Source organism: Haloferax sp. ATCC BAA-644 (genome assembly GCF_000336975.1).
GTDB lineage: Archaea > Halobacteriota > Halobacteria > Halobacteriales > Haloferacaceae > Haloferax > Haloferax volcanii.
The window spans coordinates 1-54,876 of sequence record NZ_AOLF01000036.1; the positions used below are offsets into that span (position 1 = coordinate 1).

Below are 54,876 nucleotides of genomic sequence, written 5' to 3' on the forward strand. Positions count from 1 at the left end.
TTCGCTACGGCCCGCTCAGGACTTCTTTGCGACCCGCTCTATGAGCGCCGCCAGTCGGTCGAAAAAGTCGGCGTCGTACTTCGCGTCGTCGTCGATGGTCGGCCGGGCGTTCGTCTCCGAGACGACGACCCGCCCGTCGGATTCGAGCAGGTCGACTCCGAGATAGCGGATGCCCAGTTCGTCGGCGACCGACTCGACGAGTTCGCGGTGGCGCTTCGGGAGGGTCACCCCGACCGCCTCCGCGCCGCGGTGGACGTTGTGCTTCCAGCGCCCGCCGTCGCGCGCGCCGTCAGACAGGCGGCGCTCGACCGCGCCGACGACCTCGCCGTCGAGCACCATCGCCCGGTAGTCTCGCGCGTCCGGGAGCCACTCCTGAATCAGGAACGACTTGTCGCCGGTCGCTCGGAAGTCGTGGACGAGGCCCAGCACGTCCGCGTGGCCCGAAAGCGAGTCCGGGTCGTGGGCCTTGGCGATGCCGACGCCGCGCGTCGTGGAGTTCGGCTTGACGACGACGGGGTAGTCGAGGCCCGCCGACTCGACGGCGTCGAGCAGGTCCGACTCGCCCGCCGGGTTCGAGACGCAGACGCTCTGCGGGACCGGTAGGCCGGCGCGTTCGAGCGCCGCGATGACGCCCGCCTTGTTCCGCGAGGTGAGCACGTCCTCGCGCGTGTTCACCCACGGGATGTCGTGTCTGGCGGTGACGACGCCGCCTTCCATCGGCCGCGTGGGATAGACGAAGCCCACGTCGAACGACTCGGCCGGCGGCGTCGAGAGGTCGAGCGCGAACTCCTTGGCGCGGAGGTGTGCCACGTCGATGCCGCGGTCCCCGAGCGGGTCGCGCATTCGCTCGAACGTCTCGCTGGAGGTGGTGACCGCCAACCGAAGCATACGCTACGAGGCGGGGTCCCGGGGCAAAAATGGTGGGTTCGAGGCGAGGCGCGTTCCGAGCACGCACCGACGCGCCGACGCGAACTTACGCGACGAGCAGCTCTTCGCCGCGGTCGACGACGATGCGGCACGGCGGCGACATCTTGTTGTACGCGCGGCGGAAGGCGTCCTTCGCCGTTTCGGCGTCCTCGACGTCGCAGTAGATGGTGAACACCGTCTCGCCCTTGGGGATGCGAGCGGCGGTCCCGACGACCTTCCCGAACGACTGGCGCATCCCGTCGGAGACGCGGTCCGCACCCGCGCCGGTCGCCTGCTTGTTCTCGCGGATGACGTGGTGCGGGAACTTGCGCAGAATCATCTTGTACTGCTTTTCGCCCGCGTGCTTGAGCATGAGGCGGTTGGCGGACAGACGCGCGGATTCGAGCGACCCGTGACGAATCTGCACTTCCTCTTCGACCTTCAGGCTGATCTGGACGGGGTAGTCCTCGGGGTCGGCCTGCAGGTCGCCCATGTTGTGCTGTGCGATCTTCGAACCGGGGATACCCGTGATGTACTCGCGTCGGGTGTACGCCGGGTTCGTAATCTCCCGGTACATAGAGGCGGGTTTGTCTGACATGGTTACTTGTGAAACCGAAGGGTCAGGCGGGCTAAAAACGCTTCGAAGCTTCATTCGCCCGCCGCGGTCGTGTCAGCCCCTCGCACGCCGGTTCGTCGCAGGGACCGACCGTCCCGGCCGGGAGACAGTCTTATGCGCCGCCGCCGCCACGGTTCTGCCCATGCTGCTCGTCTGCGACTGTATGCCTGCGGACGGCCCCGCGTACTTCACCGACGCGCTCGCCGACCTCGCCCTCGACGGCCGCGAGGGGACCGTTCACTCGCTTCCCGACGACGGCCTCCCGACGCTCTCGAACGTCGACGCCGTCGTTCTCACCGGGAGCACCGCGGGCGTTTACGAGACCGACGAGCGACCGTGGCTCGACGACGCGCGCCTGCTCGCCCGCGACCTCGTCGCCCGCGAACTGCCCACGCTCGGCGTCTGTTTCGGCCACCAACTCGTCAACGACGCCCTCGGCGGCACGGTCGAAGCCGGCGACCAACGCCGCGGTATCACCGACGTGAACCTCGACGACGACCCGCTGTTCGACGGCGTCTCCGGACGCATCCCGATGGTTCACGGCGACTACGTCGTCGCCCCCGGCGACCGCATGGAGACCGTCGCCTCCGCGGACTACTACGACCACCTCGCCACCCGCCACGAGGACGCGCCCGTCTGGACGGTCCAGTACCACCCCGAGTTCACGGCCGGCCTCCTCGACCGCGTCGCCGACGACTTCGGCTGGCCCGACGACGACGCCGACCGCGACTTCGACGACGTGACCGCCGCCCGAACCGTCGCGAACTTCGTCGCCGCCGCCGGGCTGGACTGATTAGGCGTCGTCGCTGTCGGGTCCTTCGTCGCCGTCGGCTTTCTCGTCATCGACCGGCGGTTCGCCCGTCTCGGGGTCGAGCGCGACGAACTCGAGCCCCTCGCGGTCGAGCATATCGCCCGCTCGCTCGGTCACCGAGGGCGCGACGAGGACGCCGCGAATCGGCTCTTCGTCACCGAACTCGCGGTGGAGCGCGTCGACGTACCGGCGAAGCTGACTCGCCGCCGAGGGACCGACGCGCCGCCGTTTCAACTCCACGACGACCGGAACGCCCTCTGCGTCCTCGCCGAAGATGTCGATAGCGCCCGCGTCGCTCTGTCGCTCGGTTTCGAGCGGCTCGAACCCCGGTTCGAGGACATCGGGCTCCGAGAGGATGTGCTGACGTAGGTCCTCCTCGCTGCCGACGAGTTCGAGGTCGCTCCGGTCGTTCACGGCGTAGGCCGAACACTGCTCGACGCGCTCGAACTGTACGTCGAGGCGCTCGTCGGGGGTCGTGCGCGTGCTTCTGACCCGAAGCCGGCCGTCGCGGACGCTCGCGGCGTGGGTACAGCCCGGCGGCTGCCAGTTGACGGGCGTCCGCTTCTCGTCGGTGTGGACCAGAATCGAGCCGTCCGGCTTCAGGACGACGAGCCGGTCGCCGGGGCCGAGTTCGCTCGTCGCGCGGCCGTCGTAATCGACCGTGCACCGCCCGAATATCGTCACCATGTCGCCGCGCTCGAAGGCGGCTTCGAGGTGGACGAGGGCGTCGCGGTGCGTCGGCCGGTGGAGTGTGTTCACCGTCATCCGGGTGTCGTCCCGCGGTTCGTCGTCACCGGGGATAAGCCCCGCGTCGCCGCGTCGAGGGACGCTGGTTAGACGGGTCAGTTCGCTGGCAGGCTTATGGTCTCTCCGTGCGTATATCTCCCATGGCCCCTGACTTCGCCCAACACAACCGCATCGAGATGCCGGCCGAGGAGATAGACCGCCTGCTCCGCGAGGAGGGCGTCGGCGTCCTCTCGCTCGCGGACGACGGCGTCGCCTACGGGATTCCCCTCTCGTTCGGCTACGACGCCGACCGAGGGCGGCTCTACTTCGTCTTCCTCCGGCCCGGCGAGTCCTCGAAGAAGGCCGAGTTCGCGGAGCGGACCGCCCGCGCGAGCTTCACCGTCTGGAACGCCCCGTCGCGGGACCAGTGGGAGAGCGTCGTCGTCGACGGCGAACTCCGCCGGGTCGACGACGGCGACTGGGACCGCGTCCGCGACGCGCTCGAAGACAACGCGTGGTATCCGACCCTGTTCTCGGAGACGGAGCCGATGCAGGATATCCTCGGCTGGGAGCTTCGCATCGACTCCCGGACAGGGCTTCAGCGCCGGCGCGCGTGAGCGCCGAGTTCGAACCCCGCGGTGCGCCGCAGACGGGCCCGACTCGAAGCCTGCGACGGGTCGAGTACTTAAACCACCCCGGATAGCGCGGGCGGAGATACCTCCCGCTGTCGGCCGTCTATCGAAGTATGAACACGTCATCTGTCTCCGCCGTCGAACAGTCGTTAACCCGAAACTCGCGCCGCAGCCACGTCCTCTCCGACCCGTCGAGTGCCCTCTCGGCGCTCAGCGACGGCGACAGCCGGCGAATCCTCGCCGCCTGCGACGAGGCTCCGAGAACCGCACAGGAGTGCGCCGAACTCTGTGACGTGCCGCTGTCGACGGTCTACCGGAAGCTCGACCTACTGACCGAGGCGTCGCTCCTCGACGAGCGACTGCGGGTCCAGACGGCGACGCACCACCCGCGGGAGTTCGCGACCAACTTCGACACGCTCTCGTTTTCGTTCGACGACGCCGGCGTGTCGCTCGCGTTCCGGCAGGTCGCCACCGACGGCGGCGAAGACGGCGCGGAGGGCCGGTCGCGATGACCGCGACGCGCACCGCCGCGCGGCGGACGGAGCGAACCGAGACGGCGCTCGCCTCGCCGGAGGTGGACTGATGAGCGCGACGACGACGACGGACGACTACGAGTTCACGTGTTCGCAGTGCGGCGAGGGCTTCGCCGTCAACGGCGGGATGCGCGCCGCGGTCCTCGAACGCGGCTGTCCCATCTGCGGAAGCCCCGTCTCGGATGACGCCTTCGACCCATGTCCCGCGTGAGTCTCGCTTTTCGGTCGCGCCCGCGACCGAACCCGCGCTCGGTCGGGGCGCTCGCCTCGCCGCGTCCCCGGCACCCGAAAAACAGTAGGCTACATATACGTGTGCCACGCGTACTACGAACCACATGAGCGACAGCGCGGACTACACATTCGTCTGCCCGGAGTGTGCGGAGTCCATGCTGGTCAACGACTCCATGCGCGACGCCCTCCTCGAAAACGGCCGTGTCGTCTGCAGCGCCGCGCTCACGACCGACGCCTTCTCGACTACCTGAGCGCGCGCCCGTGACCGAGTCGCGACCGAGTCCGCCGATATCACCCGACTCGACTCTCTCGGGCGTGCCGAGAAGTAACAGTAATTACGTCGGCCGCGAGTCTGGTGGTACGAACCGATGTCTCTGGACCAACAGACCGAACTCTCGCCCGACGAGATACGCGAGGTCCTGTCCCGTCACGAGACGGGCGTCCTCTCGCTCGCGAAGGCGGACGAACCATACGCGATTCCCATCTCCTACGGCTACGACGGCGAGAGCGGTCGGTTCTATCTCCGACTCGTCTCCACACCCGAAAGCGAAAAACGGCAGTTTCTCACGTCGTCGCCGCGGGCCCGACTCGTCGTCCACGAGTCGAACGACGGGAGCTATCGGAGCATCATCGCCGAGGGGACGCTCGAACGCGTCGACCCCGACGAGCTGACCGTCGAACGAATCGTCCAGTACGGCAAGGCAAAGCGTCCGCTGTTCGAAATCTGGGGCGAGACGAAGCGCGACCTCGACATCCAACTGTTCGAACTCGACCCCGAGACGCTGGGCGGGCGCGCCGTCGAACTGGACGCCGCGGAGTCCGACCAGTAATGTCCGCGGTCGTCGCCTCCGAGGCGGCCCCTGTCGCGACGGTCGTCGCTGCGGCGGTCAGCGCGTCCCGCGGCGAACCCCGACTCGCCCGCTCGTAACCTCATGCCCGCCGGTATTCGCGCCACGGTCGAGTTCGACTCGCCGTCGGTCTGCCCCGTCGCCTCGGTCGCCCACTCGACGGACTCCGTCGTCGATTCCGTCTCGACCAGCGTCGTCTCCACCCCCGGCGAGGTGAGCGTCTCCGAGTTCGTCCTTGAGGCCGACGACCCGCCGGACGCGTCCGCGCTCGAACCCATCTTCTCCTACGGTTCGAAGCACCTCTACCGCTACACTCACGACGGGAGCGCCGACTGTCCCTGCGAGTGCCTCGGGGAGTTCGGCTGTCCGGTCGACCGCTACTTCGCCCAGCGCGGCAGCCTGACGCTCGTCTTCCACGCCGCCGACTACGAGCAGTTACAGGCCGTCATCGGTGAGCTTCGCGACCGCTTCCCCGGCCTCGACATCAAGCGCCTCGTGCGCTCGCCCACCGGCGACGCCCCCGGCGATAGCGTCTTCGTCGACCGCGGGAAACTCACCACCCGCCAACTCGAAGTCCTCCAGACCGCCTACGACATGGGCTACTTCGAGCGCCCGCGCGGGGCCAACGCGACCGAGGTCGCCGCCGAACTCGACATCAACCAATCGACGTTCTCGGAACATCTCGCCGCCGCCCTGACGAAACTGCTCGGCGACGTGCTCGAAGAAGGATAGCGACCCGCCGTCGCCGCCGGCCCCCTCGCCATCCGAGTCTGCCGGCGGGAGTATATAAACGTCCCACGCTATCGGGGTTGTCAGTTGGTCCCCGTTCGCCGGTTCTACAACAGTATGAGTCAGGCTTCGCTCCCGTTCGATTTCCGCTCTGCAACGGCCGCCTCCGAACCCCGCGTCGTCGACGACCACGACGAGGTCGACGCGCTGTTTTCGCTTCTCGAAGACGACGACTGCCGACGCATCCTCGACGCGACCGACGGTATCGCCCGCTCTGCGAGCGAACTCTCCGCGGCGTGCGACCTCCCGCTTTCGACCACCTACCGAAAGCTCGACCCGCTCGTGGACGCCGGCCTCCTCTCGAAGCGCCTGCGCATCTCTCGGTCCGGAACTCACACCGCCGAATACGAACGCACCGTCGACGACGTGACCGTCTCCGTCACCCCGTCGGGCGTCGAGGTCCGCGTCTCGCACCGCGACGTGGCGCAGTCGGCGTCGGTGACCGCCTGAGCGCCGGCCCGTCTGAGCGCCGCGCTCGCACGGTTCCTGTCCCGTACTCGCCATCGACAGCGCCGAACGACGCAGTTCGCTGTGCCTACTTAAGATTCTCCTCGTCGTATCGCCGTCGTGTACTCCAACCGCATTCCCGTCTTACTTATCGCAGTCCTCGTGCTTCTCGCCGGGTGCGCCGGCGGCGCGGATGTCGCCCCGGCCGCCGACGCCGACGACACCGATACCCCCACCGACGGCGGTGGCAGCGCGGACACCGGCGCGTCGAGCGACGGCGACGACTTCGAACTGAGCGACCCCGAGCGCCTGCTCCGCGACGCCGGGAGTTTCACCGTCAGTTGGTCGTACACCGGCGTCGACGCGGACGGCGTCGAAACCGCGGTCACCCGCGAGTTTGCCGCCGACCTCGACGCCGAACGGTCGTACAGTCGCACGACCTCGACGACCGACGGCCAGTCCGACGCGGGCGGCGTCGAGCAGTACGTCGCCGACGGCGTGACGTACGTCCGCGTCGGCGGCGACGACGAGGCCACGTACACCTCGTACGAGGGGTCGACGGAGGTTCTCGCCACCGCCATCGCGCTCTCGCAGGCCCGCGCGTACGGCGCTGACGACGACCTGACGTTCGCCGGCACCGAGACGTTCGACGGCGCGTCCGTCGAACGCTACGAACTGTCGGCCGCGAACGAGGCGCTGATTCTCGCCGGCTCGGCCGCGGCGCAAGGCGAGCCCGGAAATCTGGAGGTCACGAGCTTCGAGTACGCCGTCCTCGTCGACGAAGACGGCCTCTCGCGCCACGAATCGTGGGCGTTCTCGGGGCGGATGGACGACGGGACCGAGGTGACCGGGTCGTGGGAGTACTCGCTCACGGGCGTCGGCTCGACGACCGTCGAGGAACCCGCGTGGCTCGACGAGGCGCGGGCGTAGGCGGGGTGACGGTTTCGTTTTTGTCGCGGATTTGAACTCAGCCTGAGAACGGTTGCCTCCCGGATTTGAACCTCACTCGCAACTCTCCGAGTTGCTCGCTGGTTCAGAATCCGGTCGGGTGGCATTTTTACTGCTCACGACTCGGTCGCTTCGCTCTCTCGGTAGTTCGCAGAAAAATGCCGCCTCCCGGATTTGAACCGGGGACAGCTCGATCTTCAGTCGAGTGCTCTCCCAGTCTGAGCTAAGGCGGCGCGATTCGACAGACGCGCAGGAGCGAAAAAACCATTTCGAATTGCGGCGCTACGACCCGCCGTACTCCGACTCCTCCCACCCCGTCACGTCGCTCGGGATGAGTTCGCCGTTGACGTGCCACTCGCGCGGGCGGAACGAGATGCCGAGCAGCGTCGCGTAGAACCCGGCGACGAACGCGACGATGATGTTTCCGGGGACGCCGCCGATGCCGGCGCTCCCGACGAGGGTCGTCCCGTCCGTGTACGTCGTCAACTGGATGACCCACGCGGCGAGCATCACGAGGAACAGCGGCAGGTACACCCGCCGGAGCCGGTGGGCCAGCGCCTCCTCGAAGGGGATTTTCATGTTCGGCGTGCGGTAGTCCTCGCCGAGTTTCTCCCGCCAGTTCTCGTCGAGGACGCCGCCGTCCGGGTCGAGCGCGTACGCCCAGACGTTCTGCTGAATCAGCCGAACCCGAGAGCGCCAGATGTCGTACGCGCGGAAGCGACGCGCCTCGATACTGAGGAAGATGCTCAGCGTCACCACTCCGAGCAGGATGATGTAGTGCGGATGCGTTTGTGCGGAAAACGACCACGTCAGAATCCCGGCCATCAGCGTGATCGCCCAGTTGCTGGTCCGGTCCAGCCGCTCCCGCCACGATTTCATCCGGTGTATCTCACCCCGATAGAGGTGCGCAAACGACGACCCCGGCCCCATCGTCTCGTCGAAGACGCCCGCGCCGATGTGGGTGTCGTCCATTCCCGCGGGAGGTTTCAGCTCCCCGTCGTCAGACATTGTTGTTCGTTTGATGCACAACTACCGGAGGATAAGAGCCTTCTGGGTTACGGACCGAGGACGGTGTCTCCTGCGCTCCGGCCGGCCTCGCACCGGACGGTCCCGTAGCTCAGGGGTGTGAAAAAACGCTCAGAAATCGATTCGTCCGGTACTGAATTCGGAACCCGAATTACAGGCGCGTGACGTTCGTCGCGCGCGGGCCCTTGGGGGCCTGTTCGATGTCGAACTCCACTTCCTGACCCTCTTCGAGGTCCGGACCGCCAACATCTTCCATGTGGAAGAACACGTCGTCGTCCGCGTCGTCAGTAGAGATGAAACCGTAGCCGCCAGTGTCGTTGAAGAAGTCGACCTTACCTTTCGCCATTGCGACTGTACAACGACTCTGCGGACGGATAACCTTTCCGCATGTGTGGGTGTCGCTCGCACAGTCGACGACTCGCCACCGAGCGCCGCCGCTCGCGGTCGTGAAAAACGGAGGAAAGTTCGTCAGTCTGTGAATGTACTGCGGTGAACGGAAGCCTGCTTAGAGGCGGGTGACGTTCGTCGCGCGCGGGCCCTTGGGGGCCTGCTCGATGTCGAACTCGATTTCCTGACCCTCTTCGAGGTCCGGACCGCCAACATCTTCCATGTGGAAGAACACGTCGTCGTCCGCGTCGTCAGTAGAGATGAAACCGTAGCCGCCAGTGTCGTTGAAGAAGTCGACCTTACCTTTCGCCATTGCCTTTGAATCAAACGACCTCACGCTGATAAGTCTTCTGAAGCACGCCTCGGATTCCCGTAGTGCGGTATAGACGACTCTCCGTGGTTAAACCGCCCAGATTCCGCGTCGTTCGTATTGCGTCGTTGATGATTTGGTTGTCGTTTTTCGGAGGTGACTCTCGGCCCCGACGTTCTATTTCGCTCCCCGGCTCCCGGATTTGAACCTCACTCGTAACTCTCCGAGTTGCTCGCTGGTTCAAATCGGTCCGGCGTCGTTTCTTCGATTTGTCGCGCCGCTCAGAATCTCAGAATATGCCGCCTCCCGGATTTGAACCGGGGACAGCTCGATCTTCAGTCGAGTGCTCTCCCAGTCTGAGCTAAGGCGGCTCGCACTCTCCCGAAGCCGGACCGCATCAAAAAGACTTTCGAATCGCCCGTCGGCGCTGGGTCAGCGGTGCCGACCGCCCGTCGCGCTCGCTCGCGCCCGCTCCGCCCGCGAACGAATCCCTTTGAGCATCTTCCGCTCCATGGCGAACTGGACCGGCTCGACGACCAACCGATTCACGACGCGCTCGCGGAGCGTCTCCGACCGCCCGCGGAATCTGACGACCAGCCGCGTCGCATCGGGTGCCACCTCGCGCAGCGCGAAGCTCCACGTCGCCCGGCTCTCGCCGGTCTCCCACCCCGGCGCCCTCAACACGAGGCAGCGCTCGGTGTCCACGAAGGCGACCCGGAACGACGGCGCGCCCGACCCCGGCGGGCCGAGCCGTATCTCGTCGCCCGCGTCGAGTCGCTGGTGTTGCGGGAGGATTCGGTCCGCGTTATGAATCTGCAAGCCGAACAGGTTCTCCAGTCGCTCGTAGCTGTAAAAGCCGCCGCGGCCCTGTCCCAACTGGACGAGCCACGGCCAGACCGCTCGCGCGGGGGCCGTAATCGTAATCGCCCGCGTCGAAGAAACGTCCGCGTCGCCGACGAAGTCGTCGCCGGGGAGCCAGCCCGTCGCCTCGTCGTCGGTCGTCCCCCAGCGTCTGTGCCACGGCCGAACCGCGAGGCGGTACGTCCCGACGACGCCGATTCCCGCGAGACCGAGTGCCCGGATGAGTCGTCTCGTGCCCATTGCCCTCACCGTCCGTGTCCCCTTGGAGAGGAGGTGAGATAACCTACCCCCGAGCGCCCGCGACCCGAACGGTCGCGACCCAGACGACCCCGCCGAGGACCGCGCCGACGAGGTTCGCCCCCGCGTCAGCGACGCCGAACGACCGATACGGGAGCACCGCCTGCACGAGTTCGATACCCGCTCCGAACGCGCCGGCGGCGAGGACGGCCGCCGCGACCTCGTCGCGTCCCCTCGCGCGCACCGCGGACGCGAAGGCGAATCCGAGACCGGCGTACCCGGCCGCGTGGACCCATTTGTCGAGGCCGACGACTCCGAGCGGTCCCATCGGTGCGAGGCTCCCCGGCGGCGTCGGCGCGACCGACGCCGCGAAAACGCCGAGCGCGTACCCGAGGGCGACGGCCGCCCGCCGCGGGTTCTCGCGGAGTCGCGCGATTGGGTTCACTACTCGGTGGTGGGTCCGTCTCGGCCTAAAAGGGTTCGCGTCCTCGTGGCTCGACTGCGACCACACGGAACTAAATAGCAGGTGGAAGACACGTTTCGACTACCGTGTCACTACTCCCCCGCTGGTTCACGTCGAAGAACTTCGCAGTACAGCTCGTCATCCTCGCGTTGGTGCTCGACCCGGTCGGGTTCGTCGGCGGCTACCTCCTCGGTCCGTCGCTGGGCGTCGACCCGCTCGTCGGCGGCGCGTTCGGTCTCGTCGCCGCCAGTGTCCCGATGTCGCTGCTCGTGATGCAACGGAGCGTGTGAGTCGGCGGTTTGGTTGCTCGGGCGGATTCGAACCTCGGTCGCTCACTCCGTTCGCTCCCTGATTCGAATCGCCCTCGGTTCACGAATTCGTGCTCGCTGTCGCTCGCACAGAATTAGTGGGCTCGGGCGGATTCGAACCACTCCGTCAACCTCGCTACGCTCGGTTGCCGCAAGGTTCTCCCGCCCTCACGGAACAGATTTGTGACTCTCCGTTCGGTTCGTCACAAAATCTGATGGGCTCGGGCGGATTCGAACCACCGACCTCAGCCTTGTAAAGGCCGCGTCATAACCAACTAGACCACGAGCCCTGCACCTCAATCGAATCGGTTCGCGCTCATAACGGTTTTCGTTTCGACCGGTCCCCGGAATCCTTAGACGCGCGGCGGCCGTCACGTCCGGCAATGACCTCTCGTGCGCGGACCGCCCTGCTCGTCGTCGCGGTCGTCGTCGCGGTCGCGAGCATCGCGTATCTCACCAACCCCGCGGTCGTCCCCGGCTCGACCGACGGCTACGAACGGACCACGCTCACCGTCGTCGACGACGAGACCGACGAGACCCTGGCGACCGTCGACGCCCGCGTCGCCGACACCCGCGCCAAGCGCTTTACCGGCCTGAGCGACACCGAATCGCTCGCCGAAAACGAGGGGATGTGGTTCGTCCACGACTCGCCTGGCACCTACGCCTACGTGATGCGCGACATGGACTTCCCGCTCGACATCGTCTTCGTCGCCGAAAACGGCACCATCACGCGCATTCACCACGCCGAACTCGACCCCGAGGGGACGAGCGAATCCGACCGCACCCGCTATCGCGGAACCGGGAAGTACGTCCTCGAACTCCCCTACGGCTACACGAACGAGACCGGCATCGAGTCGGGCGACCGGGTCGAAGTCGAGTAGAAGCGAAACGCCCGAAGGGCCGGCGACCGTTGACCCGACCATGACAGCACACGTCGCGGCGCTCTCCGAACTCGAAGGCTGGCGCGCCGAGGAGTTCGCCGCGCGAGTCCACTACCGCGGGGCTGACGACGCTTACAGCATCGAGTACTACGAACCGTCCGACTGCGTCCTCTACTGGAAGGTGAAAGGCGACGGCGAGGTCGCGGTCCCCGTCGGCCGCGACACGGTTCCCGACCCGCTGCGCGAGCGCGTCCGACAGGACCTCGTCGAGGCCGGTATCGACCCCGAGGTCGAAGACCGAGTCGTCTGAGCGGCAAGTGCGACGACGCGTCCGACTCGCCCCGACTCGCCTACCAGTCGGCGTTGCAGTACATCACGAATATTGATACATAGTTGGTATGCATCTCACAATATCTGTATTTGTCCCGACGTGTTGTAGTTGAACGGGTGTCATGTCGACTCGACTCACGAGGAGAAGAGCGCTTCGGGGGCTGGGCCTCGCCGCGCTGCCGGCGCTCGTGCCGGGCGTGTTGCAACCTCGGACCGACGAGGAGTTGCTTTCGGGATGTGCGAGCATCACCGAGTCGGGGCGGTACTCCCTCGACGAAAACCTCGACTGTCTGGAGATTCTTGCCGACGACGTCCGCGTCGACGGCCGGGGCTACGCCGTGAACGGCGAGACGACGATTTCGGGCAGTCGCGTCTCGATAACCGACATCGTGCTGACGAAGGGCGGTCGAATCACCGATTCGAGCCGGGTGACGATTGCCGACTCGCAGGTCGTTGGCCATCCGGACGATTGGAGACCACAGTTCGTTGTCACGGACTCCTCGCGCTGTGCGGTGACGAACACGAGCTTCTTCACGCCGAGCGTCAGGGGCGTGATTCTCGACCGAGTTGAGCGAACCCGATTCGAGTCGTGTACGCTCGTCAGTCCGGTCGTGCTCACGCTCACGGATTCGCACCGAAACGAGTTCGTCGACTCCGAGTTTAGAACCGACACCATCCAGGTCTCGCTGTACGGGAGCACGCAAAACAGCTTCCAACGGAATCTCGTCGACGGAGAAGGTCCCGGCTTCCAACTCCGCGGCAGCCACCGAAACCGCTTCGTCGAGAACGAGGTCGATATCATCATCGCCGGGTTCGAACTCGTTGGAAGCGACCGTAACGCGATTCACAGGAACGTCGTGACGACCGGCCTCTTGGCCCACGGCGTCACGCTGGAGGACTCCCACCGCAACCGACTCATCCAGAACGACCTCTGCGGCGTCAGCCAACAGCCGGTCGTCGAATCCGGCGGTTCGAGCAGGAACACGGTTCGGAACGCCTCCTGTTGATCTACCGGCGGCTCGCTCTCCCACCCGAGTACTTTACTGCGAGCGCCCCCTGAACGGTTGTCGTGTCCCCTGAAACCGACGACGACCCGTTCGAGGACCAGCGCGAGCGGATCGACAACCCGATGCGGCGGTTGTTTGCCGAGTACGGCCGCGAGAACACCTTCGAGTTCGTCGTGGGCGTCCTCGCGAGCGTCGCCGCCCGCGTGCTCGACCTCATGCCGCCGGTCGTCCTCGGGCTCGCCATCGACGCCATCATCCGGCAGGAGACGTCGTTCGCGGCCGGCTTTCCCGTCCTCCCCGAGGCGTGGGTCGCCCCGTACGTCCCCGCGACCAGAGACGGCCAGTTCCTCTTGGCGGTCGGCATCATCGTGTTCAGTTTCACCGCCGGCGCGGTGTTCCACTGGCTCCGCAACTGGGGATGGAACGCCTACGCCCAGCAGATTCAACACGACGTTCGGACCGACACCTACGACCGGATGCAGCTGCTCAACATGGACTTCTTCGCTGACAAGCAGACCGGCGAGATGATGTCCATCCTCTCGAACGACGTGAACCGCCTCGAACGGTTCCTCAACGACGGGATGAACTCCTTTTTCCGCCTGTTCGTGATGGTCGTCGCCATCGCGGTGGTCCTCCTCTCGTACAACTGGCAGCTCGCGCTCGTCGCCCTGTTGCCGGTCCCGCTCATCGCGCTGTTCACGTGGAAGTTCGTCGATATCATCCAGCCGAAGTACGCCGACGTGCGCTCGTCGGTCGGCAAACTCAACTCCCGGCTGGAGAACAACCTCGGCGGCATTCAGGTCATCAAGACGTTCAACGCCGAGTCCCACGAGTCCGACCGCGTCGACGGCGTCTCGATGGACTACTTCGACGCCAACTGGGACGCCATCAACACCCGCATCAAGTTCTTCCCCGCGCTCCGCATCCTCGCCGGTATCGGCTTTTCGCTCACCTTCGTCGTCGGCGGCCTGTGGGTCATCAACGGGCAGGGCCCCGGCCCCTTCACCGGCGACCTCGAAATCGGGGAGTTCGTCACGTTCATCCTGCTCACCCAGCAGTTCGTCTGGCCGCTGGCTCAGTTCGGGCAGATTATCAACATGTACCAGCGCGCCCACGCCTCCAGCGCCCGCATCTTCGGCCTGATGGACGAGCCCGCGCGGCTGGCCGAACAGCCCGACGCGCCCGACCTCGCCGTCTCCGAGGGCCGCGTCGAGTACGAGAACGTGACCTTCGGCTACGGCGACGGCGAGACCATCGTCGAGGACATCTCCTTCGAGGTCGACGGCGGCGAGACGCTCGCGCTCGTCGGGCCCACCGGCGCGGGGAAATCGACGATTCTCAAGCTCCTGATGCGGATGTACGACCCCGACGCGGGGCGCGTCCGCGTCGACGGCCAAGACGTGCGCGACGTGACCATCGCCAGCCTCCGGGAGTCCATCGCCTACGTCAGCCAAGAGACGTTCCTGTTCTACGGGACCGTCCGCGACAACATCACCTACGGGACGTTCGACGCCGACGACGAGGCGGTCGTCGCGGCCGCCAAGGCCGCCGAGGCCCACGAGTTCATCTCGAATCTCCCCGACGGCTACGACACCAAAGTCGGAGAGCGCGGCGTGAAGCTCTCTGGCGGCCAGCGCCAGCGCGTCTCCATCGCCCGCGCCATCCTGAAGGACCCGGACATCCTCGTGCTCGACGAGGCCACGTCGGACGTCGACACCGAGACGGAGATGCTCATCCAGCGCTCGCTTGACGAACTCACGGCCGACCGGACGACGTTCAGCATCGCCCACCGCCTGTCGACCATCAAGGACGCAGAACAGATACTCGTCCTCGAAGACGGCCGCATCGTCGAGCGCGGCACCCACGACGACCTCCTGTCGGAAGACGGCCTCTACGCCCACCTCTGGGGCGTGCAGGCCGGCGAAATCGACCAACTCCCCGACGAGTTCGTCGAGCGCGCCGCCCGCCGGCAGGCCGAGGTCGACGCCGGCAACGACTGAGCGAAGCGCCCACCACTAAGGGTGGGGCCGTCCCTTCTGTCGCCATGCGACTCTCCGAGGCCACCTGGACCGAAATCGCGGACCTCGACGCCGACCTCGCGGTCCTCCCGGTCGGAAGTACGGAACAGCACGGCCCGCACGCGCCGCTCGGCACCGACGCGCTCAACGCCGAATCGGTCGCTGAGGCCGGTGCCGACGCGTTCGACGGCGAGGTCGTCGTCGGCCCGACCATCCCGGTCGGCGTCGCAGAGGAACACCGCGCCTTCGACGGTACGCTGTGGGTCTCGCCGGACACCTTCCGCGCGTACGTCCGCGAGACAATCGAATCGCTCGCCCACCACGGCTTCGACCGCGTCGTCGTCGTCAACGGCCACGGCGGCAACATCGACGCGCTCGCGGAACTCTGTCGGCGCGTCTCGCGGACGGGCGACGTTTACGCGGTCGCGTTCACGTGGTTCGACGCCGTCGGTGACCACTCCTCGGACATGGGCCACGGCGGCCCGTTAGAAACCGCACTCCTCCGCCACACGCATCCGGAACTGGTCCGCGAGGACCGAATCGACGAGGCCCGCGCGGGCGGGTCCGACCGCTGGGGCGAGTGGGTCTCGGGCGTCAACCTCGCCCACGACTCCGACGAGTTCACCGACAACGGCGTCGTCGGCGACCCGGCCGAGGGTGACGCCGAACGCGGCGCGGAACTGGAATCGCTCGCGGCCGACTCGCTCGCGTCGCTCCTCGACGCGGTCGAACGCCGGCAACTCGACTGAGCGGCTCGCAACGGCGGGCCGGGGAGAGCTACTGTTACTCCTCTTCTTCCTCGTCCTCGTCGTCCGCGTCGGCCGCTTCCGCCGCGTCGGTGAGCGCGCCGCGAAGCTGCGGCATCGTGTTGGTGAGTTCCCCGACGAGTTCGTGGGCCTCCTCGACCATCTCGATGAGTGCTTCGAGTTCTTCGATTGCCGCTTCGAGGTCTTCGGGGTCGTCGAACGCCTCGGCGCGCTGGCCGATGACGTACCACTTCTTGGCCTGTCGGACGTGCTCGGCCGCGCCCTCGACGTCGAGGGAGGAGCGGAGGCCGTTGAGGACGCCGAGGACGTTGTCGGCCTCCGCGTCCCACACGTCGTCCGAGTCGGGCAGCGCCGACCGGGCCTCGTCGAGGTGCTCCTCGACGTCGGCGCGCATCTCCGCCGCCGCCTCTCCGAACAGGTCGTCGTCGCCGAGCGTGCTTTGACTCATGCTCACACGTTCGGCGCGCGGGGGTTTAAAAACGACCCCGAAAGTGAAAGTGAAATCGAACGACTCGGTCGCGGTTGCGGCCGTTTTCCGACCTCACTCGACCGACACGAGCTTCATCAGCGGGTAGCCGTCTTCCATCTCCATTTCGGTCCGGACGCGGACGCCCTCGTAGTCGATTTCCATCTCGACTTCCATGAACCGCCCCGTGAGTTCCGTGTAGTCGGCGGTCGACTCGGCGAGTTCGGCGTCCAGCGCGTCGTCGAGGATGTGCACGGAGACCGACTCGCAGTGCGGTTGGTTCTCGATGGCCTCGGCCATGGCTCGTTCGAGACTCCGGGCGCTGTCGGGTGAGACCGGCGTGCCGGCGAACTGGTGATAGAGCGTCCCGAACTTGATGCCCGCCTCGAAGCAGGCCGTCTGCGGGTCTGTGACCATACCGGGAACACCGTCGCTCCGGGTTAAAGTTCGGCGGTCCGAAGGGTCCAGCGAGCGCGAATCGGTCCTTACTTAGCCTCCCTCGTCGGAGGTTACACCGAATGGACCAGCCGGTTTTGCTGACGGGGGCTGGCGGGCGCGTCGGCCAGGCGATACTAGGGCACATCGGCGACGCCTACGACTGGCGGCTACTGGACCGCGAGCCACTCTCCGACGAGAAGATTCCCGATTCGGTCGACTCCACGGAGGTGTACGTCGCCGACGTCACCGACGAGACCGCCGTGCGAAACGCCATGGACGGCGTCCACGCCGTCATCCACCTCGCGGGCGACCCGCGTCCCGAAGCGCCGTGGGACAGCGTCCTGCGGAACAACATCGACGGCACCCAACAGATGTTCGACGCCGCGGTCGACGCCGGCGTCGAGAAGTTCGCGTTCGCCTCCTCGAACCACGCGGTCGGGGCGTACGAAACGACGGACCGGACGCCCGACATGTACCGCCCGCACCACGAGTTCCGACTCGACGGGACGGAACTGCCGCGCCCGAGTAACCTCTACGGCGTGAGCAAGGCCGCCGGCGAGACGCTCGGCCGGTACTACCACGACCACCACGACATCTCGGTCGTGAACGTCCGCATCGGCAACCTCACCCAGCACCACCCGCCGAAGGAGTACGAACGCGGGCAGGCGATGTGGCTGTCGTACCGCGATTGCGGGCATCTCTTCGAGTGCTGTATCGAGGCCGACTACGACTACGAAATCGTCTACGGCATCTCCGACAACGACCGGAAGTACTACTCTATCGACCGCGCCCGCGCGGTGCTCGGCTACGACCCACAGGACAACTCCGCCGAGTTCACCTTCGAGGGCGAACCGCTGGACGAGGCCTGACTGCGGCGTCGGAACTCCGACGTTTGGCCCCGTCGCCCCCCGATTCTTCGGCCAGGCCGTCGCGTGACACGGCCGGGCCGTCGCGTGACACGGCCGGGCATAGACGCGCGAACGTGCCGGGAGAAAATTTATAGAAATTCGACACGAATGGGAGCGTAATGTCATTACTTGGTTCCACTGCGGAGAACTCGGGACTCTCGCTCCGCGACGCGGTGTTACTCGTCTGCTCCCTGTTCGTCTTCCACCTCGGTCGAGGGTGGGCGCGCGGACTCGTCGAAGGGGAGTATCTGATAGGTATCGTCGGCTTGCTCCTCTCCCTCGCCCCGGTCGTCTGGCTCTCGTTCGTCATCAGAAAGGCGTACTTCTGAGACGGTCTCCGCCTCCAGCGACGTTCGACGACTCCCCTCTTTGCTCACTCGAACAGGCCGCTCACGTCGTCTTCGCGGCGTCGCCGCCGGCGGACGTGCTCGCTCAATCGCTGAAACACCAGTCCGCGCTGGGCCTCGTTGCGCACGAAGTCGAACACCATCGCCGTGAACTGCGTCTGCGCCCCGTCACCGATTTCCTCGCGGGCGTACTCGATCGCGTCGGCGACGACCGACTCGTCGTAGCCGTCCAGTTCCTCCGCGAGCGTCTCGGCCGCGACCGCGACGGCGTCGAAATCGAGGTCGTCGTACGTGACGACCCGGCCGTCGAGTCGGAGCGCGGGCGGGTCGGCGGCGACGCCGGGGTCGGCTTCGAGCCGCGCGAGAGATTCTCGAACGCCGGCGAGGTCGACGCCGCGGTAGTCGTCTGCGAGGCCGTCGAGGTACTCCCGCGCGCTCCGAGCGAGGCCGCCCGCGCCGGAGTCGTTGCCGTCGCGGGCGTGGTGGACCGCGGCGGTGAACTGGATGAGGCCGTGGAGGAACCGTTCGTCGTCGCTGCCGCGGTCGAGCGACAGCCACTTCGACTCCCACGCGCCGTGGGCCGCCCGGTACGCGCCCGCGTTGTAGATGGCGACGCCTGCGCGAAGCGAATCGTCCATGCGAACCGTTCGCCGTCCACGAGTAAAGATTCCGCGAAGGGCGCACTCCCGCGGCGTAGGGCTTGCATACTTATCCCTCTCGAGAACCTATGAGGTGTGATAGCACATGAATGCCCTCGAAACCCTCGTCCGAGGTGTCGAACGATGACCCAGTCCCCGGTTTGTATCCGCTGCGGTGAGCAGTATCTGTTCACGCGGGCGTACAAAGGCAACTACTGTCGGGACTGCCACGGGTCGTGGGCCGCGAAGCCCCGGTCAGAAGAGGCGCCTCGCCCCCGTCCACAGCGGTCGCGCACGACCTCGTCGGTCCGCCGCCGCGAGGACGACGAGCGGTCGCCCGGCCTCGAACCGCCGTACGACGAGGCGTAAGCTCACTTTTCGGTCCGGACTGCCGAGTGCGGTCGGCGCTCCGTCGGTCGGTCGAACGCCACGTCCCGACGAGTAGGCACCCGTTAGCGACGGTTAGGAGCTGATTTTCCGTCGATTGACCCGACCGGTGTCACTATACGTCGCCCGGACGAGCGCTATCGAAATGTCGTCCGAGTCGATTACCGTCCATCTCGTCGGGGATTCCACCATGGCCGACAAGGAAGCGCACGAACGCCCGGAGACCGGGTGGGGAATGCCCTTTGCCGACCGCTTCGACGACGCCGTCACGGTGGCGAACAACGCCCGAAACGGGCGCAGCACCCGCACGTTTCTGGAAGAGGGTCGCTGGCGTCCCGTCGCCCGCCAGTTGACCGAGACCGACTACGTGTTCGTCCAGTTCGGCCACAACGACGAGGTGCCGTCGAAAGAACAGCACACGACCGAGGCGGCGTTCGTCGACAACCTCCGGAAGTTCGTCGGTGAGACGCGCGAACAGGGGGCGACACCCGTGTTGCTCACGCCCATCGCGCGCCGCCAGTTCGACGACGACGGCGTCCCGAAAGACACCCACCGCGCGTACGCCGACCTGACGAGAACCGTCGCGCGCGACCGCGACGTGCCGTTCATCGACATGGACGAGCGAACGCGGGCGCTCTTGGCGGAACTCGGCCCCGACGCGTCGACGGCGCTCTACAACCACCTCGAACCGGGCGAACACTCGAACTACCCGGAGGGAATCGCCGACGACACGCACTTCAGCGAACGCGGGGCGCGCCGCATGGCCGACGTGGTGCTCGACGGGGTCGCAGAACTGGACCTCGGACTGGCCGCCCACGTCGAGTCCTGACGGGCTGGTGAGTTCGCGGAGGAGACTCGCTCTCGTTCCCGACGACCCGTAGAACCGGGATCAAATCGAGAGCACAGATGGCTCTCGAAGGTCGGTCCCAAAGAGAAACGTCCTGACGGAGATTTGAACCCACTCACTACGCTCACTACGCTCCCTGTTCAAATCTCCTCGGTGGCCGCTCACCGCAGACAGACCGAGAGCCACAGAGGGCTCTCGGAGAGTAGTGTTCCAAAGAGAAACGTCCTGACGGAGATTTGAACTCCGGTCCCTGGCTCCGCAAGCCAGGAGGATAGTCCACTACCCTATCAGGACTGTCTTGCTGCATCCTTCGGTACTCGACGGTTACTTAAGACGGTTACGATGTGAACTCCCAGTGAACCGCGGGACCACGGCACGAGGCGGGCGTCGGTGTGCCTGCCGCACGCAAGGACTTTTTCGCCGGCGAGCCTAGGCCCGGACGTGAATCGACGCGCGCTCCTCCTCGGAACCGCCGGGCTGTGCGCCTCGCTCGCGGGGTGCGCGAGCGGCGGCGACGCGGCGGAGGGGCCGACGGTGAGCGCCGGCACCGAGCCCGGAACCGCGTCGCCGACGGCGACGGAGACGCCCCGCCGTCCGCGACTCGTCGGGCGGTCGTTCACGCCCACTCGCGCCGACGCGTGCCCTGTTGACGGCGGCGCACTCGCGAGCGAAACCGAGACCGGGTTCTCCGTCGCAGGGTGCGTCTCGGGGGCGACCGACTGCGCTATCGCCCGACTCGCGCGCGCCGACTACGACGCGGCGTCGGACACGGCCACGCTCGTCGTCGAGACCGTCGAGCGAGCCGACGCGGAGAACTGCGCCGAATCGCCGGTCGTCCGCGGCTACGAGGCGACGCTCCGATTCGAAAGCGGCCTCCCCGGTCGGGCGGTCGTCGCCCACGACGACGCGGACGGTCGTCGAGAGGTCGCTCGCATCGATATGGACGCCTGAGGCGTCCGAAGGTTCAAATCCGAGGCCGCGACCACCCCCGTTATGTCGCTCGATTCGCGCGGTCGGTTCGGCGGTCCAATTCGGAGGAAAACAACGCTTAAGCGCCGCCCTTCCCTGTTCGTCCATAGTATGAGTACGACGTTTGGTCTGCCGCGACGCGCGCGCTTCGTTCCGGGAGGTGACGCCTGATGGGCGTCATTCGGGAGGTCTACGACGACCTCGACACCGATGTCGAGTTCGAGGAGTTCGAAGCGGCGGTCAACGACAAGGTCGAACAGATGGGCGGCCTCGCCGACGAGGAGACGGCGGCGATGCTCATCGCCCACGAACTGCGCGACGAGGAGGTCAACGGCATCGCCGACATCGAACCCGGCATGGAGGACGTGAAGTTCCTCGCCAAGGTCGTCAGCATCGGTGAGGTGCGGACGTTCGAGCGCGACGGCGAGGACGAAGACGGGCGGGTCGTCAACATCGAGGTCGCCGACGAGACCGGCCGCATCCGCGTCTCGCTGTGGGACGAGATGGCCGCCGGCGCGAAGGAGAACCTCGAAGTCGGCACCGTCCTCCGCATCGGCGGTCGCCCGAAGGACGGCTACAACGGCGTCGAAGTCAGCGCCAGCAAGGTCGAAGAGGACCTCGACGCCGAGGTCGACGTGCAGGTGCTCGACAGCTACCGCGTCGAGGACCTCGCGCTCGGCCTCTCGGACGTGAACCTCGAAGGCAAGATTCTCGACGCCGGCACCGTCCGGACGTTCGACCGCGACGACGGCACCGAGGGTCGCGTCTCGAACCTCTCGGTCGGGGACCCGACCGGTCGCGTCCGCGTCACGCTCTGGGACGAGCGGGCGGACCTCGCCGAGGAGCTCGAACCCGGCCAGTCGGTCGAGGTCGTCGACGGCTACGTCCGCGAGCGCGACGGCTCGCTCGAACTCCACGTCGGCTCCCGCGGCGCGGTCGAGGTCATCGACGAGGACATCGAGTACGTCCCCGAGACGACGGACATCGAGACGCTGGAACTCGGCCAGACGGTGGACATCGCCGGCGGCGTCATCGAGGCCGACGGCAAGCGCACCTTCGACCGCGACGACGGCTCGGAGGGACAGGTCCGAAACATCCGCGTCAAGGACGGCACCGGCGACATCCGGGTCGCCCTCTGGGGCGAGAAAGCCGACGCCGACGTCGACCTCGCGGACTACGTCGTCATCACCGACGCGGAGATAAAAGAGGGCTGGCAGGAGGACCTCGAAGCCTCCGCCGGCTGGCGGTCGTCCGTCGCCGTGATGGACGAGGCACCCGAGGGCGCGGCCGGCACCGACGCCGGCGATTCGGCACCGACGCCGCCCAGCGACCAAGGTCTCGGCGCGTTCTCCGGCGGCGGGTCGTCCGATGGCTCGTCCGGGTCGTCCGGCGGCACGTCCGCCGCGAACGGCGGGTCATCGTCGGCCGCGACCGACTCGACCGAGTCCGCCGGCGAGTCGGTCGAGTTCACCGGGACGGTCGTGCAGGCCGGGACGCCGGTCATCCTCGACGACGGCACGCAGACCAAGACCGTCGATACCGACGCCGACCTCGGTCTCGGCGACGAGGTGACCGTCTCCGGGACGGAGACCGACGGCCGCATCAGCGCCGAGTCGGTCGAAGTCCACACCGGCGCACAGCAGTAGGACGGATAGACCGCCGGTCGCCGGTTGCTGGTCGCCGGTCACCCACCGCCCCGCCGTCGGCGGGCCGTCGAACCTGACTCAACGCTCGCCCGGTTTTCGCGGCTCCTCGGCGCGAAATTCGACCGCTCGGGAGCGCTCCGTGCGATATAATACAGAAGGGGCCGCGACGGAAAGGATTATACGCCGCACGGACCCGATATGTGGGTATGAGTGTCGAGCTACCGTTCGCCCCGGTAGACGCGATTATCCGGCAGAACGCAGGTGAGTTGCGAGTGAGCGCCGGCGCCGCCGAGGCGCTCGCCCGCCGGATTCAGGACCGCGGCGCGGAACTCGCGATAGACGCCGCCGACCGGGCGACGGCGGACGGTCGCAAGACGTTGATGGCCGAGGACTTCGGCGTTCAACAGGTCGTCGACCGCGACGAACTCTCCCTTCCTATCGCCCCCATCGACCGCATCGCCCGCCTTCGAATCGACGACCGCTACCGCGTCGCGATGGACGCTCGAATCGCCCTGGCCGATATCCTCGAAGACTACGCCGTCAACGTGGCGGACGCCGCCGTCAAACTCGCCCACCACGCCGACCGGCGGACGGTCCAATCCGAGGACATCGAGACCTACTTCTCCCTCTTCGAATAATGCAATTCGGCTACAGCGAAACGTGTCTCGACCACGACACCGGGCCGCGGCACCCCGAGACGGCCGACCGACTCCGGGCCATCCGGCGCGGGCTGGCGAAGCGCCACGGCGTCGAGTACGTCGACGCCTCGCCCGCCGAGAAATCCACCGTCGCGGCCGTCCACGACGACGGCTACGTCGACGAGTTCCACGAGTTCTGTCTCGACGGCGGCGGCAACTGGGACCCCGACACCGTCGCCGTCGAGGCGTCGTGGGACGCCGCGCTCACCTCCGCCGGCCTCGCGGAGTGGGCCGCCCGCACCGCCCTCGACGGCGACGACGGCCGCGACACGCCGTTTTCGCTCGGTCGCCCGCCGGGCCACCACGCCGTCGAGGACGACGCTATGGGATTCTGTTTCTTCAACAACGCCGCCGTCGCCGCGCAGGCGGTCATCGACGACGGCCTCGCCGAGCGCGTCGCCATCTTCGACTGGGACGTCCACCACGGCAACGGCACGCAGGACATCTTCTACGACCGCGGCGACGTGTTCTACACCTCCATCCACGAAGACGGCCTCTACCCCGGCACGGGCGAGGTCGACGAGACCGGCGAGGGCGACGGCGAGGGAACGACCCTCAACGTCCCGCTCCACGCCGGCGCGGGCGATGCCGACTACGTCTACTCGTTCGACGAGGCCATCGCCCCCGCCGTCGAGCGGTTCGACCCCGACCTGTTCATCGTGAGCGCCGGCTTCGACGCCCACCGCCACGACCCCATCTCGCGGATGCGCGTCTCCACCGAGGGCTACGCGATGCTCACCGAGTGCGTGCAGGAGCTCTGCGAAGAGACCGACACCGCCATCGCCTTCGTCCTCGAAGGCGGCTACGGCCTCGACACGCTCTCCGAGGGCGTCGCGACCGTCCACGAGACGTTCGACGGCCGCATCGCCATGGACCCCGAGGAAGACCCCGACGAGAAGAACGTCGAGCTAGTCGACGACGTGCGCGCCGCTCACGGCCTCGGCGCGAAGTAGCGACCCAACTCGGCATCGAACGACTCCGCGAGCGCGGTCACGTCGCCACCGACGAGCACGTCGTACCCGTCCTCTCTGAGCGTCGACTCCACGTGTTTTCCGAGCGCCACGTCGAACAGCGCGTCGCTTTCGAGGAAGCCGGTCGCCGTGGTGAACTCGCGCTCGCGCTCGACCACGTATCGGTCGCCGTCGAGGAACGGCCCGTAGTGGTCCTCGCGGTCCTCGTACGCGCCGTAGAACCCTTCTGCGTGCTGGCGGACGTGAACTGGTGGCCCCTCGTGGCGCTCGACCGCCGGGCGCTCGGCCACCGAGAGTTCCGCGAACAGGACGGCTTCGCCCTGCCCCTCGCCGTCGGTGTCGGTGTCGGCGAACGCCGCCCGACGGAACACGTCGAAGCCGCGTCTGTCGAGGCCGTCGGCGACGCCGGTCAGCGATTTCCTGAGCTGCGGGTAGAGCTGGTCGTCCACGAGGTCCGGGCAGTCGAAGACGACGGCGACGGCCGTGGTGCCGCGGCGGTCGAGGTGGCTCCGAACGCCGTCGGCGTCGAGCGCCGGCGGGTCGGGCCGGAAGAACAGCGATTCGCGCGGGTCGGAAAGCAGGTCGCGGGCGTAGTGCTGGAGTCGGGCGACGTTCTCCGCCGAGCAGACCGCCGCGACGTTCCGCTCGGGGTCGGTCGGGTCGATGACGACGAGCGGGTCGGAGAAACGCCGCGTTCCGTGGTCTTCCGGGTCGAACTCGACCTGCGGGCTCCAGTCGGCGGCCGCCCGGAGCAACGGTTCGAAGCCGCCGTGTCCGACGACGAGGAGTTCGGCGAGATAGCCCGAGAACCCCTCGGTTCGGAGGTCGCTCCCGTAGGCATCGATACCCTTCAGGAAGCGCTTGAAGACGCGCACGTCCGCCGCGAGGTCGTCGTCGAGGCGCTCGGTCAGGTAGGCGTTGTGAAACGGCGTCCGGTCGACCGCCGAGCGGATGTCCGAGGCGGACGGCACGTCGTAACAGGGGACGAGGTCCACGTCGAAGCCGTCGTAGTCACCTTTCACGTAGGGGTGTTCGGCGTACTCCTCGTGGCCGTCGGGGAGGACGGCGTGACCGACTTCGAGGCCGTACGCTTCGAGTTCCTCGCGGCCGAGGTCGGCCGGAAAGCGCACGAACAGGTCGATGTCGCGGTCGCCCGAGAGCCACGTGCCGCGGGCGGTGCTGCCGACTTGCAGCGCGTCGGCGTCCACCGGCAGGTCCGCGAGGGCGTCGTACACGCGGGATTCGAGGGCCGCCGCGGCGTCCGCGAGCGCCCGACGCTCCGCCTCGTCGGGGTCGATACGCTCGCGGACCGCGGCGACGACCGCGGCGAGGTCCGAGTTCGTCATGCCCGCTGGTTTCCCGCGGGCGGGCGAAAGCGTGACGGTGCGCTCGCGACCGCGTCAGGCGGTGGCATCCGCCAGCCGTCGGTTAAAAACGAAAGCCCTATCAAGAAACATCGAATACGAGAGAGTGCAGACGAAAGCCGCCGTAGCTCAGTTGGTAGAGCACCTCGCTGTTAACGAGGTTGTCCCAGGTTCGAGTCCTGGCGGTGGCGCTTCTCCATTTCTCATCCCGACGAGCGGTTCGTCTCCGGTTCGTCGGCGACGGCTTCTGATAAGACATAAGAGGGACGACGGGAAAGAATCGGCCGAGGGCCCCTAGCTCAGTCTGGTCAGAGCGCTCGGCTCATAACCGGGTGGTCATGGGTTCGAACCCCATGGGGCCCATAATAATTTTAGCCGGTTTGTTGATGATGAAAAAGGCACTCTACGGACCCTCTCGCGCCTACATTCGCCGTTTTCGCGAAATCTCAAAACGCCCGAAAATTCCAATTCCATAAGCTCTGCTTACGGACCGGCCCGCAGTCGGGCGATAACTTTAGCCGGGGGTGTTCGGTAGATGTCGCAGACTCGTCGAGAGACGGAGCTGTGGCGGTACGTTCGATACCACTGTGGCAGTTGCAAAGCCTGGTGTCTCGTCGATCACTCGACGCGCGCGGCGAAGATGCGCGAGTGCAAAGACTGCGCGCGCATCCCCGCCATCGAGGACGAGATTCGGGACCACCGACTCACCTCGCTCCTGTGGGCACACCAACTGGCCGCAGAAACCACCGCAAGGACCGGAACAGCGGAGGGCGGGTCCCAGTCCGCCCGGAGCGGCCGGAAGCAGGGGCTTGCCCCTGACCCGGAAGCCGGTCCGCATGAGGCCGACGGCCGTCGGCCGAAAACGAGTGGCGGTAAGGCCCAGTGCCGTCTGAGCGATTTCATCCGCACAGACGGGGGTAGCAGTGAGTAACACGGGTACCCGTGCCCCCGGCGCTCACGACTCACCAGCCGCGCGTGCGGTCTCTCGGAGCGATAGATGAGCGTCGGGAAACGCTCATCGTCCGAAATCTCGGACGTATGGGGCTCTCGACTCCGTCCAGACCGATGTAAAGATACCTACCTCGTGGACTACCTGGGCGACCTCGGCCTGCTGGCCTACGGGTACGACCCAGCAGACCCGGACGACGACCTCGAACTTCGCGGGCGCGACCGCGACCGCGTACGGCTGGTAAAGCGCATCTCGACCTCGCCAGAGGGGATTTACCTGCCGACGCTCGTCTCCGAGTGCGTCAAGGGTCAATACATCGGACAATGCGAGCGGTTCGACGGGAGCGACCCGGATTACCAGTTCGTCTACCGGTTCCTGAACGACCTCGACGGGCACGACCCCCAACTCATCGAAAAACGCCAGTCTGACGGCATGACGATGGTCACCCCGACAATTCGCCTACTTGACTTGATATCAGAAGGCATTACTCAAACAACCAGGGAACGCGACGACCTGCTGTACGACCGGCATTTCTGCGAGAACTACCTGAGAACCGCGAATGAGGTCGATGACTGGGGTCGGGACCTGCTGGAAGACTCTTTACATCGGTACCTCAAGCGCATCGAGAACTACCAACTGCTGTTCGACGTCCACTTCTGTGGGCGACGCGGCGGCGACACCACCCGCCGGATGACGAAGCAGTACAACACCCGCTTCAACTCCCAAGGGCGACTGCGAAAGACGTGGGCGCGCTACAACAGTGCGCTCGAACACGCCTACGAGAAGTACGACAACGCCGTCTTGATGACGCTGACGACGGACCCTGGCACGTACGACGACCCGACTCGACCCGACCCGCGCTCGCTGTATGACGGCATCTCGTCGATAAACCCGAATTTCAACCGGCTCCTCTCGTACTTCGATTCGGACCCGTCGACGAAAGACGACACCAGGAAGGACGGCGTTCCCAGTTGGTCACCGGCGCTCGACGGCAAAGTGACCGGGCGACCTCGCTACCGGCCGCCGTACCTGAAAGCTTTGGAGTTCACCGAGAAGGGCTACGCGCACCTGCACGTCCTGATGTTCGACGTTCCGACCCGCGAGAGTGACGGGATGCCGTTCCTGATAGACAAGGCGGAGCTGGAACGGAAGTGGAAGGACTACGGCCAGGGTCAAATCGTCGATCTCTATCCACTCGTGTTTCGGGACGACCTCGACGAAGTGGGGAACTTCGGAACGAAAACGCTCGTCGACGACGACGGCGACCAGTTCGAAGTTCCGGTTTCGAAAGGATTCGTGGACTGGTACCGCTACGGCGACCACGACCACAGCGACGAGTGGATAGCGAAGAACGCGAGGTCTCACGACCTCATCGAGTTCTACGACGACGAGAGCGGGGAGGATGGCGACGAACAGATGCAAAGCCGGACGGCTGGCGCGTACCTCGGAAAGTACCTCTCGGCCACCTTCGGCTCCCTGCTCGAAGCCTCCGAGTCGTTCGAGGACGCGAAAGAGTCGGATTCGTACGCGGACAAGGCGGCGACGTGGAAACTCGGCCTCTACTGGGCGACCGGCAGGCGGTTCTGGTCCATCTCACGAGACATCGAGAAAGCGATAGAGAGGCCCGAGCACCTGCAAGACCCGGACGTTCGGCACGCCGTTCGAGAGTTCTCTATCGACTCTCTCCAGCTCGCGTGCGATGGCGCGACAGTCGAAGAACTCGCGCTCGACGACGTAGTGACACCAGGCGTCGAATCGACGCTCCCGGAGAGTGCCGATTTCTATTGCCATATCGACTACCTGGGTTGCTACGCCTACTGGGACATGCCGACGGCCGACGCGACGGCTACGAATCTCGAACACGTCGAAGACTACGTTGCTTCGGGAGGACAGCCGGAATACCCCGATGTCGGCGGCGAGAAACCCCCACCGGTCGCTGACGTGTGGGGATGACGTAGAAACCTACCCTGCCTGGTGATTCCACTTTCTCACGGTTGGTAGGTACGGCTAGTACCTACTATCAACATGTTCTAGCTGTAATGGCGTCTGAACCAATGTCGTTCGACGACTTCGAAGAAACGCAAGTCGAGGACGACTACGACGACGGAGTAGAGGAAATCAAGTTCGAAGTCGACGAGCCGGTCATCGGCGTTATCGTCGATATCGACCACGACGTGGGACCGAACGAAAACGACGTAATCCATCTCGCCCGCGGCGGCGACCTCGGTGACCGGGTGAAGTTCTGGTCGAACGGCCAGATTCGCCGGACCATCGACAAGAAGGGTCTCGGCAACGGCAGCTGGCTCGCGGTCAAGAAGACCGCCGAGACGCGGACGTACGAACTCGAAAACGGCGGTGGTCTCACGACCATCACCGGCGCGGGGAACCCGAACACGGGGAAGACGAATACGATGTTCCTGCTGAACGGCGACCTCGCGCGGGCGCACTTCGGTGATGACCTGCTGGTCATCTCGAACGTGGGGACGTGGGACGGCGCGGACATCGTGGTGCGGTCGATGTACGACCTGATGGACGTACTGCTGACCCACCGCGAACGGCCGAAGACCGTCACAATCGACGAAGGCTCGACGCACTTCGACGCCCGAACGTTCAGCCGCGAAGTGGCGTCCCAGTGGACGCCCGCGATTAAGCGGTTCTCGAAGCTCGGCGTCGAGTCCGTCGGCGTGGTGAGTCACACGGGGAAGGACGTCCACCCAGAACAGAAACGGCTCTCGACGCTGTCGTTCTACAAAGAGGCGCAGGACGAAGTGACGTTCTACCGCGACTGGGACGCCGATTCAGACTCGCCCGATGGTGAGCTGTTCGGCGGCTCGCTCGTGAACCTCGAACCGACATTAGAGAAGTACGACCCGGACGACGCCGCGCCGTGGGCGTGGAACCTGCCGAGTGACCTGTTTCAGGAGCAGTTCGAAGACTGGGAGGAGTTTCACGAATTTCTTTAGACTAGCTTCTGTTGTATCTCTCCTCTCCTGTTAATGTATAAATACTAAATGTATGAAAAAATAAAGATAACATCTATGATGCTACGGACTGGACTTCCCGGTAAGCATGACGTACTCTGAAGATATCTTAGCTGCAAAACTCCGCGAAGGATTGTGGGGGGCAATACAGCAGTCAGATATCGTCACTCAGGATGACGTCGATTCAATTCGATTTCAAAAACTGTTGCTAGAAGCAGTAGACCATTTTGAACTAGAAGATCGGGTAACTATTGAGTGGTATCTTGACGGTGATTTGTTAACCTCTGGGTCTGCGGAAGTTGAGAAGATGGGCAGTACAGCAGAACTCGACTCGGCGCATCAGTTCCATCTGGAACGATATCCTACCGTTGAGCAAATAACTGAATTTTTCAGTAGTAGGCTGACTGATGAGTTCTTAGAACAATCAGAAAAGAGAGTGTATGAATACCTCAGAGAGTACTATTCAGATCACGAAAGTATTCCCTACCAGGAACTATATCTAGCTAACATAGACATATATGAATATTTGAACGATGTAAAGTACCGTCTGAGGAACGGCGAGGCTCTGGAGACTGGGACCCTCGATGAGTTTCAAGAAAGGTGTAGAAGTCTAAAAACTGAACTACTCCTACACGAGGAATTCTGCTCAGTTCCTCCATTTGTAGATTTATTCGAGGATGCTGGTGTAAAGTTATTGAATACGATAATACGACCAGACCTGGGGCTGGACAATGAGAGAAAATTCAAATTAGTGGATGAATATTCAAAATTCTACTATCGTGCGTTGTGGATTATCCCTGCAAAGATAATTAGTTTCCAGCAGGTTGCTGGACTCAATGAAACTGAGGTTAAGAAAACACGTAGGCGAGAGCTAGAAACAATTGACAAGTCGTTCAAAAACCGATATCGTGAACTCTCGAAATGGATGGGAGATATTGGTCTGCCTGACCTGCCAGCGAGTCTTCCCACAATAGACCCGGAAGCTTCTGTGTCGCCAAATGCCGAGTCCTTGGAGGGACATGATGGAGAATCTACGAACTCTGCCGAAATTGAAAAATCGATTGGCCAAGAACCAAGAGATATCGATCTGGATAGTTTAATGGAGGATGATGACCCAGAGAAGCCGCTCTCTGAACTAGTAATTCAAGGCCGGATGGAGTCATAACGTGCCCATCCTCTACTTTGACACTTGTGCATTAGTGAAGAGATATTACAAAGAGAATGGACATGAAAAGGTCAAACAATTAATTAATACGAGCACCAACACGGTTGTTCTAAACGATTTCGGTTCTGTTGAAGTTGCTTCAGCATTAAGGAAAAAGTACCGTCAAAATGATCTTACGGAGACAAATGCCAGATTGCGGTTAGCTAGGTTCTTGTATGATCGCGGAAAGGAATATACCGTATATGACACAACATCCAGTGTCCTGCTGGACTCTATTGGGCTGGTTTCGAAGCACGATCTCCGATCTTTAGATTCAATCCATCTTTCAACAGCACTAAAAATCCGGGAAAAACACCCAAATCTGCAGTTCGTAACTGCTGATGGTGACTTATACCAGGCCGCAGAGAGTGAAGGGATGAATCCGATCTGGCCTGGTAAACCCACATAACCCGATTTTAAAATAAACTACTAACCCACCCATCCACCCGCCCCCTTTACGGGTAAGGGTGGTGGGTGCTTACTCCTCGTCGTCGAGCACGGACGCGTCGAAATCGCCGGAAAGATACTCGCTTCCGCGATCTGCGATTTCGTAGTACCCGCGCTCAACGCGCGTGACAAAGCCCTGCTCAACGAGAACAGATAACCGTCTATTGACCTCTGATCGGGTCTTGTCGATATTCTTCGCGATGACTGCCGGGGAGAGAATCATCCCAGATGTATCGAGAGCTTCTAAGATCCTCTCGTCGATGGGCATCTGCATCCATTCTCCCGGTTTGCGCATACCACTCGCTCAGAATCAAGCTTCTTACACTTGCCTATGTGAGTGAATAATTAGATTAATTGATGCTGTAAACTACACTAATTAGTGAGAGTATTTTTGTACCTATACCGTGAGATGATGGTCAACGGAAGCTACACACGACGCTGACTGTTGTTCAGTCGGTGTCAGAAGCGGACCCGGTGCGCCAACACCGGTCCGCGGTGGCTCCCGTAATCATGGTACGGAAGCATGTTTGCCTACACGACTCGGGCTATTGAAGCCCCACGACCCACGGCTGTTGATAGACTGACAGAAATCGGTTTCACTTTCGCTCAAACGTACACTTTCACTCCGCGGCCATGGCTCAGTACTTTAACTAGCCCCCTCGAATGGATTACCCGGCTGACGGTCCCTTTCGAGGGTGCTCAACCTACCAAAGCCAGCACCCCCGACCCGGACCGCGGCCTCACAATGGAAGCCATGAATCAGTTATCAGACCGCGGTTGTAAGCGTAGCGACTGGGCCGGAAGTGAATCCGATTCGGAGGTGGTTCGATGAGCGGCGACCTCGACCCGATTACCCCCAAGTCGGCGATGTCGTACTACCTCGACGCTCGTCGATACGACCTCTCCCCCGACACGATTCAGTCCCATCGGTACCGGCTGAAATCGTTCGTCCGCTGGCTCCAGTCGCCGGACTACGGGGACGGCGAAGTGATGAACATGAACGACGTGGACCTGCGGACGGTTCACGCGTACCGCGTGTTCAAGCGCGAGGAGAATTTCGAGGGCGACGACCCGTGTGTTGCGGTGACGATGAAGGGGCAGGTCTCGACGATTCGGACCTTCCTGAGCTACATCGCTGACATTAACGCCGTCTCGGAGGACCTCGCTGAGCGCATCCGGATTCCTCGAATCGACGACGGCGAGGGAGTTTCGGATGCTGTGCTCGAGGCCGAGCGTGCGCGCTCGATTCTCGATTACCTCAATCGCTGGGAGTACGCGACCGTCGAACACGTCGCGCTGTTGCTTCTCTGGAGGACGTCGTGTCGGCTCGGCGGACTGCGGGCGCTCGACGTGTCCGATTTCGACCGGGAGGACAACGCGCTGTGCTTCCGGCACCGACCGGAAACCGGGACTGGCCTGAAGAACGGGTCACACGGTGAACGCGACGTATCGCTGAAGCCGAACGTTGCGAAGGTCGTTGAGGAGTACATCGACGGTCCGCACCGCGACCGGGTGACGGACGAACACGGTCGGGCTCCGCTGATTACGACGACTCACGGCCGGCCATCGACGACGACGATTCGGATGTGGTGCTACAAGTGGACGCGACCGTGCGCGATTGGCGAGGGGTGCCCGGACGACCGGGTCATCGAGGACTGCGACGCGACGTACATCGAGCACGCGAGTAAGTGTCCGTTCTCGGTTTCGTCGCACCCGTTCCGTGCTGGCTCGATTACTGCGTATCGTGATGCCGGTACTCCTCGGGAGGTGCTGTCGGACCGAGGAGATGTGAGCGAGACGGTTCTGGAGAAGCACTACGACCGTGCTTCGTCTCGCCAGCGCATGCGCCGCCGTCAAGACTTTATCCCGGACGACTTATAAGAATGTTTAGGTACATATTTCCGGGCTACGTCTGCCGGTCGAGCAACCAATATGTCAAAACCCATGGGGCCCATACGGTCCCGTTACGATTCTGAGCCGTTTACACCGGAGGGTACGGCTGCTTCCCTCGTTTCGGGCTGTCGGTCGGCCTCGGTCCTGACGCCTCTCGCACGCCCGGTCCGATACTCACCATGCGGAGGCATCGTGTCTTCGAGTCGAATCGACTGCGAGAGCGAAATGTCGCGGTTCGGAAGCGGCCGAGCCAGCTCGACCAGCGGGAGTAACTCCGACCGCAGAAGGATTCCGCGACGATAGCCGTACGGTCGGTTCGGTACCGAGAGAGAGATAGTTCCGATTCGAGATACCGAACGGAGCGTTTTCGGTCGGATTTTCGGCGGTCAAGGCTCGGACTGACGTGGTTAGCTGCCTCACAGTGTTTATGTTGTTCCCCGCGCACGTTCTTCGTCTAACTGGCGCTGAGTTCGGAGTTGACTCGGCGACGACGAGCCAGACGGTGCGAAGACGACGACCAGGATAGTTCTGAAACCGGGGCTAGGAGGCATCTATCGCCGGAATTCGGTGGTTGTCCTCGACTGAGAATTTTTATTATTATACCGAGTAAATGAATATCAATCGTTAAGTATGGTGCGTTCGACAGTGTCTATGTATGTCACGCGATAGCCAGTCTAACGACAATCGGCTCAGTCGGCGTCAATACGTCGCTGGGGCGGGAGCGCTTGCGACGATGGGGCTCGCCGGCTGCTCCGGCGGCGGCGGTTCCAATGACGGCGGCGACGGTAGTACTACTGAAGCGGGCGGCGACGGTAGTACCACTGAAGCGGGTGGCGACGGCGGTGACGGGGGAAGCAGCGCCCCGGTTGAGGTGCTTCACGGCTGGACCGGCGGCGACGGCGCCGCGGCAGCTGAAGCGCTCGAAGCGGCGTTCAACGAGGCCTATCCCGATGTCGGCCTCGACATGAACCCCATCGGCGGCGGCGGGAATCAGAACCTCGACGCCGTCGTGGCGAACCGGCTTCAGAGCGACGACCCGCCGGGCGCGTTCGCCAACTGGCCGGGTCCGAACCTCCTCCGCTACGAGGGCGTCCTCGGCAGCGTCGACGACGTCTGGGAGGAGAACAACTTCGAGGAAGTAATGATCGACGAGGCGGTCGAGCTCCACCAGCAGGGCGGCAGCTATCGAGCCGTTCCGCTCGGTTCGCACCGCCTGAACTGCCTGTTCTACAACGTCTCGGTCGTCGACGAGGCGGGCATCGACGTCGACTCGCTGAACAGTCCCTCGGCGCTCATCGACGCGTTCGAGACGGTCCAAAGCGAGACCGACGCGGTTCCGATGACCCACGCGATGTCCGGGACGTGGACGACGACGCAGCTGTGGGGCGCCGTGATGCTCGCCGTGAACGGCTACCAGCCGTACATGGACTTCCTCAACGGAGAGGGCTCCGAGAGCGCGGTTCGCTCGGCCTTCGAGACGACCGCGGAGATGCTCGAAAACTACATCTCCGACGACGCGGCGTCGCTCAATCTCACCGCGTCGAACCAGAACATCATCAACGGCAACGCCGCCTTCATCCATCAGGGTAACTGGGCGGCCGGCGCGTTCCGGAACGCCGAGAACTTCGCGTACGACGAAGACTGGGGCTTCAAGACGTTCCCCGGCACGGAGGGCATGTACACGCTCCACATGGACTCGTTCCTCTACCCGGCCGACAACCCGACCCCGGAGGCGTCGAAGACCTGGGCGGCGTTCGTCGGCAGCCCCGAAGCGCAGATCGCGTTCAACCAGTACAAGGGCTCGATTCCGACGCGAACCGACGTGAGCATGGAAGAGTTCGGACCGTACCTTCAGGAGACCGCCGAAGACTTCGCCAACGCGGAGTACCGTCCGCCGAACCTCCAGCACGGCCTCGGTGTCCCCTCCGAGACGATGACGGCGCTCAACGAAGTCATCTCCTCGGAGTTCACCGGCCCGTACAACGTCGACGCCGCGACGCAGGGGTTCCTGGACGCGGTCTCGAACTGAGCCCCAAGAAATGTCGAATTTTTATCAACGAGTGCGCCGCGCGATTACTCCCGGTTCGGCTGACGACCAGCGGGTCAACGATGCCGGCGGCGAGCGCGATGCAGTCCGCACCGACGGCGGCGTCGTGAACGAGGACTCCCGGAGTCCGGACTCCGAATCGGGGGCGTTGGACCGCCTCGCCGCGGGAATCGACGGACGGCTCGGGAGCGACTTCCTCGAATCGTCGATTTTCTGGATCCCGCCGTTCCTGCTGATGGGGCTTTTCGTCTACGGCGCGGTCATCTGGAACTTCCTCATCTCGCTGACCGACTACCAGCGGTTCGCGAACGCGCCGGACTACTCGAACCTCGACTTCGAGATGTACACGCGGGCGCTCGCGGACTCGGGATTCATCGACGCCGCGGTCAACACGTTCATACTGCTCGTCGCGTTCACGGCGGGGACGCTCGCGGTCGGTCTCATACTGGCGATTCTCATCGACCGCGGAATCCGATTCGAGAACTCGTTCCGGACGATCTATCTGTTGCCGATGAGCCTCTCGTTCGTCGTGACGGCGCAGTTCTGGCTGTGGATTTACAACTACAACAACGGAATCGCCAACCGCGTCGTCGGTCTCGTCGGCGTCGGCCCGATTAGCTGGCTCGGTAATCAGGCCATCGTCCTCTGGGCGGTCATCTTCGCGTTGATGTGGCAGTTCTCCGGGTACGCGATGGTCGTGTACCTCGCCGGACTCCGCGCGATTCCGGACGAACACTACGAGGCGGCGAAAGTCGACGGCGCGTCGACGCTGAAGATGTACTGGCGGGTCATCATCCCGCAGTTGAAGGGTGCGACGATAAGCGCCGCCGTCGTGCTGATGGTGTTCGGAATGAAGGCGTTCGACTTCCTTTACTCGCTGGTCGGCGGCTATCGGCCGCCGAACGGTGCCGACATCTTAGCGACGAAGATGGTCCGCGAGGCGTACGCGAACCTCAACTGGGCGTACGGCGCGGCGATTGCTATCGTCCTGTTTGCGATGGCGCTCGGCGTTATCGGCCCGTACCTCGTCTACGAGTACCGGAGGAACAACCTATGACAGACGACACGCTTCGAACGGACGGCGGAACGGCGACGTTCACGGCCCGGCTACGCCGGAACGTCGAGCAGATGACGATAGAGGACGCCGGTCTGTACGTCGTCCTGCTGTTGGCGGCGGGATTCTATCTCGTCCCCATCGAGTCCGGGCTGGTCACGTCGATCAAGACCGGGACCGCAATCGTCGAGACCGCTCCGTTCGCCCCGCCCGGGCCGTCCGGGTTCACGCTGGAGAAGTGGCAGGCGGCGGTCGAGGCCCTGCTACGCGGGATGGGCAACAGCATGCTGTACGCCGTGCCCGCGACGGTCATTTCGGCGTTCGTCGGCAGCATCACGGCGTACGGGCTGACGATTCCCGATTGGAAGCAGTCGTACAAGGCGCTGGTCTTGGCGCTCATCATCGCGGGCATCTTCATCCCGTACCAGGCCGTGTTGGTGCCGCTGACGCAGTTCTGGTCGCAGTGGGCCCAGCTCACCGACCTGCTGTCGTTCGTCTGGGCGCTCGGTATCCCGAACGACTACGTCGGCATCGTCGAACTCGTGGTGACCCACGTCGCCTACGGGATTCCGATCTGTACGCTCCTGTTCCGGACGTACTACAAGACGATGAGCGAGGAGATGATCGAGTCCGCGCGCCTCGACGGGGCGACGCTCCGGCGGGTGTACCGGCGGATCGTCTTCCCGCTTTCGGGACCGATGTTCGCCGTGGTCCTCATCTACCAGTTCACCCAGATCTGGAACGACCTCCTGTTCACGCTGGTGCTCGTCTCGACGGAGTCGAGTCCGGCGGCCCCCGTCGTGTTGATTCTCGCGGGGCTCGGCACCTCGCTCGAGGGACAGGACTTCGCGCTCCGGATGGCCGGAGCGTTCTTCGCGGCGCTCCCGACGCTCGCGGTGTACATCTTCTTCGGCGACGAGTTCGCCGAGGGGGTGGCGGCGTGACGCGTCGTCGCGCCGACGCGACCGCCGTCGAGACCGTCTCGAACGGCGACCGCGGCCACCGGCGGCGACCCCCGGCGCGGTTCGGAACCGACAGCACACCAACGATACCTACTCAGAGATATGGCAACGCTTGAACTCGATTCGATAACGAAGACGTTCCAGGACGGCGACGACGAAATCGTCGCTGTCGACGACATCTCGATGTCGATAGACGACGGGGAGTTCCTCGTCGTCGTCGGCCCGTCGGGCTGTGGCAAGTCGACGACGCTCCGGATGATTGCGGGCCTGGAGACGATTACGTCGGGCACGATTTCGCTCGGCGACCGCGTCATCAACGACGTGGCCTCTCAGGACCGGGACATCGCGATGGTGTTCCAGTCGTACGCGCTGTACCCGCACATGACCGTCCGCCAGAACATGTCGTTCGGTCTGGAGGAATCGACCGACCTCCCGGACGACGAAATCGGTCGGATGGTCTCGGAGACGGCCGACCTGCTCGACATCCCGAGCCTGTTGGACCGGAAGCCGAGCGACCTCTCGGGCGGCCAACAGCAGCGCGTCGCACTCGGCCGCGCCATCGTGCGCGACCCCGAGGTGTTCCTGATGGACGAACCGCTCAGCAACCTGGACGCGAAGCTCCGCGCGCAGATGCGGACTGAGCTCCAGCGGCTCCAAGACGACCTCGGCGTCACGACCGTCTACGTCACCCACGACCAGACGGAGGCGATGACGATGGGCGACCGCATCGCCATCCTCGACGGCGGGGAGCTCCAGCAGATTGCGACGCCGCTGGAGTGTTACCACGAGCCCGCAAACCAGTTCGTCGCGAGCTTCCTCGGCGAGCCGTCGATGAACTTCTTCGACGTGACTCGCGAGGGCGACCGCCTGGTCGGTGACTCCTTCGAGTACCCGGTCGGCGCGGAGATACGCGACGACATCGGCGACGTGACCGACCTCGTCCTCGGTATCCGCCCCGAGTCAATCGAACTCGTCGAGGCCGCGAGCGGCGACCACGACTTCGAGATGACGGTCGACGTCGTCGAGCCGATGGGCGACGAGAACACGGTGTACCTCTATTTCGAGCCCGACGCGGACCCCGAGACCGCGGAGACGCTGGTCGCGACCACGGACGGCCTCACGCGCATCAGTCCGGGCGAGGCGCTGGTCGCGCGGATTCCGGAGGAGGCAATCCACCTCTTCGACGGCAGGACGGGCGAAGCGCTCCACAATCGGTCGATGGAAGAAGCCGCACAGCAGATCGACCTCGGCTAACCGCCCCGTCTTTTTCGGTCGTTCGACCCCGCGCCGTTTCTCTTCTCACCAGGGGGTGGTCCGGCCGACGCCTTCGGCGACGAGCGCCGCGGCGGCGACGTGAGCGTACGCGCACCAGCCGAGCGCCAGGAGGGCGGCGACGCTCCGCGAAATCGTCGCCGCGAGCGCGCTCCACGCGAGGACGACGAGGACGGCCGCGCCCACCCACGCGAAGAAGTACGTCCCCGAGGCCGCCCCGCGAAGGGCGTCTCGCCGGAGCCCCGCGCGGAGTCCCTCGTGAACGCTCACGGCGGTCGCGGCCGGAAGGAGATACGCGCAGACGACCGTGACGAGCAGCGCGACGGTCGCGAGCATCGCCGTCGTCACGCCGGTCAGCACGGCCGGAATCGAGCCGGTCGCGGTCACGTAGCCGACGGCGACGACGGTGACCGCGGCCGGGAGGAGGTAGACGGCGGCGACGCCGACCACTCGCCCGGCGAGTCTGAGCGTCTCGGTCGTCGCCAGCGGGGGAAAGCCGTCGCCGGCGAGCACGCCGCCGACGAGGCCGAGGAAGACGACGAGGGGGACGACCGCGGCGAGCGCGGGGGCCAGAAACGTGAGGTCTGGCCAGAGTCGCGCTGCGAGGCGGAGGAGCGTCCCACCGACCAGCAGCGCGACGAGACACGTCGCGGTGCCGTCCACTCGCGCCCGGTCCGCGAACGGGTACCGGAGGGCGTCGACGAACACGTCACTCACTCCGCGCGCGGTCGGTGACGCCGCGCGCCGGCGAGTCGTCGGCCGGGCTGAACACAGGTCGGAACACGGCTATTCGCTCGACGGCACCGCGCAAAAGGGTGTTGATCGCACGCCTGAGCGCATCCGACGCCGTCGCGCTCACGATGCGCGACGAGGGCGGAACGGTCCCGCGAGACTGGGACTCCGTTCGCGGTGACCGCGCCAGCGTGCGAGTGCACCCCTCTTCTGACAGGCTCCCACGAGACAGCTCCCGGCCGACAGACAGTATCGTAATGAATGTGATAGTTACTGCGACACGGTCGCCGTCTCACGGCTATCCGCCCGAGCCCGTGCTGCCACCTCACACGCTTCAGTCACCGTTTTAGAAGCGATAATCCGATATCGACAAACGAGATTTTAGGCCACACGAAAAATTGTTCGTTCTCGGATAAGTATTAAGTGCTCGCAGTCCCAACTACCAGTCGAGATGAGCACACAGAAGTCAGTCCTCAAGGAAGCAGGCAGCGTCGGCGACAACCCGGTTCGACTCGACACCGAGAAAGCCGAGCAGATAATCGAAGCGCTGAACACCGACCTCGCGGACGCGTACGTCCTCTACCACCAGCTCCACAAGCACCACTGGAACGCCGAAGGTGCCGAGCACCTCCGCATCCACGAGTTCCTCCAGGAGGCCTACGAGGAAGTCGAGGAGGCCGCCGACGAAATCGCGGAGCGCCTCCAGTCCATCGGCGGCGTCCCCCACGCCAGCATGCCCGCGCTGAGCGAGGCCGCGACGGTCGAGCCCGAAGACGAGGACGTCTACGACATCCGCACCTCGCTGTCGAACGACCTCGAAATGTACGGCGACATCATCGAGAGCTACCGCGAACACATCGAACTCGCCGCGGGTCTCGGGGACCACGCGACGGCGCACATGCTCCGCGAGCAACTCATCGAAATCGAAGAACACGCCCACGTCATCGACCACTACCTCGAAGACGACACGCTCGTTCAGTAAGCGCCGCCGCCGACGCGTCGGAGGACGCCGTTTTCGTTCCGACGTTCGACGCTTTTTCCCGGGGTGATTCCCGCGACGCGTAGCTCCCGTACTCGTCGCGCTCGCGTCCCGAGCGCGCCCGTTCGAACGGGACTATCGCGTCACGTCGATAGTCACGTCGCTCGAAATCCAGCCGTCGCTGTTGCCCGACTCCATGAACACCGACTTCCCCGGTCCACCTTTGCAGACGGATATCTCGGGGGAGTCGGGTCGGTCGGGCTCCGACACGGATTCAGAGTTCGACTGCGTACCAGCGGCCATTGCGATGCTTTAGGGAAACCTAAAACAAAAAGGGTGCGGTTCCGTGGCGACAAATTAGTGCTATTTGTTGACAAGCAGCAAGGGTCGTTCGGATTCACGCCGATGCGTTCAGCTCGCGGGGTTGTCCGGGGACGACGTCGATTCCGACCCAGCCGCCTGACGTGCTCCGTCGCGGTCGCCGTCGCCGCGAAGCAGCGTCGCCGAGAGACGCTCGGCGACCGTCGGGCTGACGTTCCCGACTAGTTGCATCGCCTCGTCTTCGTGGTCGTTGACGCCGAGCACGTCCCGGCAGAACCGCGAGAGGATTTGGTAGGTGTCGTAGAGGTCCGCGGCGGCGTCGCGGCCCTCGGCAGTGAGCGTCGCGCCCTCGTAGGGCTCGTAGTCCACGAGTCCCTTGGCATCGAGGTTCTGGAGGCGCTCCGTCGCCGCGGGCGGCGAGCGGTCGAGCGCGTCGGCGACGTACCCCGGCGAAATCGGTGACTCCTCGTCGTCCTCCCGCTCGGCGATGTACAGCGTGAGGAGATACTGCGGCGCGCCGATCATACGCGGCGGACGAGGTGGTCGCGCACGGCTCGCTGACAGTCCGCGCAGCTGTCGTCCACGCGGGTCGCGGCCGCCAAGACCGGGTGGTCGGTCGCGCGGTCCTCGTAGAGGTACGTCGCGAGAAATCGGTGGTCAACTTCGACCGCCGCGGTGTGGTGGGTCGCCCCGTTGAGGTGTCGCTGTCGCTCGCGGACCAGTCGGTCGCACGCCTCGCGGTGGTCGGCGAGCGTCTCGTGACGCCGCCGGAGGGCGTCGAACCCCAGCTCCGAAAGCGGCGTCTCGTCCGCCCGTGCCACCCAGCCTTCCCACTCGTCCAGCACGGCGAGCGCCGCCCGAAGCGACCGCTCTTCGCCGTCGAGCGCCCGGCACATCCCGTCGAGAGCTCGCTGTCGCTCCGTCGCCGCCGACACGACCGCCTCTTTGACCGCCGGCGTGAACCGGCTCCCGGCGTCCGGGGAGAGCGCCGTCGCGACCTCCGGGCCGAACTCCTCGCGTATCGTCACCGCGAGCGGTTCGGACTCGCTCACGTCGGAGACGCTGTGCGGGCGTATCGTCTCCGCGAACAGCTCGCGGACTCGTCGCCGCCCCTCGTCGGCGGCGTCGTCTCGTCGGGTCGCCGCCGCCACCGACGCGGTCCCGCACGCGGTCGCCCGGGTGGTCCCGGCTGGGGGGCGCGCCGACTGCGCGGCGAGCTTTCGCACGCGGCGTTCGAACCGCTCGACGGCCCGTCGCTTCGCCAGCACCTGTTCGCGCTCGCTCGCGACGCGGTCAAGCGCGTCTCGGACGCCCGCGGCGCAGTCAGCAACCACGTCTGCACCTCCGAACACCCGGCGCGTCCGACCGCGACAGTACGCTCGGACCGGCGGTTTCGACGCCGAGGCACTCGCGCATGGTCAACACTCACCCGCGACGGTTCCGCCGCCGCACGCGAGCGCGCCGCGTCGGTTCGGTCTCGACGACCGTTGCGACTCCTTGTCGGCCATACCATTTAGGCCAACCTAAAACAACATAGTGTCTTCGGTTTTTAGGCCATCCTAAACAGAGGTCGCACGGCGGGCGCGCGGTCACTCCTCGGGCCCGTTCGGTCGGTTCCCCCTCGGGACGCCCCACCCGAGTTCGGTGAGCGACGCCACGCAGACCGCCGCGACGACGACGTGCATCACCATCAACACGAGGACGCCCGGCACGGTCGCTCCGGGGTCGACGTACAGGAGCCCGATGTCGGGGAGGAACGACGCCACGAGCACCGCGACCGCGACCCTGAAAAACGTCCGGTCCGCGTCGGTGACGCGGCCCGTGAGCAGTCCGTAGACGAGCGTCGCCGCGACCGCGCCGGCGGCCGAGAGGAACACGACCGGCGGGTACGAAAGCGGTGCGAACGGCTCGACGAGCCCCATTCCGAGGACGAGCGTCAATAAGAGCGCGTTCGCGACGCTCGCGACCGCCGCGGTCGCCAGCCCGCGACGCGCGAGGGCCGTCCACGTCGGGCGGACCGAGGGTGTCACGGTTACCATGCCATGATGTAGCACGCCACGGGTGATGAATCCACGCGTCTTCGGTGACTCGTGACGCTCCGCGAGTCCGACGCGTGGGTCGAACGCGGTCGGGGTGGCACCCCGACTCAGTCCCCCGATTCGGCTCCCCGGTGCAGCCCGCTGACCGCCTCCCGGCGTCAGTTCTCGGTCAGGAGCCAACGGAGCACGTAGTGGAGGATGCCGCCGTGTTCGACGTACGTCACCGCGGCGGGCGTACCGACCTGCGCGGTCACGTCGAACTCGACTTCGGTTCCGTCGTCTTTCGTGGCGATAACCGTCAGTTCGTCGTTGACTTCGAGGCCGTCGTCGAGGCCGCGGATGTCGAACTGCTCGGAGCCGTCGAGGCCGAGCGACTCCCACGAGTCGCCGGCTTCGAACTGGAGCGGGAGGACGCCCATGCCGACGAGGTTGTCGCGGTAGATGCGCTCGTAGCTCTCGGCGATGGTCGCGCGCACGCCGAGGAGGTCGGTGCCCTTCGCCGCCCAGTCGCGGCTGGAGCCGGTCCCGAACTCGACGCCCGAGAGGACGACGAGCGGGGTCCCCTCCTCGCGGTAGCGCTGGCTGGCCTCGAAGACGGTCGTCTCCTCGCCCGTCGGGTGGTGAATCGTGTAGCCGCCCTCCACGTCGTCGAGCATCCGGTTTTCGATGCGGACGTTGGCGAACGTCCCGCGCATCATCACCTCGTGGTTGCCGCGGCGGGAGCCGTAGGTGTTGAAGTCCACGGGGTCGACGCCGTGGTCCATGAGCCACTGGCCGGCCGGCAGTTTCGACCCGAACGGCCCGGCGGGGCTGATGTGGTCGGTCGTCACCGTGTCGCCGAGCGTCAGCAGACAGCGGGCGTCTTCGATGTCGGAGACGCCGGGTTTCTCCAGCGGGAAGTCCGTAAAGAACGGCGGCTCGCGGATGTAGGTCGACTCGTCGTCCCAGTCGTACACGTCGCCGGTCGGCGCTTCGAGCGCCTCCCACCGCTCGTCGCCCTCGAACACCTCGGCGTACTTCTCGCGGAACATCGAGGGGTCGACGCTGTCGTGGATGGTCTCCCGTATCTCGTCGGCGTCCGGCCAGATGTCCGCGAGGTAGACGGCGTTGCCGTCGTCGTCGGTGCCGAGCGGGTCGGTTTCGAGGTCGATGTCCATCCGCCCGGCGAGGCCGTAGGCGACGACCAGCGGCGGGCTGGCGAGGTAGTTCGCGCGAATCTTCGGGTGGATGCGCGCCTCGAAGTTGCGGTTGCCGCTGAGGACGCTCGTCGTCCACAGGCCGTGTTCGTCGATGGCGTTCTCGATGGGTTCGGGCAGCGGCCCGGCGTTGCCGATGCAGGTGGTACAGCCGTAGCCGACCACGTCGTAGCCGAGCGCTTCGAGATGCGGGAGCAGGTCGGCTTTCTTCAGGTACTCCGTGACGACGCGACTCCCCGGCGCGAGGCTCGTCTTCACGTACTCGGGCACGTCGAGGCCCTTCTCCAGCGCGTTACGCGCGAGGAGGCCCGCGGCGACCATGACCGACGGGTTCGAGGTGTTCGTACAGGAGGTGATGGCGCTGACGACGACGCTCCCGTGGCCGATTTCGACCGTCTCGCCGCCGAGGTCGACTTCGACGCGCTTGGTTAGCTCACCGAGGTCGGGTTCTTCCGGGGCCGCCTCGGGCGTCTCGGTCAGCGTCCCGCCGTCGCCCGCGAGCTCGCCGCCGTCGCCTCCCTCACCGAGCCAGCGAGTGATTGCCTCCTCGTCCACGTCGTCGACGACCTCCTCGAACTCGCCGTAGAGGAGTTCGCGGAAGTGCGTCTTCATGTCGCCCATGGCGACGCGGTCCTGCGGGCGCTTCGGCCCGGCGAGGCTCGGTTCGACCGCCGAGAGGTCCACGTCGACCGTCTCCGTGTACTCGGGGTGTTGCTCGCCGAAGAGCCCCTGCGCGTCGAGGTACTCGCGGACGAGTTCGATGTGTTCGGGGTCGCGGCCCGTCAGTTCGAGGTAGTCCAGCGTCGCCTCGTCGACCGGGAAGACGCTGATGGTCGACCCCTGTTCGGGGGCCATGTTGGAGATGGTCGCCCGGTCGGGGACCGAGAGGTTCCCCACGCCGGGGCCGAAGAACTCGACGAACCGGTCGACGACGCCGACCTCGCGGAGCTGTTCGGTGACGTGCAACACGAGGTCGGTCGCGGTCGCGCCCTCGGGGAGTTCGCCGTCGAGTCTGACGCCGACGACCTCGGGGAGCTTCATCGTGATGGGCTGGCCGAGCATCGCCGCCTCGGCCTCGATGCCGCCGACGCCCCAGCCGACGACGCCGATGCCGCCTATCATCGGCGTGTGGCTGTCGGTGCCGACGAGCGTGTCGGGGAGGAGCCAGCGGTCGCCGCGCCACTCGCGGTCGTGGACGACCCGCCCGAGGTGTTCGAGGTTCACCTGGTGGACGATACCCGTGCCCGGCGGGACGACGCTGAAGTTGTCGAAGGCGTTCTGCGCCCACTTGAGCGCCTTGTAGCGCTCGGCGTTGCGCTCGTACTCCAGTTCGACGTTCTTCTCGTAGGCGTCGGGCGAGCCGAAGAAGTCCACCTGCACGCTGTGGTCGATGACGAGGTCACAGGGAACTTCGGGTTCGACGAGCTTCGGGTCCTCGCCGGCGCGGTCGGCGGCCGACCGGAGCGCAGCGAGGTCGACGACCGCTGGCACGCCCGTGAGGTCCTGCAACACCACGCGAGACGGCGTGAACGGAACTTCGACGTTCGGCACGTCCGGCTCCCACGAGGCGGCGTTTCGCACGTCGTCTTCGGTGACGATGTCGCCGTCGACGTTTCGCAGTACGGACTCCAACAGGATGCGGATGCTCACCGGGAGCCTGTCGAGTTCGCAGAGGCCCTGTTCTTCGAGTACGGTCAGGTCCGCCATCTTGTACGTGGTTCCGTCGTGTTCGAACTCACGGACGGCGTCCAGTGTCTCAGTGTCGCTCATGGTCGACTGATAGGGTCTCCGCGGGCTTGAATGCGGGACTCGTTCTCACACCGTCGGAATCGGGGCGAACGCGGGGCGTTGCGGCTCTCGGAACCGCTTCGACGCCGGGCATCGGCCGCCGCGACGCCGGCTACTCCTCGGGGACGCCCGCGACGCCGACGTACTCGTTGACCTCGTCTTGGACGTACCGGCGGACGCGCTCGCAGTAGTCCCACAGGAGGTCGTTGAACTGCTCGCGCTCCGGCTCGGTCAGGCTCTCGCCGCCCCGCGACCACGACGACGGAATCTCCGGGTGGCGGGTGCAGACGACCGAAATCGGGTGGTTCTTCGGATGACCCATGACGACGGCGTACTCGTCCGTGCCCCAGAGCCCGTCGTCGCCGTCGCCCGCGAGTTCCGCGTCCACCTCGTCGAGAAGCTGCCGCTCCTCGGCCGTGACGGCGGCGTCGTCACCGGCGAACAGCTCGCGGTACGCCCGGTCGCGGGCCGTGTACGTCCACCCGTCGAGTCGCTCCCGCGCCTCGCGGAGGAGTCGTCTGTCGGCTTCCATGCGTATCAAAAGGCGCGCCGAGGCCATAGGCGTACGCCCGCTTGAAGCGCGCGACCCCGGCGTCGAGTGGGCCGACCGACGACGCCGACGACGCCGACGACGGCGGTCACTCCCGCGCCGCGGTCAGCTTCTCCCCGAGTCGGTCGGCGTCGACGCGGAACTTGAACGCCGGTCGGCCGTCGACGTAGACGTAGGGCACGCGCTCCCCGTACTTCTCGCGGAGTTCCTCGTCGCTGTCGACGTTCACGAGGTCGATATCGACCGTGACAGCCACCTCGTCTGCGACCTCGCGAACGGTCGCTTCGGCCTCGTCGCAGAGGTGACACTCCGTGCGCGTGTAGATGACGATGGGGACGGCGTCGCTCATCGTCCGATGTCGTCGCCGCGGCCTGTTGAGTCTTCTCGTCGTATCTTATCAGATTACAACTCTGTTTCTGAATCGGGTCCATTTACATTTTTAATCTAACAGTATCGGGTGTCAGAGTCAGGACTCGTCCGAGAAAACGGCTGACTGCGTCGTTATATACGTCTCATCGAATCGAATATGTTAATTTTCGTCTGTTGATAATACGTCGTAAATTTTCTAACTCAGAACCGAATACATAACGAACGAGTACAATTTATGACAGTCGATACTGACGCACCCGGGGCGGACAGGCGAAACCGGTTCGTCTACGTGACGGCCGCGCTCGCCGCCCTCAACGGACTGCTGTTCGGGTTCGACACGGGCATCATCTCGGGCGCGTTCCTCTACATCAGAGACGCGTTCACGATGACGCCGCTGGTGGAGGGCATCGTCGTCAGCGGCGCGCTGGCGGGCGCGGCACTCGGCGCGGCGCTCGGCGGCTACCTCGCCGACCGCTGGGGTCGCAGGCGGCTCATCCTCGTCAGCGCTGTCGTCTTCTTCGTCGGCTCGCTGGTGATGGCTATCGCGCCGACCGTCGAGGTGCTCGTCGTCGGGCGACTCATCGACGGCGTCGCCATCGGCTTCGCCTCCATCGTCGGCCCGCTGTATCTCTCCGAAATCGCGCCGCCGAAGATTCGCGGTTCACTGGTCTCGCTGAACCAGCTCGCGGTCACCGTCGGCATCCTCTCGTCGTACTTCGTCAACTACGCCTTCGCCGACGGCGGGCAGTGGCGCTGGATGCTCGGCACCGGCATGGTGCCCGCGGTCATCCTCGCGGCCGGGATGGTGTTCATGCCCGAGAGCCCCCGCTGGCTGGTCGAACACGACCGGGAGTCGAAGGCCCGCGACGTGCTCTCGCGGACCCGAACCGACGACCAGATTCGGGCCGAACTCGCAGAGATTAACGAGACCATCGAGGCGGAAGACGGCGGCCTGCTCGACCTCCTCGAACCGTGGATGCGCCCGGCGCTCGTCGTCGGCGTCGGCCTCGCCGTCCTCCAGCAGGTCACCGGCATCAACACGGTCATCTACTACGCGCCGACGATTCTCGAATCGACCGGCTTCGAGTCCTCGGCGTCCATCCTCGCCACGGTCGGCATCGGCGTCGTCAACGTCGTCATGACCGTCGTCGCGGTCGTTCTCATCGACCGCCGAGGCCGCCGCCCGCTGCTTTCGGTCGGCCTCGCGGGGATGACGCTCACGCTCGTCGCGCTCGGCGCGGCGTTCTACCTGCCGGGCTTTTCGGGATTCGTCGGCACGGTCGCCACCGGGAGCCTCATGCTCTACGTGGCCTTTTTCGCCGTCGGTCTCGGCCCGGTGTTCTGGCTTCTCATCTCCGAGATTTACCCGTTGAAGGTCCGCGGGACGGCCATGGGCGTCGTCACGGTGTTCAACTGGGTGGCGAACCTCGCGGTGTCGCTCGCCTTCCCCGTCATGGTCGCAGAAATCACGACCGCGGGGACGTTCTGGGTGTTCGCGGCGCTGAGCGCCGTCGCGCTCGCGTTCACCTATCGGTTCGTCCCCGAGACGAAGGGGCGGTCGCTGGAGGCCATCGAATCCGACCTCCGGGAGAATATGCTCGGCGGGTCGCCGGACGGGTCGTCGGCCGGTACCGTCTCTGACGACGACTGAGGGGACGCCGGCCGCGCGGCCCGACTTCTCGCGCGCTGGGCGGCGCGCCGCGGTCCGTCCTCACCCTCGACGCCCGTAACGTCGTCGCCCGCAGCACCGAGTCGTCGACGCTCGTGGGTCGCGGGTCGCGCGAATCTCCCGGTAGATGGTTCTTGTGGCCGACGCCCGGCTGACAGCTGTCGCCAATCCGCCCCGAACCGCGGCTGACGGGAGTCCTGTCGGGTGATTCGGTCGCCGTCGACGTTTTTGATTTCGATACCGGAGGCGAACCGTTGATATAGGAGAAGCGACCAGTCACAAACCGATCGAATCCTCGTATGGCGACAACATCCGAACCCGGACTCTCCGAGACGCGTATTCACGAGGTACTGAGTAACGACCGCCGTCGGATGGCCATCGAGTTCCTCCAAGACGGCGACCTGACGCTCCGCGAACTCTCGGAGCGCATCGCGGAAGCCGAGACCGGGGAGTCGCCGCCCCCGCGGAACATCCGGCAGAGCGCCTACGTCTCGCTGCAACAGACCCACATCCCGAAACTCGCCGAACTGGACATCGTGCACTACGACGAGGAGTCGAAAGTCGTCTCGCTGGCCGAGGCGGGCGACGTGACGGTCTACATGGAGGTCGTCCCCGAGGGCGAACTCTCGTGGAGCGAGTACTACGCCGCCCTCGCCGCGCTCGGCATCGTCCTCATGATTGCCGTCGCCGTCGGCGTCCCCGTCATCTCGGCCATCGGCGCGCCCGGTCTCGGCTCGCTCGTCTTCGCCGTCCTCGGCGGCTCCGCGGTCTACCAGCGCTGGACCCAAGAGGACTGACGCGCCTCGTCGCCCGGCTTTTCTCCCGAGCCCTTCGAACTCGACCGGCCACTCTCCCGTCGATATCGGTCGGCGGTGAGGTTTCGGTCGCAGCCGCCACGATTCGGCGTATGCGCGACTCTCCCGACCCGGCCGGACCGCCGACGGTCTGCGACGACTGCGGCGCGAGACACTCGTTTCGACGGCGGTTCGTCACCGGCGGCGGCTGGCGAACCGTCTATCGGTGTTCGGAGTGCGGTTCCCGCGCGTCGAGCGACGGCGACGGCGACGAGTGACCGAGTGGACCGCGGCGGGTCGGCGTCGCCGCCCGCGACTCTGCGGCGTCAGCAGTAGGTGTCGCGCATCGTCCGCGCGAACAGCCCTTCGCGGTCGAGCGCGATGGCGACGAGGACGAACTCCTCGTCGAGGGGGCGCAGAACGAACACCTCGCGGGGCGCGTCCGGCGCGTCGGTCTCGTCGTCGAGGCGGTCCAAAAGCGGGTCCACGGGGACGACGCCGTCGCCGAACTCGTCGAACAGGTCGCGCGCGCCGGGCTGTTTCGCGAAGACATAGAGCACGGCGTTGGGGTCGCCGTCGGTCCCGTAGGTGACGCGCGACCCGATGGCCTCGCCGTCGCCGGTCGCCCGCCACGTCTCGCGGGCGGCCTCGAACAGCCCCGTCGCGGCCCCGACGAACCGGAACCGGGTCCGGTCGCGGACCGACAGTTCCTCGAACTGCGGGTCGCCGTCGTCCCAGCGCAGCGTGGCCTCGATTTCGTTGCCGGGTTCGAGCGCCGACACGCGCGCTGCGAGGTCGCCGTCGTAGCCCGTTCGCGGGACGTAGGTCGGTGAGTAGGCGTCGTCGGCGTCGGTCTCGACGGCCGGGTCGGTCCAGTCGACGCGCTCGTCGGGGAGTTCGAGCAAGAGGAGTTCGTCTCCGTCGCGCGGACTGCGATAGACCCGAAATCGGCCGGCCGTCGTGACCTCCATGTCCGCGGCTACTGGGCGAACGGAAATACGCCTGCCGGTCGCCCGGCGACCGCGGGGGGTCGTCGTCGGTGGGTCGCCGGGGAGGTCGCCGCCGGAGGTCGCTGCCGGCGGGTCGTCGCCCGCGCACCTCGGCGCTCGCTCAGTCGTCGCCGCCGAAGGACGCGACCGCGCCGCGGAGACCGGCGTCGGTGTCGGAGCCCTGTTCCGTGACTCGCCACCCCGACAGCCCCATCGCCACGAGGATGAGCGGCGAGAGGAAGCCGAGGAAGTAGTAGGGCGCGTACTGGAGCGTCGGCACGCCGAGCACGTCGGCCATGTACGCGCCGCCGGTCCCCCACGGGATGAGCGCGCTCGTGGTCGTCCCCGCGGACTCGATGGCCCGCGAGAGGTTCCGGCTTTCGAGGTCGAAGTCGTCGTAGAGGCCGCGGAAGCTCATCCCGGGGACGACGATGCTCATGTACTGGTCGGCCGCGATGGCGTTCATCGCCAGCGACGAAGCGGCCGTCCCGACCGTCAGCGAGGCGACCGAGGTGAGCACCCGCCGCAGGCGGTGTGCGAGGACGGCGATGGAGCCGGTCCGTTCGAGAATCCCGCCGAGCGACAGCGACGCGAGGATGACGGTCATCGTCCACGCCGACCCGAGCAGGCCGTCGGAGGCGAGCAGCGAGTCGACCGTCTCGACGCCCGTCGCGGGCGCGGTGCCCGCGAAGGCGACGTTCCACGCGCCGACGAAGGTGTCGACCGCGACGGGGCCTTGGACGAACAGTTGGGTGAACGTCCCGGCGACAACGCCCGCGACGATAGACGGTAAGGCGGGATACCCACGGAGCGCGAGGACGAACGTCACGACGAGCGGCGCGAACACGAGCGGCGTCACGGCGTACGTCCCGGCGATGGCCGCCTGCATTTCTGCGACGCGCCCGACCGGGATGCTCCCGCTCGCCGTGAGGCCGAGGGCGGCGTAGGCGACGAGCGAGATTGCCAGCGCGATGGCCGTCCCGACGCGCATCGTCCGGACGTGAGTCAGGAGTTCGGTGTTCGTGACGGCGGCCGCGAGGTTCGTCGTGTCGGAAAACGGCGACACCTTGTCGCCGGTGTACGCGCCCGTCAGAACCGCGCCGGCGGTCATCGCGTCGGGCATCCCCAGCCCCGAGCCGATGCCGATGAAGGCGACGCCCAGCGTCGCGGCGGTCGTCCACGACGAGCCGATGGCGAAGGTGACCACGGCCGAAAGCAGCGTCGCCACGGGGAGGAACACCGCCGGCGACAGGAAGTCGAGGCCGTAGTAGATGAGCGCGGGAATCGTCCCCGCGGCAGTCCACGTCGAGATGAGCATGTAGACGACGAGCAGGATGAGGAGCGCCGACAGTCCCATGTTGATGCCGTCGCGGATGCCCGCCGAGAGCCGGGTCCACGGCAGCCCCAGCCAGTAGCGACCCACCGCGCCGGTGAGGATGATGCCCCACAGAAGCGGCAACTGCGGGTCGAGCCCGAGCCAGATGACGCCGACGCTCAGGAAGACGAGCATCCCGACGACGGGGACGAGCGCCTGCGCGAGCGACGGCCGCTCGGCCTCCGGGATGTCGTCGTACGTCAGCGGTTCGAACGAGAGTGTTGCCATTACCGAAAGCGATTATCCTCGTGGCGGGTTTGAATCTGACCCTTCGACTGTGACGGAAAATCGTTATCGTCGGTCGGTCGTCCGATTTCGTTGACGGGTCGGCGGCCCTACCGCGAGATGCCGTCGCCCTCTTCCGCGACGACGCGCTCGACGTCCTCGGGGGTGACGACGGCGATGTCGCCCTCGACGGTCCGCTTGAACGACGCCGTCGCCGAGGCCCACTCCAGCGACTCGGCCACGCTCCCGCCGTCGAGGTGCTTCGCGAGGAAGCCGCCGACGAAGGCGTCGCCGGTGCCGATGGCGTCGTGCGTCTCCGCCTCGTAGACGCCCTGTTCGGATACCGCGCCGTCGGACACCGCGAGCGACCCTTCCTCGCCGCGGGTGACGACGACGGTTTCGATGTCGTAGTCACCGGCGAGCCCGCGGGCGACCGACTCGGCGTCGCCGTCGCGCCCGAGGACGGTCGCCGCGTCGCGTTCGGCGGCGAAAAGCAGGTCGACCGAGTCGAGCAGGTCGCGGTAGACTTCGGCCGCCTCGTCGGGCGACCAGAGTTTCGTCCGGTAGTTCAGGTCGAAGGCGGTCGTCGTCCCGGCGTTCTGCGCCGCGTCGAGCACGTCGGCGGTGGTCTCGGAGAGCGTCTCGGAGAGCGCGGGCGTGATGCCGCTCGTGAAACACACCTCGGCGTCGCGGACGGCGTCGAGGTCGAACTCGCCCGTCCCCAGCGTCGTCACGGCCGCGTCGGCGCGGTCGTAGACGACGTTCGTCGGGCGCGGTGACGCCCCGTGTTCGAGGTAGTAGACGCCCTGTCGGGCGTCCGCGTCGTCGGTCCAGACGACGCCGTCGGTGTCGACGCCGTGGCTCCGAAGTTCGCTGACGATTCGCCGGCCGAGCGGCGAGTCCGGGAGCTTCGAGAACCACGCGGCGTCCCGGCCGAGTCGGGCGGCGGCGACGGCGACGTTCGACTCCGCGCCGCCCGCCTGCACTTCGAGTTCGCGGGCGGTTTCGAGTCGCTCGCCACGCGGCGGCGACAGCCGAAGCATCGTCTCGCCGAAGGTCACGAGTGCTGTCATGGACGGCCGTTCGCGGGCGCGATATAAACGTCCGGCGTTGCCGACGAGGTTCGCGCCCGCGGTTGATTCGGCCGCCCTTGCGGCCGGCTCACGCGGCCGTCAGCCGCCGGACGAGATAGATGAACGCGATGGGGATGCTCAAGAACGGAACCGCAATCAGGTAGTAGACGGGCGAGGGAACCCAGTCGCTCTCGCGGGCGAGGTCCAGTCGGTCGGCGTGCAGCGCTAGCGGGCCGACGACCACGGCGGCCACCGTCCCGTAGAGCCGAATCGCCTGCCCGGCCGCGTCGGCCCACGGGGGGACGCTCGGCCCCGTCGCCGCGGTGAAGAGATACGAGACGACGAGCACCAGCGGCCCGAAGCAGACGCCCAGAACGACCAGCGGGTTCATCGCCTCCACCGTCTCGGTGCCCGAACTTGAATCCTCGCCGCGGCTATCGGTTCCGAGAATCGGAATCGGTGGCGAGACCAGCGTGACCAGACGGCCACGTCGACTGACTCACTCGGGCTACTCCTCGCGTCGCCGCCCGCCGTGACCGGGGTAGTCGCGCTCGAATCGGGAGGCGATTTCGTCGCGGTCGAACTCGACGATGACCGGGCGGCCGTGGGGGCAGGCGTAGGGGTTCTCGCAGTCGTCGAGCGCCGCGAGCAGGTCGAGCACGGAGCCCTCCCGCAGCGACGTGTTGCCCGTAATCGAGGGGTAACACGCGAGGTCCGACAGCAGTTCGTCGGCGACGGCGTCGACGGTCTTCCGGCCGCCGTCGACCTCCTCGCGGACGAACGCCGTCAGCGCGTCCCGGAGCAGTTCGGGGTCGAGCGCGGCGTCGAACACCGCCGGGACGGTGCGCACCGAGACGGTCCGCTCGCCGGTCCGCCCGGCGTGGAAGCCCACCTGCGCCAGCGCCTCGCGGTACTCCTCGAACAGCGTCGCCTCGCGCGCGGTGAGTTCGAGGTCGACCGGCTCGGCCAGCGCCTGCGTCGGCGTGTCGCCTTCGACCTCGCCTCGCAGGCGCTCGTAGTTCACGCGCTCGTCGGCGGCGTGCTGGTCGACGAGCACCAGCCCCTCGTCGGTCTCGGCGACGATGTAGGTGTCCGCGAGTTGGCCGATGATTCGCATCGGCGGCAGCGAGTCGAACTCCGGCGAGAGGTCCGCTTCCCCGCCCGAGAGGTCGCGCTGGGTCGTCGGCGCGGCGATGCGCGAGGGGCTGCTTCGGGGCGCGTTGTCGTCCGCCCCCGAGTCGGCCGACGACGCCTCGTCCGGTGTCGACCTCGATTCGCTCCCGTCGTCGGTCGAAAGCGACGACTGCTCGGTCGTCTCCGGCCCCGGCGCGAGGTCGTACTCGCGGGGCGGCGTCGGCGGCGCGGACGACGGCACCGAGGTCGGGCCGGACGACTCCGTAGCCTCGGCGGACGCATCGGAGCCGTCGCCGGCAGCGGGGTCGCCGGACTCGACGCCCGAGTCTCGTTCAGTTGCAGGTGTGGTGTCCGGGTCGGCGTCCTCGGTCGCCTCCGGGCCGTCGGTCGCGGTCGAGTCCGCCCGAGCGCCCGATTCGCGGGCCTCCCGCGCCGACTGCACGTCCCGCGCGGACGGGGCGTCGCCATCCTTCGATTCGTCACCCGACTCCGAGTCGCGGACCTCGTGAGGGTCCAGTTGCGCCGCGTCGGCGTCGCCGCTCGACGAACCGGGTTCGATGGCCGCTTCGTCGGCTTTCGACCGGCCTCGCGGGGCCGACGACCGGACGAGACCGTGGCTTAACAGGGCGTCTTCGACCGCTTCGGTCACCTCGCGTTTGACGCCGGCTTCGTCGTCCCAGCGGACCTCCATCTTCCGCGGGTGGACGTTCACGTCCACGGCGTCGGGCGCGACCTCGACGAACAGCACCGCGAAGGGGTAGCGGTCGGCGTCGAGTTGGCCGCCGTAGGCGTCGAGGACGGCCTCGCGGAGCACGCGGTCGGTGACGTAGCGGTCGTTGACGAACGTCGAGAGGTAGTCGCGAGTGCTCCGGGTCGTCTCGGGGTGGCTCACGAGGCCCGAGACGGAGACGCCGGGGGCGTCGTGGTCCACGGGAACCATCGATTCCGCGACCTCGCGGCCGTACACCGAGAGCACGGTCGACTGGAGGTCGCCGCGGCCCTCGGTGGCGAACACCTCGCGGTCGTCGTGTTCGAGCGAGACGGCCACGTCCGGGTTGGCGAGGGCGTAGTGC

General features: G+C 65.8%; 62 protein-coding genes and 6 tRNA genes (1 of these 68 only partly in view). 38 read left to right on the top strand and 30 right to left on the bottom strand.

Going from position 1 to position 54,876, the window contains the following annotated elements; all coding sequences use genetic code 11:
* Positions 1-15: 15 nt before the first annotated feature.
* Together C458_RS15725 and C458_RS15730 are read right to left on the bottom strand one after the other, a co-directional pair.
* Positions 16-888, bottom strand: a complete 873-nt coding sequence (locus C458_RS15725) for a RimK family alpha-L-glutamate ligase (protein ID WP_008577172.1) — start codon at positions 886-888, stop codon at positions 16-18.
* 85 nt (positions 889-973) lie between these two features.
* Positions 974-1,504 carry a 50S ribosomal protein L16 gene (locus C458_RS15730; protein ID WP_004044437.1) on the bottom strand — a complete coding sequence of 177 codons (531 nt, stop codon included), beginning with the start codon at positions 1,502-1,504 and terminating at the stop codon, positions 974-976.
* A 160-nt stretch (positions 1,505-1,664) separates the two neighbouring features.
* Here C458_RS15730 and C458_RS15735 point away from each other — a divergent pair, with 160 nt between their 5' ends.
* Positions 1,665-2,315 (top strand): type 1 glutamine amidotransferase, encoded by a 651-nt coding sequence (locus tag C458_RS15735; RefSeq protein ID WP_008577173.1) that lies wholly within the window; start codon positions 1,665-1,667, stop codon positions 2,313-2,315.
* On the opposite strand, the gene nucS is transcribed toward C458_RS15735, so the two are convergent.
* On the bottom strand, positions 2,316-3,098 hold the full coding sequence (nucS, locus tag C458_RS15740) for an endonuclease NucS (protein ID WP_008577175.1): 783 nt from the start codon (positions 3,096-3,098) through the stop codon (positions 2,316-2,318).
* Between the two features lie 122 nt (positions 3,099-3,220).
* On the opposite strand from nucS, the gene C458_RS15745 reads away from it, so the two are divergent.
* From C458_RS15745 to C458_RS15775, 8 genes are all read left to right on the top strand, one after another.
* Entirely contained in the window at positions 3,221-3,676 is a 456-nt protein-coding gene (locus C458_RS15745; RefSeq protein WP_008577176.1) for a pyridoxamine 5'-phosphate oxidase family protein, read from the top strand.
* A gap of 128 nt (positions 3,677-3,804) precedes the next feature.
* On the top strand, positions 3,805-4,203 hold the full coding sequence (locus C458_RS15750) for a helix-turn-helix domain-containing protein (protein ID WP_004065264.1): 399 nt from the start codon (positions 3,805-3,807) through the stop codon (positions 4,201-4,203).
* Between the two features lie 70 nt (positions 4,204-4,273).
* Positions 4,274-4,435, top strand: a complete 162-nt coding sequence (locus C458_RS15755; protein ID WP_008577179.1) for a zinc ribbon domain-containing protein — start codon at positions 4,274-4,276, stop codon at positions 4,433-4,435.
* 124 nt (positions 4,436-4,559) lie between these two features.
* Positions 4,560-4,706: a hypothetical protein gene (locus C458_RS18560; protein WP_008577181.1), complete on the top strand. Its 147-nt coding sequence runs from the start codon at positions 4,560-4,562 to the stop codon at positions 4,704-4,706.
* Positions 4,707-4,823: 117 nt separating this feature from the next.
* On the top strand, positions 4,824-5,285 hold the full coding sequence (locus tag C458_RS15760) for a pyridoxamine 5'-phosphate oxidase family protein (RefSeq protein WP_008577183.1): 462 nt from the start codon (positions 4,824-4,826) through the stop codon (positions 5,283-5,285).
* Positions 5,286-5,387: 102 nt separating this feature from the next.
* A complete protein-coding gene (locus C458_RS15765) occupies positions 5,388-6,035 on the top strand; it encodes a DNA-binding protein (RefSeq protein WP_004044429.1) in 648 nt (215 codons plus the stop codon).
* A 114-nt stretch (positions 6,036-6,149) separates the two neighbouring features.
* The gene (locus tag C458_RS15770; RefSeq protein WP_008577186.1) at positions 6,150-6,542 is read left to right on the top strand and encodes a helix-turn-helix domain-containing protein; all 393 of its coding nucleotides are present in this window, start codon (positions 6,150-6,152) and stop codon (positions 6,540-6,542) included.
* Positions 6,543-6,659: 117 nt separating this feature from the next.
* On the top strand, positions 6,660-7,469 hold the full coding sequence (locus C458_RS15775; RefSeq protein ID WP_008577188.1) for a hypothetical protein: 810 nt from the start codon (positions 6,660-6,662) through the stop codon (positions 7,467-7,469).
* Positions 7,470-7,646: 177 nt separating this feature from the next.
* Here C458_RS15775 and C458_RS15780 read toward each other — a convergent pair.
* From C458_RS15780 to C458_RS15810, 7 genes are all read right to left on the bottom strand, one after another.
* A tRNA-Phe gene (locus tag C458_RS15780) sits at positions 7,647-7,720 on the bottom strand.
* 49 nt (positions 7,721-7,769) lie between these two features.
* Entirely contained in the window at positions 7,770-8,495 is a 726-nt protein-coding gene (locus tag C458_RS15785; protein WP_008577190.1) for a DUF2270 domain-containing protein, read from the bottom strand.
* A 169-nt stretch (positions 8,496-8,664) separates the two neighbouring features.
* Positions 8,665-8,859, bottom strand: a complete 195-nt coding sequence (locus tag C458_RS15790) for a cold-shock protein (protein WP_004057909.1) — start codon at positions 8,857-8,859, stop codon at positions 8,665-8,667.
* Between the two features lie 159 nt (positions 8,860-9,018).
* Positions 9,019-9,213 (bottom strand): cold-shock protein, encoded by a 195-nt coding sequence (locus tag C458_RS15795; RefSeq protein ID WP_004057907.1) that lies wholly within the window; start codon positions 9,211-9,213, stop codon positions 9,019-9,021.
* Positions 9,214-9,507: 294 nt separating this feature from the next.
* Positions 9,508-9,581: transfer RNA gene (locus tag C458_RS15800), tRNA-Phe, on the bottom strand.
* Between the two features lie 61 nt (positions 9,582-9,642).
* Positions 9,643-10,311: a hypothetical protein gene (locus C458_RS15805; RefSeq protein WP_008577192.1), complete on the bottom strand. Its 669-nt coding sequence runs from the start codon at positions 10,309-10,311 to the stop codon at positions 9,643-9,645.
* Positions 10,312-10,354: 43 nt separating this feature from the next.
* Positions 10,355-10,753 (bottom strand): VanZ family protein, encoded by a 399-nt coding sequence (locus C458_RS15810; RefSeq protein WP_008577194.1) that lies wholly within the window; start codon positions 10,751-10,753, stop codon positions 10,355-10,357.
* A 104-nt stretch (positions 10,754-10,857) separates the two neighbouring features.
* On the opposite strand from C458_RS15810, the gene C458_RS15815 reads away from it, so the two are divergent.
* Complete coding sequence (locus tag C458_RS15815; protein WP_004044421.1) at positions 10,858-11,061, top strand: hypothetical protein; 204 nt, start codon at positions 10,858-10,860, stop codon at positions 11,059-11,061.
* Between the two features lie 234 nt (positions 11,062-11,295).
* On the opposite strand, the gene C458_RS15820 is transcribed toward C458_RS15815, so the two are convergent.
* Positions 11,296-11,369 (bottom strand) — tRNA-Val (locus C458_RS15820).
* A gap of 93 nt (positions 11,370-11,462) precedes the next feature.
* Between C458_RS15820 and C458_RS15825 the strand changes: the two genes are divergently transcribed.
* The 5 genes from C458_RS15825 to C458_RS15845 all read left to right on the top strand — a co-directional run bounded on the left by C458_RS15825 (position 11,463) and on the right by C458_RS15845 (position 16,064).
* Positions 11,463-11,960 carry a DUF192 domain-containing protein gene (locus C458_RS15825; protein ID WP_008577195.1) on the top strand — a complete coding sequence of 166 codons (498 nt, stop codon included), beginning with the start codon at positions 11,463-11,465 and terminating at the stop codon, positions 11,958-11,960.
* A gap of 40 nt (positions 11,961-12,000) precedes the next feature.
* Positions 12,001-12,270: a hypothetical protein gene (locus C458_RS15830; RefSeq protein ID WP_007274880.1), complete on the top strand. Its 270-nt coding sequence runs from the start codon at positions 12,001-12,003 to the stop codon at positions 12,268-12,270.
* Between the two features lie 142 nt (positions 12,271-12,412).
* Entirely contained in the window at positions 12,413-13,297 is an 885-nt protein-coding gene (locus tag C458_RS15835) for a NosD domain-containing protein (RefSeq protein WP_008577196.1), read from the top strand.
* 62 nt (positions 13,298-13,359) lie between these two features.
* A complete protein-coding gene (locus C458_RS15840; protein ID WP_008577197.1) occupies positions 13,360-15,297 on the top strand; it encodes an ABC transporter ATP-binding protein in 1,938 nt (645 codons plus the stop codon).
* 44 nt (positions 15,298-15,341) lie between these two features.
* A complete protein-coding gene (locus C458_RS15845; RefSeq protein WP_008577198.1) occupies positions 15,342-16,064 on the top strand; it encodes a creatininase family protein in 723 nt (240 codons plus the stop codon).
* A gap of 34 nt (positions 16,065-16,098) precedes the next feature.
* On the opposite strand, the gene C458_RS15850 is transcribed toward C458_RS15845, so the two are convergent.
* Together C458_RS15850 and C458_RS15855 are read right to left on the bottom strand one after the other, a co-directional pair.
* On the bottom strand, positions 16,099-16,530 hold the full coding sequence (locus C458_RS15850) for a DUF5790 family protein (RefSeq protein WP_008577199.1): 432 nt from the start codon (positions 16,528-16,530) through the stop codon (positions 16,099-16,101).
* A gap of 93 nt (positions 16,531-16,623) precedes the next feature.
* The gene (locus C458_RS15855; protein ID WP_008577201.1) at positions 16,624-16,965 is read right to left on the bottom strand and encodes a dihydroneopterin aldolase family protein; all 342 of its coding nucleotides are present in this window, start codon (positions 16,963-16,965) and stop codon (positions 16,624-16,626) included.
* 101 nt (positions 16,966-17,066) lie between these two features.
* Between C458_RS15855 and azf the strand changes: the two genes are divergently transcribed.
* Both azf and C458_RS15865 read left to right on the top strand, forming a co-directional pair.
* Positions 17,067-17,855: an NAD-dependent glucose-6-phosphate dehydrogenase gene (gene azf / locus C458_RS15860; RefSeq protein WP_004065250.1), complete on the top strand. Its 789-nt coding sequence runs from the start codon at positions 17,067-17,069 to the stop codon at positions 17,853-17,855.
* Positions 17,856-18,013: 158 nt separating this feature from the next.
* Positions 18,014-18,223: a hypothetical protein gene (locus C458_RS15865; protein ID WP_008577204.1), complete on the top strand. Its 210-nt coding sequence runs from the start codon at positions 18,014-18,016 to the stop codon at positions 18,221-18,223.
* Between the two features lie 44 nt (positions 18,224-18,267).
* Here the strand turns inward: C458_RS15865 and C458_RS15870 are convergent, their stop codons facing one another.
* Complete coding sequence (locus tag C458_RS15870; protein ID WP_008577206.1) at positions 18,268-18,879, bottom strand: DUF309 domain-containing protein; 612 nt, start codon at positions 18,877-18,879, stop codon at positions 18,268-18,270.
* A 144-nt stretch (positions 18,880-19,023) separates the two neighbouring features.
* Here C458_RS15870 and C458_RS17980 point away from each other — a divergent pair, with 144 nt between their 5' ends.
* A complete protein-coding gene (locus tag C458_RS17980; RefSeq protein ID WP_004044408.1) occupies positions 19,024-19,248 on the top strand; it encodes a hypothetical protein in 225 nt (74 codons plus the stop codon).
* A 163-nt stretch (positions 19,249-19,411) separates the two neighbouring features.
* Positions 19,412-20,095, top strand: a complete 684-nt coding sequence (locus C458_RS15875) for a rhamnogalacturonan acetylesterase (protein WP_008577208.1) — start codon at positions 19,412-19,414, stop codon at positions 20,093-20,095.
* 239 nt (positions 20,096-20,334) lie between these two features.
* Here C458_RS15875 and C458_RS15880 read toward each other — a convergent pair.
* Positions 20,335-20,407, bottom strand: a tRNA-Arg gene (locus tag C458_RS15880).
* 147 nt (positions 20,408-20,554) lie between these two features.
* On the opposite strand from C458_RS15880, the gene C458_RS15885 reads away from it, so the two are divergent.
* From C458_RS15885 to C458_RS15900, 4 genes are all read left to right on the top strand, one after another.
* Positions 20,555-21,064, top strand: coding sequence for a hypothetical protein (locus C458_RS15885; protein WP_008577209.1), 510 nt, complete (start codon positions 20,555-20,557; stop codon positions 21,062-21,064).
* A gap of 188 nt (positions 21,065-21,252) precedes the next feature.
* A complete protein-coding gene (locus C458_RS15890; protein ID WP_008577211.1) occupies positions 21,253-22,728 on the top strand; it encodes a single-stranded DNA binding protein in 1,476 nt (491 codons plus the stop codon).
* Positions 22,729-22,934: 206 nt separating this feature from the next.
* Positions 22,935-23,366, top strand: a complete 432-nt coding sequence (locus tag C458_RS15895; RefSeq protein ID WP_004044404.1) for a histone — start codon at positions 22,935-22,937, stop codon at positions 23,364-23,366.
* Positions 23,366-24,379, top strand: a complete 1,014-nt coding sequence (locus C458_RS15900; RefSeq protein WP_008577214.1) for a histone deacetylase — start codon at positions 23,366-23,368, stop codon at positions 24,377-24,379. The genes C458_RS15895 and C458_RS15900 overlap by 1 nt, the downstream gene beginning before the upstream one ends.
* Here C458_RS15900 and cca read toward each other — a convergent pair.
* On the bottom strand, positions 24,358-25,743 hold the full coding sequence (gene cca / locus C458_RS15905; protein WP_008577215.1) for a CCA tRNA nucleotidyltransferase: 1,386 nt from the start codon (positions 25,741-25,743) through the stop codon (positions 24,358-24,360). The genes C458_RS15900 and cca overlap by 22 nt on opposite strands.
* Before the next feature lie 136 nt (positions 25,744-25,879).
* Between cca and C458_RS15910 the strand changes: the two genes are divergently transcribed.
* The 6 genes from C458_RS15910 (at position 25,880) to C458_RS17985 (ending at position 31,304) form a co-directional block, all read left to right on the top strand.
* A tRNA-Asn gene (locus C458_RS15910) sits at positions 25,880-25,952 on the top strand.
* A gap of 97 nt (positions 25,953-26,049) precedes the next feature.
* Positions 26,050-26,124 (top strand) — tRNA-Ile (locus C458_RS15915).
* Positions 26,125-26,845: 721 nt separating this feature from the next.
* On the top strand, positions 26,846-28,663 hold the full coding sequence (locus C458_RS15925; RefSeq protein ID WP_008577217.1) for a hypothetical protein: 1,818 nt from the start codon (positions 26,846-26,848) through the stop codon (positions 28,661-28,663).
* Positions 28,664-28,764: 101 nt separating this feature from the next.
* Entirely contained in the window at positions 28,765-29,673 is a 909-nt protein-coding gene (locus C458_RS15930) for a hypothetical protein (RefSeq protein WP_008577218.1), read from the top strand.
* A 106-nt stretch (positions 29,674-29,779) separates the two neighbouring features.
* Positions 29,780-30,856 carry a hypothetical protein gene (locus C458_RS18210; protein WP_152418146.1) on the top strand — a complete coding sequence of 359 codons (1,077 nt, stop codon included), beginning with the start codon at positions 29,780-29,782 and terminating at the stop codon, positions 30,854-30,856.
* A gap of 1 nt (position 30,857) precedes the next feature.
* Complete coding sequence (locus tag C458_RS17985; protein WP_008577219.1) at positions 30,858-31,304, top strand: type II toxin-antitoxin system VapC family toxin; 447 nt, start codon at positions 30,858-30,860, stop codon at positions 31,302-31,304.
* 69 nt (positions 31,305-31,373) lie between these two features.
* Here the strand turns inward: C458_RS17985 and C458_RS15935 are convergent, their stop codons facing one another.
* Positions 31,374-31,637, bottom strand: coding sequence for a winged helix-turn-helix domain-containing protein (locus tag C458_RS15935; protein ID WP_008578454.1), 264 nt, complete (start codon positions 31,635-31,637; stop codon positions 31,374-31,376).
* Between the two features lie 533 nt (positions 31,638-32,170).
* On the opposite strand from C458_RS15935, the gene C458_RS15940 reads away from it, so the two are divergent.
* The 5 genes from C458_RS15940 (at position 32,171) to C458_RS15960 (ending at position 38,552) form a co-directional block, all read left to right on the top strand.
* Positions 32,171-33,223 (top strand): site-specific integrase, encoded by a 1,053-nt coding sequence (locus tag C458_RS15940; RefSeq protein ID WP_008577221.1) that lies wholly within the window; start codon positions 32,171-32,173, stop codon positions 33,221-33,223.
* Between the two features lie 883 nt (positions 33,224-34,106).
* Positions 34,107-35,264 carry an ABC transporter substrate-binding protein gene (locus tag C458_RS15945; RefSeq protein ID WP_004044400.1) on the top strand — a complete coding sequence of 386 codons (1,158 nt, stop codon included), beginning with the start codon at positions 34,107-34,109 and terminating at the stop codon, positions 35,262-35,264.
* A gap of 31 nt (positions 35,265-35,295) precedes the next feature.
* On the top strand, positions 35,296-36,339 hold the full coding sequence (locus C458_RS15950; RefSeq protein ID WP_008577222.1) for a carbohydrate ABC transporter permease: 1,044 nt from the start codon (positions 35,296-35,298) through the stop codon (positions 36,337-36,339).
* A complete protein-coding gene (locus tag C458_RS15955) occupies positions 36,336-37,280 on the top strand; it encodes a carbohydrate ABC transporter permease (RefSeq protein ID WP_008577224.1) in 945 nt (314 codons plus the stop codon). The genes C458_RS15950 and C458_RS15955 overlap by 4 nt, the downstream gene beginning before the upstream one ends.
* 120 nt (positions 37,281-37,400) lie before the next feature.
* Positions 37,401-38,552, top strand: a complete 1,152-nt coding sequence (locus C458_RS15960) for an ABC transporter ATP-binding protein (RefSeq protein ID WP_008577225.1) — start codon at positions 37,401-37,403, stop codon at positions 38,550-38,552.
* Positions 38,553-38,597: 45 nt separating this feature from the next.
* Here the strand turns inward: C458_RS15960 and C458_RS15965 are convergent, their stop codons facing one another.
* On the bottom strand, positions 38,598-39,287 hold the full coding sequence (locus tag C458_RS15965; protein WP_008577226.1) for a hypothetical protein: 690 nt from the start codon (positions 39,285-39,287) through the stop codon (positions 38,598-38,600).
* Between the two features lie 466 nt (positions 39,288-39,753).
* Here C458_RS15965 and dpsA point away from each other — a divergent pair, with 466 nt between their 5' ends.
* The gene (gene dpsA, locus C458_RS15970; RefSeq protein WP_008577227.1) at positions 39,754-40,284 is read left to right on the top strand and encodes a DNA starvation/stationary phase protection protein DpsA; all 531 of its coding nucleotides are present in this window, start codon (positions 39,754-39,756) and stop codon (positions 40,282-40,284) included.
* Between the two features lie 132 nt (positions 40,285-40,416).
* On the opposite strand, the gene C458_RS18565 is transcribed toward dpsA, so the two are convergent.
* The 7 genes from C458_RS18565 to C458_RS16000 form a co-directional block, all read right to left on the bottom strand.
* Positions 40,417-40,584, bottom strand: coding sequence for a hypothetical protein (locus tag C458_RS18565; RefSeq protein WP_004065234.1), 168 nt, complete (start codon positions 40,582-40,584; stop codon positions 40,417-40,419).
* A 108-nt stretch (positions 40,585-40,692) separates the two neighbouring features.
* The gene (locus C458_RS15975) at positions 40,693-41,127 is read right to left on the bottom strand and encodes a metal-dependent transcriptional regulator (RefSeq protein ID WP_004065233.1); all 435 of its coding nucleotides are present in this window, start codon (positions 41,125-41,127) and stop codon (positions 40,693-40,695) included.
* Positions 41,124-41,936, bottom strand: a complete 813-nt coding sequence (locus C458_RS15980) for a hypothetical protein (RefSeq protein ID WP_008577228.1) — start codon at positions 41,934-41,936, stop codon at positions 41,124-41,126. Before C458_RS15980 ends, C458_RS15975 begins: the two co-directional genes overlap by 4 nt.
* A 255-nt stretch (positions 41,937-42,191) precedes the next feature.
* Positions 42,192-42,641, bottom strand: coding sequence for a DUF6069 family protein (locus tag C458_RS15985; RefSeq protein WP_008577229.1), 450 nt, complete (start codon positions 42,639-42,641; stop codon positions 42,192-42,194).
* Positions 42,642-42,799: 158 nt separating this feature from the next.
* A complete protein-coding gene (locus tag C458_RS15990; RefSeq protein ID WP_008577230.1) occupies positions 42,800-45,607 on the bottom strand; it encodes an aconitate hydratase in 2,808 nt (935 codons plus the stop codon).
* 130 nt (positions 45,608-45,737) lie between these two features.
* Positions 45,738-46,157, bottom strand: a complete 420-nt coding sequence (locus C458_RS15995; protein ID WP_008577233.1) for a hypothetical protein — start codon at positions 46,155-46,157, stop codon at positions 45,738-45,740.
* A 106-nt stretch (positions 46,158-46,263) separates the two neighbouring features.
* Positions 46,264-46,524: a glutaredoxin family protein gene (locus C458_RS16000; RefSeq protein WP_008577234.1), complete on the bottom strand. Its 261-nt coding sequence runs from the start codon at positions 46,522-46,524 to the stop codon at positions 46,264-46,266.
* Positions 46,525-46,779: 255 nt separating this feature from the next.
* Here C458_RS16000 and C458_RS16005 point away from each other — a divergent pair, with 255 nt between their 5' ends.
* From C458_RS16005 to C458_RS18570, 3 genes are all read left to right on the top strand, one after another.
* Positions 46,780-48,195 (top strand): sugar porter family MFS transporter, encoded by a 1,416-nt coding sequence (locus tag C458_RS16005; protein ID WP_008577237.1) that lies wholly within the window; start codon positions 46,780-46,782, stop codon positions 48,193-48,195.
* Positions 48,196-48,512: 317 nt separating this feature from the next.
* Positions 48,513-49,010, top strand: coding sequence for a hypothetical protein (locus C458_RS16010; protein WP_008577239.1), 498 nt, complete (start codon positions 48,513-48,515; stop codon positions 49,008-49,010).
* Between the two features lie 110 nt (positions 49,011-49,120).
* On the top strand, positions 49,121-49,285 hold the full coding sequence (locus C458_RS18570; protein ID WP_008577241.1) for a hypothetical protein: 165 nt from the start codon (positions 49,121-49,123) through the stop codon (positions 49,283-49,285).
* A gap of 48 nt (positions 49,286-49,333) precedes the next feature.
* Here the strand turns inward: C458_RS18570 and C458_RS16015 are convergent, their stop codons facing one another.
* From C458_RS16015 to mutL, 5 genes are all read right to left on the bottom strand, one after another.
* Positions 49,334-49,978, bottom strand: a complete 645-nt coding sequence (locus C458_RS16015; protein WP_008577243.1) for a DUF6663 family protein — start codon at positions 49,976-49,978, stop codon at positions 49,334-49,336.
* 139 nt (positions 49,979-50,117) lie between these two features.
* Complete coding sequence (locus tag C458_RS16020) at positions 50,118-51,599, bottom strand: Na+/H+ antiporter NhaC family protein (RefSeq protein WP_008577245.1); 1,482 nt, start codon at positions 51,597-51,599, stop codon at positions 50,118-50,120.
* A gap of 107 nt (positions 51,600-51,706) precedes the next feature.
* Positions 51,707-52,669, bottom strand: a complete 963-nt coding sequence (gene kdgK1 / locus C458_RS16025; RefSeq protein WP_008577247.1) for a bifunctional 2-dehydro-3-deoxygluconokinase/2-dehydro-3-deoxygalactonokinase — start codon at positions 52,667-52,669, stop codon at positions 51,707-51,709.
* Positions 52,670-52,757: 88 nt separating this feature from the next.
* On the bottom strand, positions 52,758-53,060 hold the full coding sequence (locus C458_RS16030) for a hypothetical protein (RefSeq protein ID WP_004044381.1): 303 nt from the start codon (positions 53,058-53,060) through the stop codon (positions 52,758-52,760).
* Positions 53,061-53,177: 117 nt separating this feature from the next.
* Positions 53,178-54,876, bottom strand: the 3' portion of a protein-coding gene (gene mutL, locus C458_RS16035; RefSeq protein WP_008577253.1) for a DNA mismatch repair endonuclease MutL. Its footprint extends 530 nt past the window's final position; the window shows 1,699 of its 2,229 coding nt (coding positions 531-2,229); its start codon lies beyond the right edge, outside the window — the gene reads right to left on this strand; it ends in the stop codon at positions 53,178-53,180.

Coding starts and splice junctions, on each gene's coding strand:
- C458_RS15940 (WP_008577221.1), top strand. CDS start 32,171: ATGAGCGGCGACCTCGACCCGATTACCCCCAAGTCGGCGATGTCGTAC.
- C458_RS16030 (WP_004044381.1), bottom strand. CDS start 53,060: ATGAACCCGCTGGTCGTTCTGGGCGTCTGCTTCGGGCCGCTGGTGCTC.
- C458_RS15935 (WP_008578454.1), bottom strand. CDS start 31,637: ATGCGCAAACCGGGAGAATGGATGCAGATGCCCATCGACGAGAGGATC.
- C458_RS16010 (WP_008577239.1), top strand. CDS start 48,513: ATGGCGACAACATCCGAACCCGGACTCTCCGAGACGCGTATTCACGAG.
- C458_RS15865 (WP_008577204.1), top strand. CDS start 18,014: ATGTCATTACTTGGTTCCACTGCGGAGAACTCGGGACTCTCGCTCCGC.
- C458_RS15930 (WP_008577218.1), top strand. CDS start 28,765: ATGTCGTTCGACGACTTCGAAGAAACGCAAGTCGAGGACGACTACGAC.
- C458_RS17980 (WP_004044408.1), top strand. CDS start 19,024: ATGACCCAGTCCCCGGTTTGTATCCGCTGCGGTGAGCAGTATCTGTTC.
- C458_RS15985 (WP_008577229.1), bottom strand. CDS start 42,641: ATGGTAACCGTGACACCCTCGGTCCGCCCGACGTGGACGGCCCTCGCG.
- C458_RS15795 (WP_004057907.1), bottom strand. CDS start 9,213: ATGGCGAAAGGTAAGGTCGACTTCTTCAACGACACTGGCGGCTACGGT.
- C458_RS16020 (WP_008577245.1), bottom strand. CDS start 51,599: ATGGCAACACTCTCGTTCGAACCGCTGACGTACGACGACATCCCGGAG.
- C458_RS15975 (WP_004065233.1), bottom strand. CDS start 41,127: ATGATCGGCGCGCCGCAGTATCTCCTCACGCTGTACATCGCCGAGCGG.
- C458_RS15730 (WP_004044437.1), bottom strand. CDS start 1,504: ATGTCAGACAAACCCGCCTCTATGTACCGGGAGATTACGAACCCGGCG.
- C458_RS18560 (WP_008577181.1), top strand. CDS start 4,560: ATGAGCGACAGCGCGGACTACACATTCGTCTGCCCGGAGTGTGCGGAG.
- C458_RS15835 (WP_008577196.1), top strand. CDS start 12,413: ATGTCGACTCGACTCACGAGGAGAAGAGCGCTTCGGGGGCTGGGCCTC.
- C458_RS16005 (WP_008577237.1), top strand. CDS start 46,780: ATGACAGTCGATACTGACGCACCCGGGGCGGACAGGCGAAACCGGTTC.
- C458_RS15900 (WP_008577214.1), top strand. CDS start 23,366: ATGCAATTCGGCTACAGCGAAACGTGTCTCGACCACGACACCGGGCCG.
- C458_RS16015 (WP_008577243.1), bottom strand. CDS start 49,978: ATGGAGGTCACGACGGCCGGCCGATTTCGGGTCTATCGCAGTCCGCGC.
- C458_RS15770 (WP_008577186.1), top strand. CDS start 6,150: ATGAGTCAGGCTTCGCTCCCGTTCGATTTCCGCTCTGCAACGGCCGCC.
- C458_RS15955 (WP_008577224.1), top strand. CDS start 36,336: ATGACAGACGACACGCTTCGAACGGACGGCGGAACGGCGACGTTCACG.
- C458_RS18210 (WP_152418146.1), top strand. CDS start 29,780: ATGACGTACTCTGAAGATATCTTAGCTGCAAAACTCCGCGAAGGATTG.
- C458_RS15825 (WP_008577195.1), top strand. CDS start 11,463: ATGACCTCTCGTGCGCGGACCGCCCTGCTCGTCGTCGCGGTCGTCGTC.
- C458_RS15850 (WP_008577199.1), bottom strand. CDS start 16,530: ATGAGTCAAAGCACGCTCGGCGACGACGACCTGTTCGGAGAGGCGGCG.
- C458_RS15875 (WP_008577208.1), top strand. CDS start 19,412: ATGTCGTCCGAGTCGATTACCGTCCATCTCGTCGGGGATTCCACCATG.
- C458_RS18570 (WP_008577241.1), top strand. CDS start 49,121: ATGCGCGACTCTCCCGACCCGGCCGGACCGCCGACGGTCTGCGACGAC.
- C458_RS18565 (WP_004065234.1), bottom strand. CDS start 40,584: ATGGCCGCTGGTACGCAGTCGAACTCTGAATCCGTGTCGGAGCCCGAC.
- C458_RS15870 (WP_008577206.1), bottom strand. CDS start 18,879: ATGGACGATTCGCTTCGCGCAGGCGTCGCCATCTACAACGCGGGCGCG.
- C458_RS16000 (WP_008577234.1), bottom strand. CDS start 46,524: ATGAGCGACGCCGTCCCCATCGTCATCTACACGCGCACGGAGTGTCAC.
- cca (WP_008577215.1), bottom strand. CDS start 25,743: ATGACGAACTCGGACCTCGCCGCGGTCGTCGCCGCGGTCCGCGAGCGT.
- azf (WP_004065250.1), top strand. CDS start 17,067: ATGGACCAGCCGGTTTTGCTGACGGGGGCTGGCGGGCGCGTCGGCCAG.
- C458_RS15895 (WP_004044404.1), top strand. CDS start 22,935: ATGAGTGTCGAGCTACCGTTCGCCCCGGTAGACGCGATTATCCGGCAG.
- kdgK1 (WP_008577247.1), bottom strand. CDS start 52,669: ATGACAGCACTCGTGACCTTCGGCGAGACGATGCTTCGGCTGTCGCCG.
- C458_RS15790 (WP_004057909.1), bottom strand. CDS start 8,859: ATGGCGAAAGGTAAGGTCGACTTCTTCAACGACACTGGCGGCTACGGT.
- C458_RS15725 (WP_008577172.1), bottom strand. CDS start 888: ATGCTTCGGTTGGCGGTCACCACCTCCAGCGAGACGTTCGAGCGAATG.
- C458_RS15745 (WP_008577176.1), top strand. CDS start 3,221: ATGGCCCCTGACTTCGCCCAACACAACCGCATCGAGATGCCGGCCGAG.
- C458_RS15990 (WP_008577230.1), bottom strand. CDS start 45,607: ATGAGCGACACTGAGACACTGGACGCCGTCCGTGAGTTCGAACACGAC.
- C458_RS15750 (WP_004065264.1), top strand. CDS start 3,805: ATGAACACGTCATCTGTCTCCGCCGTCGAACAGTCGTTAACCCGAAAC.
- C458_RS15805 (WP_008577192.1), bottom strand. CDS start 10,311: ATGGGCACGAGACGACTCATCCGGGCACTCGGTCTCGCGGGAATCGGC.
- C458_RS15755 (WP_008577179.1), top strand. CDS start 4,274: ATGAGCGCGACGACGACGACGGACGACTACGAGTTCACGTGTTCGCAG.
- C458_RS15890 (WP_008577211.1), top strand. CDS start 21,253: ATGGGCGTCATTCGGGAGGTCTACGACGACCTCGACACCGATGTCGAG.
- C458_RS15855 (WP_008577201.1), bottom strand. CDS start 16,965: ATGGTCACAGACCCGCAGACGGCCTGCTTCGAGGCGGGCATCAAGTTC.
- C458_RS15760 (WP_008577183.1), top strand. CDS start 4,824: ATGTCTCTGGACCAACAGACCGAACTCTCGCCCGACGAGATACGCGAG.
- C458_RS15995 (WP_008577233.1), bottom strand. CDS start 46,157: ATGGAAGCCGACAGACGACTCCTCCGCGAGGCGCGGGAGCGACTCGAC.
- C458_RS15765 (WP_004044429.1), top strand. CDS start 5,388: ATGCCCGCCGGTATTCGCGCCACGGTCGAGTTCGACTCGCCGTCGGTC.
- C458_RS15785 (WP_008577190.1), bottom strand. CDS start 8,495: ATGTCTGACGACGGGGAGCTGAAACCTCCCGCGGGAATGGACGACACC.
- C458_RS15960 (WP_008577225.1), top strand. CDS start 37,401: ATGGCAACGCTTGAACTCGATTCGATAACGAAGACGTTCCAGGACGGC.
- C458_RS15830 (WP_007274880.1), top strand. CDS start 12,001: ATGACAGCACACGTCGCGGCGCTCTCCGAACTCGAAGGCTGGCGCGCC.
- C458_RS15735 (WP_008577173.1), top strand. CDS start 1,665: ATGCTGCTCGTCTGCGACTGTATGCCTGCGGACGGCCCCGCGTACTTC.
- dpsA (WP_008577227.1), top strand. CDS start 39,754: ATGAGCACACAGAAGTCAGTCCTCAAGGAAGCAGGCAGCGTCGGCGAC.
- C458_RS15845 (WP_008577198.1), top strand. CDS start 15,342: ATGCGACTCTCCGAGGCCACCTGGACCGAAATCGCGGACCTCGACGCC.
- nucS (WP_008577175.1), bottom strand. CDS start 3,098: ATGACGGTGAACACACTCCACCGGCCGACGCACCGCGACGCCCTCGTC.